47 protein-coding genes are annotated in these 48011 nt (G+C 71.1%); 25 read left to right on the forward strand and 22 right to left on the reverse strand.

Annotation, left to right across the window (positions count from 1 at the left end):
• Positions 1-1347, forward strand: a 1347-nt coding sequence (locus ACH35V_RS41410; protein ID WP_395980376.1) for a phosphotransferase, incomplete at its 5' end; no start/stop codon positions are given.
• Between the two features lie 46 nt (positions 1348-1393).
• On the opposite strand, the gene ACH35V_RS41415 is transcribed toward ACH35V_RS41410, so the two are convergent.
• Positions 1394-2161: a GntR family transcriptional regulator gene (locus ACH35V_RS41415; protein WP_395980377.1), complete on the reverse strand. Its 768-nt coding sequence runs from the start codon at positions 2159-2161 to the stop codon at positions 1394-1396.
• A 202-nt stretch (positions 2162-2363) separates the two neighbouring features.
• On the opposite strand from ACH35V_RS41415, the gene ACH35V_RS41420 reads away from it, so the two are divergent.
• From ACH35V_RS41420 to ACH35V_RS41430, 3 genes are all read left to right on the forward strand, one after another.
• Entirely contained in the window at positions 2364-2582 is a 219-nt protein-coding gene (locus tag ACH35V_RS41420; RefSeq protein WP_131971160.1) for a hypothetical protein, read from the forward strand.
• Positions 2583-2913: 331 nt separating this feature from the next.
• Positions 2914-5157 carry a 1,4-alpha-glucan branching protein GlgB gene (gene glgB / locus ACH35V_RS41425; protein WP_395980378.1) on the forward strand — a complete coding sequence of 748 codons (2244 nt, stop codon included), beginning with the start codon at positions 2914-2916 and terminating at the stop codon, positions 5155-5157.
• 9 nt (positions 5158-5166) lie between these two features.
• Positions 5167-5553: an ACT domain-containing protein gene (locus tag ACH35V_RS41430; protein WP_395980379.1), complete on the forward strand. Its 387-nt coding sequence runs from the start codon at positions 5167-5169 to the stop codon at positions 5551-5553.
• Here ACH35V_RS41430 and ACH35V_RS41435 read toward each other — a convergent pair.
• Positions 5550-6407, reverse strand: a complete 858-nt coding sequence (locus ACH35V_RS41435; protein ID WP_395980380.1) for an NUDIX domain-containing protein — start codon at positions 6405-6407, stop codon at positions 5550-5552. The genes ACH35V_RS41430 and ACH35V_RS41435 overlap by 4 nt on opposite strands.
• Positions 6408-6541: 134 nt before the next feature.
• Here ACH35V_RS41435 and ACH35V_RS41440 point away from each other — a divergent pair, with 134 nt between their 5' ends.
• The 6 genes from ACH35V_RS41440 (at position 6542) to ACH35V_RS41465 (ending at position 11790) form a co-directional block, all read left to right on the forward strand.
• Positions 6542-7030, forward strand: coding sequence for a PaaI family thioesterase (locus ACH35V_RS41440; RefSeq protein WP_395980381.1), 489 nt, complete (start codon positions 6542-6544; stop codon positions 7028-7030).
• An 86-nt stretch (positions 7031-7116) separates the two neighbouring features.
• Entirely contained in the window at positions 7117-8820 is a 1704-nt protein-coding gene (gene sppA / locus ACH35V_RS41445) for a signal peptide peptidase SppA (protein ID WP_395980382.1), read from the forward strand.
• Positions 8817-9299, forward strand: coding sequence for a flavin reductase family protein (locus ACH35V_RS41450; protein ID WP_395980419.1), 483 nt, complete (start codon positions 8817-8819; stop codon positions 9297-9299). The genes sppA and ACH35V_RS41450 overlap by 4 nt, the downstream gene beginning before the upstream one ends.
• 695 nt (positions 9300-9994) lie before the next feature.
• Positions 9995-10243, forward strand: a complete 249-nt coding sequence (locus ACH35V_RS41455; protein WP_395980383.1) for a DUF397 domain-containing protein — start codon at positions 9995-9997, stop codon at positions 10241-10243.
• A 348-nt stretch (positions 10244-10591) separates the two neighbouring features.
• Positions 10592-11260 (forward strand): RNA polymerase sigma factor, encoded by a 669-nt coding sequence (locus ACH35V_RS41460; protein ID WP_395980384.1) that lies wholly within the window; start codon positions 10592-10594, stop codon positions 11258-11260.
• Between the two features lie 62 nt (positions 11261-11322).
• Complete coding sequence (locus tag ACH35V_RS41465; RefSeq protein ID WP_395980385.1) at positions 11323-11790, forward strand: hypothetical protein; 468 nt, start codon at positions 11323-11325, stop codon at positions 11788-11790.
• A gap of 77 nt (positions 11791-11867) precedes the next feature.
• On the opposite strand, the gene hutI is transcribed toward ACH35V_RS41465, so the two are convergent.
• The 5 genes from hutI to hutH all read right to left on the reverse strand — a co-directional run bounded on the left by hutI (position 11868) and on the right by hutH (position 18982).
• Positions 11868-13046, reverse strand: a complete 1179-nt coding sequence (gene hutI, locus ACH35V_RS41470) for an imidazolonepropionase (protein ID WP_395980386.1) — start codon at positions 13044-13046, stop codon at positions 11868-11870.
• Between the two features lie 29 nt (positions 13047-13075).
• On the reverse strand, positions 13076-14440 hold the full coding sequence (locus ACH35V_RS41475) for a formimidoylglutamate deiminase (RefSeq protein ID WP_395980387.1): 1365 nt from the start codon (positions 14438-14440) through the stop codon (positions 13076-13078).
• 10 nt (positions 14441-14450) lie between these two features.
• On the reverse strand, positions 14451-15674 hold the full coding sequence (locus tag ACH35V_RS41480; RefSeq protein ID WP_395980388.1) for an allantoate amidohydrolase: 1224 nt from the start codon (positions 15672-15674) through the stop codon (positions 14451-14453).
• 40 nt (positions 15675-15714) lie between these two features.
• Positions 15715-17370 (reverse strand): urocanate hydratase, encoded by a 1656-nt coding sequence (gene hutU / locus ACH35V_RS41485; protein ID WP_395980389.1) that lies wholly within the window; start codon positions 17368-17370, stop codon positions 15715-15717.
• Positions 17371-17437: 67 nt separating this feature from the next.
• Positions 17438-18982: a histidine ammonia-lyase gene (gene hutH, locus ACH35V_RS41490; RefSeq protein ID WP_395980420.1), complete on the reverse strand. Its 1545-nt coding sequence runs from the start codon at positions 18980-18982 to the stop codon at positions 17438-17440.
• 92 nt (positions 18983-19074) lie between these two features.
• Here hutH and ACH35V_RS41495 point away from each other — a divergent pair, with 92 nt between their 5' ends.
• The 9 genes from ACH35V_RS41495 (at position 19075) to ACH35V_RS41535 (ending at position 24469) form a co-directional block, all read left to right on the forward strand.
• A complete protein-coding gene (locus ACH35V_RS41495) occupies positions 19075-19860 on the forward strand; it encodes an IclR family transcriptional regulator (RefSeq protein WP_395980390.1) in 786 nt (261 codons plus the stop codon).
• A gap of 100 nt (positions 19861-19960) precedes the next feature.
• A complete protein-coding gene (locus tag ACH35V_RS41500; RefSeq protein WP_395980391.1) occupies positions 19961-20410 on the forward strand; it encodes a YbaB/EbfC family DNA-binding protein in 450 nt (149 codons plus the stop codon).
• Positions 20407-20802, forward strand: coding sequence for a hypothetical protein (locus ACH35V_RS41505; RefSeq protein ID WP_395980392.1), 396 nt, complete (start codon positions 20407-20409; stop codon positions 20800-20802). Before ACH35V_RS41500 ends, ACH35V_RS41505 begins: the two co-directional genes overlap by 4 nt.
• A gap of 19 nt (positions 20803-20821) precedes the next feature.
• Positions 20822-21151, forward strand: coding sequence for a hypothetical protein (locus ACH35V_RS41510; protein WP_395980393.1), 330 nt, complete (start codon positions 20822-20824; stop codon positions 21149-21151).
• Positions 21151-21645 carry a hypothetical protein gene (locus tag ACH35V_RS41515; protein WP_395980394.1) on the forward strand — a complete coding sequence of 165 codons (495 nt, stop codon included), beginning with the start codon at positions 21151-21153 and terminating at the stop codon, positions 21643-21645. Before ACH35V_RS41510 ends, ACH35V_RS41515 begins: the two co-directional genes overlap by 1 nt.
• Complete coding sequence (locus ACH35V_RS41520; protein ID WP_395980395.1) at positions 21638-22150, forward strand: EndoU domain-containing protein; 513 nt, start codon at positions 21638-21640, stop codon at positions 22148-22150. Before ACH35V_RS41515 ends, ACH35V_RS41520 begins: the two co-directional genes overlap by 8 nt.
• A gap of 14 nt (positions 22151-22164) precedes the next feature.
• The gene (locus tag ACH35V_RS41525) at positions 22165-22608 is read left to right on the forward strand and encodes a hypothetical protein (RefSeq protein ID WP_395980396.1); all 444 of its coding nucleotides are present in this window, start codon (positions 22165-22167) and stop codon (positions 22606-22608) included.
• 128 nt (positions 22609-22736) lie between these two features.
• The gene (locus ACH35V_RS41530) at positions 22737-23663 is read left to right on the forward strand and encodes an ATP-binding cassette domain-containing protein (protein ID WP_395980397.1); all 927 of its coding nucleotides are present in this window, start codon (positions 22737-22739) and stop codon (positions 23661-23663) included.
• Positions 23660-24469 (forward strand): hypothetical protein, encoded by an 810-nt coding sequence (locus tag ACH35V_RS41535; protein WP_395980398.1) that lies wholly within the window; start codon positions 23660-23662, stop codon positions 24467-24469. Before ACH35V_RS41530 ends, ACH35V_RS41535 begins: the two co-directional genes overlap by 4 nt.
• A gap of 4 nt (positions 24470-24473) precedes the next feature.
• Here the strand turns inward: ACH35V_RS41535 and ACH35V_RS41540 are convergent, their stop codons facing one another.
• The 7 genes from ACH35V_RS41540 to ACH35V_RS41570 form a co-directional block, all read right to left on the reverse strand.
• Positions 24474-25028 (reverse strand): GNAT family N-acetyltransferase, encoded by a 555-nt coding sequence (locus ACH35V_RS41540; RefSeq protein ID WP_395980399.1) that lies wholly within the window; start codon positions 25026-25028, stop codon positions 24474-24476.
• 344 nt (positions 25029-25372) lie between these two features.
• A complete protein-coding gene (locus ACH35V_RS41545; RefSeq protein WP_395980400.1) occupies positions 25373-26293 on the reverse strand; it encodes a hypothetical protein in 921 nt (306 codons plus the stop codon).
• Positions 26294-26389: 96 nt separating this feature from the next.
• Positions 26390-27181, reverse strand: coding sequence for an alpha/beta fold hydrolase (locus ACH35V_RS41550; RefSeq protein WP_395980401.1), 792 nt, complete (start codon positions 27179-27181; stop codon positions 26390-26392).
• A gap of 424 nt (positions 27182-27605) precedes the next feature.
• Entirely contained in the window at positions 27606-28529 is a 924-nt protein-coding gene (locus ACH35V_RS41555; RefSeq protein WP_395980402.1) for an ABC transporter substrate-binding protein, read from the reverse strand.
• A gap of 16 nt (positions 28530-28545) precedes the next feature.
• Entirely contained in the window at positions 28546-29232 is a 687-nt protein-coding gene (locus ACH35V_RS41560; protein ID WP_395980403.1) for an ABC transporter permease, read from the reverse strand.
• Entirely contained in the window at positions 29229-29882 is a 654-nt protein-coding gene (locus ACH35V_RS41565; RefSeq protein WP_131964145.1) for an ABC transporter permease, read from the reverse strand. The genes ACH35V_RS41560 and ACH35V_RS41565 overlap by 4 nt, the downstream gene beginning before the upstream one ends.
• Positions 29882-31027 carry an ABC transporter ATP-binding protein gene (locus ACH35V_RS41570; RefSeq protein WP_395980404.1) on the reverse strand — a complete coding sequence of 382 codons (1146 nt, stop codon included), beginning with the start codon at positions 31025-31027 and terminating at the stop codon, positions 29882-29884. The genes ACH35V_RS41565 and ACH35V_RS41570 overlap by 1 nt, the downstream gene beginning before the upstream one ends.
• A gap of 177 nt (positions 31028-31204) precedes the next feature.
• On the opposite strand from ACH35V_RS41570, the gene ACH35V_RS41575 reads away from it, so the two are divergent.
• Entirely contained in the window at positions 31205-32668 is a 1464-nt protein-coding gene (locus tag ACH35V_RS41575; protein ID WP_395980405.1) for an aromatic amino acid ammonia-lyase, read from the forward strand.
• A gap of 26 nt (positions 32669-32694) precedes the next feature.
• Here the strand turns inward: ACH35V_RS41575 and ACH35V_RS41580 are convergent, their stop codons facing one another.
• Complete coding sequence (locus tag ACH35V_RS41580; RefSeq protein WP_395980406.1) at positions 32695-33714, reverse strand: LacI family DNA-binding transcriptional regulator; 1020 nt, start codon at positions 33712-33714, stop codon at positions 32695-32697.
• Positions 33715-33895: 181 nt separating this feature from the next.
• On the opposite strand from ACH35V_RS41580, the gene ACH35V_RS41585 reads away from it, so the two are divergent.
• Positions 33896-34420, forward strand: coding sequence for a cysteine dioxygenase (locus tag ACH35V_RS41585; RefSeq protein WP_395980407.1), 525 nt, complete (start codon positions 33896-33898; stop codon positions 34418-34420).
• A gap of 192 nt (positions 34421-34612) precedes the next feature.
• Here ACH35V_RS41585 and ACH35V_RS41590 read toward each other — a convergent pair whose 3' ends face one another.
• Together ACH35V_RS41590 and ACH35V_RS41595 are read right to left on the reverse strand one after the other, a co-directional pair.
• On the reverse strand, positions 34613-35803 hold the full coding sequence (locus tag ACH35V_RS41590; protein ID WP_395980408.1) for a hypothetical protein: 1191 nt from the start codon (positions 35801-35803) through the stop codon (positions 34613-34615).
• Positions 35718-36875, reverse strand: a complete 1158-nt coding sequence (locus ACH35V_RS41595) for an acyltransferase family protein (RefSeq protein ID WP_395980409.1) — start codon at positions 36873-36875, stop codon at positions 35718-35720. The genes ACH35V_RS41590 and ACH35V_RS41595 overlap by 86 nt, the downstream gene beginning before the upstream one ends.
• Positions 36876-37143: 268 nt before the next feature.
• Between ACH35V_RS41595 and ACH35V_RS41600 the strand changes: the two genes are divergently transcribed.
• Positions 37144-37914 (forward strand): SGNH/GDSL hydrolase family protein, encoded by a 771-nt coding sequence (locus ACH35V_RS41600; RefSeq protein ID WP_395980410.1) that lies wholly within the window; start codon positions 37144-37146, stop codon positions 37912-37914.
• On the opposite strand, the gene egtD is transcribed toward ACH35V_RS41600, so the two are convergent.
• From egtD to egtA, 4 genes are read right to left on the reverse strand one after another with little or no spacing between them, the layout of a single operon-like run.
• On the reverse strand, positions 37911-38864 hold the full coding sequence (egtD, locus tag ACH35V_RS41605) for an L-histidine N(alpha)-methyltransferase (RefSeq protein WP_395980411.1): 954 nt from the start codon (positions 38862-38864) through the stop codon (positions 37911-37913). The genes ACH35V_RS41600 and egtD overlap by 4 nt on opposite strands.
• Before the next feature lie 11 nt (positions 38865-38875).
• Entirely contained in the window at positions 38876-39610 is a 735-nt protein-coding gene (gene egtC / locus ACH35V_RS41610; RefSeq protein WP_395980412.1) for an ergothioneine biosynthesis protein EgtC, read from the reverse strand.
• A complete protein-coding gene (gene egtB / locus ACH35V_RS41615; protein WP_395980413.1) occupies positions 39611-40957 on the reverse strand; it encodes an ergothioneine biosynthesis protein EgtB in 1347 nt (448 codons plus the stop codon). It lies immediately after the preceding gene.
• Complete coding sequence (gene egtA, locus ACH35V_RS41620) at positions 40945-42189, reverse strand: ergothioneine biosynthesis glutamate--cysteine ligase EgtA (protein WP_395980414.1); 1245 nt, start codon at positions 42187-42189, stop codon at positions 40945-40947. The genes egtB and egtA overlap by 13 nt, the downstream gene beginning before the upstream one ends.
• A 253-nt stretch (positions 42190-42442) precedes the next feature.
• On the opposite strand from egtA, the gene ACH35V_RS41625 reads away from it, so the two are divergent.
• Positions 42443-43744 (forward strand): RNA polymerase sigma factor, encoded by a 1302-nt coding sequence (locus tag ACH35V_RS41625; protein ID WP_395980415.1) that lies wholly within the window; start codon positions 42443-42445, stop codon positions 43742-43744.
• 22 nt (positions 43745-43766) lie between these two features.
• Here the strand turns inward: ACH35V_RS41625 and ACH35V_RS41630 are convergent, their stop codons facing one another.
• Positions 43767-45386, reverse strand: a complete 1620-nt coding sequence (locus ACH35V_RS41630) for an MFS transporter (protein WP_395980416.1) — start codon at positions 45384-45386, stop codon at positions 43767-43769.
• 191 nt (positions 45387-45577) lie between these two features.
• On the opposite strand from ACH35V_RS41630, the gene ACH35V_RS41635 reads away from it, so the two are divergent.
• Positions 45578-46243 carry a TetR family transcriptional regulator gene (locus tag ACH35V_RS41635; RefSeq protein WP_395980417.1) on the forward strand — a complete coding sequence of 222 codons (666 nt, stop codon included), beginning with the start codon at positions 45578-45580 and terminating at the stop codon, positions 46241-46243.
• Between the two features lie 76 nt (positions 46244-46319).
• A partial coding sequence (locus ACH35V_RS41640; RefSeq protein WP_395980418.1) for a glutamate decarboxylase occupies positions 46320-48011 on the forward strand: 1692 nt, incomplete at its 3' end.

Here is a 48011-nt window from a genome sequence, read left to right on the forward strand (position 1 = left end):
ATCGGCACCGCCACCGAACTCCGCACCGGCGACCCCGCACTGCACCACCTCATCCTCGACGTCCACCAGAACGGCGCCGTCGACCATTACCAACTGCTCCTCGGCGTCCGGCGCGACCTGCCCGACCCGCTGCGGCCGGTCGAGATCGGACGGCTGTCCGGCGAGCAGGGGATCGAAGGGCATGTGTACGACGCCGTCCACGACCCGGAGCTGACCGGCCCGCTGCTCGCGCACATGGCGAACGCGGCGGCGGTCGGGCCGCTGCGGTTCCGCCGCGCGCCCGGCGCCGGGATCCGCGCGGACCTGGACGGCGTGCCCGCCGCGGCCGAGCAGAGCAACACCTCGCTGATCTTCGGCGACGTCCACATCCTCAAGCTCTTCCGCCGCCTGTCCCCCGGCGTGAACCCGGACCTCGAGGTCAACCTGGCGCTCTCCCGTGAAGGCTCCGGGCACGTCCCGGCCGTCCACGGCTGGATCGAGCTGGAGCCCGGGACCGGCGGCGCCGGGGACGAGCCGACCACCCTCGCGCTCCTCTCGGAGTACCTGCGCAGCGCCACCGACGGCTGGCAGTTCGCGCTGACGAGCGTCCGCGACTGGCTGGCGCAGCCCACGCCGCCCGGCCCGCCGGCCGGGGCGCCGGCCGGGCCCCTCGCGGCGAGCGACGCGGGCGCCGCCGGCGGCGACTTCGCGGCCGAGGCGGAGCGGCTCGGCGCGGCGACCGCCGAGGTCCACCGCGATCTCGCCGCCGCGTTCGGCGTGACGCAGGCGCCGCCGTCCCAGGTGCGGGACACCGTCTACGCGATGAACGAGCAGCTCGACCAGGTCAGCGCCGCCGTCCCGGAGATCCGCCCGTACGCCCACGCGCTCCGCGCGGCGTTCGACGAGCTCGCGGCCGGCGCGGAGACGCTGCCTGTGCAGCGCGTCCACGGCGATTACCACCTCGGTCAGGTCCTGCGCACTGACACCGGCTGGGTGCTCCTGGACTTCGAGGGCGAGCCCGCCCGCACCCCCGCCGAGCGCCGCGCCCCCGCGCATCCGCTGCGGGACGTCGCCGGGATGCTGCGCTCCTTCGAGTACGCGGCGCGGTTCCTGATCACGCGGGACGGCGACCTCCCGCCGGACACGGCCGACGCGCTGGAGCTGCGCGCCCGTGCATGGGCGGAACGCAACCGGAAGGCGTTCTGCGACGGTTACGCGGCGGCGGGCGGGCACGATCCGGCCGCGCACGCTGCGCTCGTGCGGGCGTTCGAGTTCGACAAGGCGGTCTACGAGATCCGGTACGAGGCGCGGAACCGTCCGGCGTGGCTGCCCGTCCCGCTCAAGTCCCTCGCGCACCTCACCGGCTGACCCGGACGCGAGCGGTCAGAGGCCGACGGTCGACGGACGCGCCGGGTCAGAGGTCGATGGAGTAGTCGAGGACGACGCGGTCGGCGGGGAGCACGATGTCGCGGCAGACCTCCAGCACGTCGTCGCGCGACAGCAGCCGCCGCGTGATCGCGAGGACGGGCACCCCGCGGGTCATGCGGAGCGTCTCGGCCTCGTCGGGGGTCGGCATCCGGGAGCGGACGGACTCCTCGACGCGGGTCGGCGGACGCCCGAGGTACGCGAGCTGCGCCAGCGTCCCGCCGGGCCACGGCTCGCGGGCCGGGTCGGAGACGGGCGTGTCGCCGACGAGGTCCCACGGCAGGTAGTTGACGGAGATCTGCTGCGGCTCGCCGCGCGAGTAGAAGACGAACCGGCGGCGCAGCAGCTCGGTCCCGGACGGCAGCTCGAACAGCGCGCCGAGCTCGTCGTCCGCCCGGACGCGGGTGAACATCCGGTCGAGCCGGTACTCCTCCCAGGTGATCTTCTGGTCGCGGGTGAACGTGGTCTCCGGGACCGCCATCGGCCGGGTCACGGCGCGGTAGCGGTCCATCGCCACCCGACGCGCGGGCGGGACGACCCGGACGAGCGTGCCGCCGCCGCGGCGCGTCTCGACCAGCCCCTCCCCGCGCAGCAGGGCGACGGCCTGCCGCACGACGATTTCCGAAACGCCGTGCGCGTCGCACAGGTCGGCGATGGTCGGCAGCCGCGTCCCTGGCGGAAGGCTGCCGTCCCGGATCCCCTCTCGCAGCGTGTCGGCGATGCGCAGGTAGGCGGGACGGTCCGGCACCGGCGTCACCTCCCCTTCCTTCCGGGCGCGCCTTCCGGCCGTTCGAGTAGGCGTTCGACGCGGCGTTCGATCCTGCTCCGCCCTCCCTTTGATCCATACCTTCCATGCGCTATCCGCGGGGGCACGGTCCGCTTACGGACAGCTTGACACCTCTCAGCCCGAGTAAGACTTTTGTATACAGAAGAGCGGCCTCGGGGAAAGGACGACCTTGATGGGCGACTTCGATGATCTGAAGGCGGCCATCGAGGAGGAGTTCCCGGGCTGGCAGGTCTGGCGCAGCGACGCGGGACGCTGGTATGCGACCCGCAGCGGCGATCTCACCGATGCCCAGCTCCAGGCGGGATACGCGATGACGGTGGCCGCCGACGACCCGGCGGGCCTCCGCCGCCTGCTGGTCGACCAGACGCGCGAGGAGCGCGGAGAGAGGTGACGCGACGTCGTGGGGAACGGCGCGGCCCGGTCCGCGAGCGGGGGCGGACCGGGCCGGGACGTTCCGGTACGGCAGGTACCTATGTCGCTGAGGTGACACAGGAGTGGATTCCACGGTGGCGGGGTCGATGTCACCGCTGGGGCCAGGTAGACGTGGCCGCACGGGCGGCGCTAATCGGCGCGACCCCCTCGACAAAGAGTCGCGCCGTCCGTGCGGTCGCAACACGCGTCCGACCTCCGCGTCGGTCCCTCCCGACCCGGAAACTCTCAAGCTCCCGGAAACAGGTTCCCCAGGGACGTGAGATCGGCGATTCTCGGGGCACCTCTCATGCATGGCACGGGTCACGCGCGCGGAGATCGACCGGCTCGTCGGCGGCGACCACCACGATCCGCACGGCGTGCTCGGCGCGCATCCGGGCCGGGACGGCGTGACGGTCCGGGCGCTGCGGCCGCTGGCCGAGCGCGTCGAGGTCGTCCTGCCGACCGGCGACCGGCATCCGCTCCGCCACTTCCACCAGGGACTGTTCACCGGGACGCTGCCCGCGGGCGCGTCGCTGTCCGGGGACGACGACGGCGCGGCGCCGCTCGCCGTCCCCGACTACCGGCTCGCCGTCACCTACGCGGACGGCGGCGAGACGATCCAGGACGACCCCTACCGCCACCTCCCGACGCTCGGCGAACTCGACCTGCACCTGATCGCCGAGGGGCGGCACGAGGAGCTGTGGCGGGCGCTCGGCGCGCAGGTCCGCGGCTACGCGTCGGCGTTCGGCACGGTCACGGGGACGGCGTTCGCGGTGTGGGCGCCGACGGCGCGCGGCGTGCGCGTGGTCGGCGACTTCAACCACTGGGACGGGCGCGGCCACCCGATGCGGTCGCTCGGCTCGACCGGGATCTGGGAGCTGTTCGTCCCCGGCGTCGGCGACGGCACGTGCTACAAGTTCGAGATCCTCGGCGCGGACGGCGTCCTGCGCACCAAGGCCGACCCCATGGCTCGGTGCACGGAGCGTCCTCCTGCGACGGCGTCGCGGGTCTACACGTCGTCCTATGAGTGGGACGACGGCGAGTGGATGGACGGCCGCAAAGACCGCGACTGGCTCCACGAACCCATGAGCGTGTACGAGGTGCATCTCGGTTCGTGGCGTCCAGGGCTGGGCTACAAGGAACTCGCTGACGAACTGACCTCGTACGTGCGCGACATGGGTTTCACGCACGTGCAGCTCTTGCCGGTCGCGGAGCACCCGTACGGGCCGTCGTGGGGCTACCAGGTGACGTCCTACTACGCGCCGTCCGCACGGTTCGGCTCCCCGGACGATTTCCGCCACCTCGTCGACCGCCTGCACCAGGCCGGTATCGGCGTCCTCGTCGACTGGGTTCCCGCGCATTTCCCCAAGGACGAATGGGCGCTGGCCCGTTTCGACGGCACCGCCCTGTACGAGCACGACGATCCGTCGCGCGGTGAGCATCCCGACTGGGGGACGCTCGTGTTCAACTACGGACGCGCAGAAGTCCGTAACTTCCTGGTGGCGAACGCGTCGTACTGGCTAGAGGAATTCCACATCGACGGGCTGCGCGTGGACGCCGTCGCCTCGATGCTGTACCTCGACTACTCGCGCAACGAAGGCGAGTGGACGCCCAACATCTACGGCGGCCGCGAGAACCTGGAGGCCATCTCGTTCCTCCAGGAGATGAACGCGACGGTCTACAAGCGCAACCCCGGCATCATGACGGTCGCCGAGGAATCGACGGCGTGGCCTGGCGTGTCGCGTCCCACGCATCTCGGCGGGCTCGGGTTCGGGTTCAAGTGGAACATGGGCTGGATGCACGACACGCTCGAATACCTGCGCCACGAGCCCGTGTTCCGGCACTACCACCACAACGAGATCACGTTCTCGCTGGTGTACGCGTTCTCGGAGAACTACGTCCTGCCGCTGTCGCATGACGAGGTCGTCCACGGCAAGGGGTCGCTGCTCAGCAAGATGCCGGGGGACGCGTGGCAGCAGTTCGCTGGGCTGCGCGCCCTGCTCGCCTACATGTGGTCGCACCCCGGCAAGCAGCTGCTGTTCATGGGGCAGGAGTTCGGGCAGGGCGCCGAATGGGCCGAGGAGCGTCCGCTCGACTGGTGGCTGCTGGAGAACGCCGCCGAAGGCGCCCACCACCTGGGCATGCAGAAACTCGTCCGCGACCTGAACCGCGCCTACAAGGACGAGCCCGCACTGTGGACGCGCGACAGCGACCACGAGGGCTTCCGCTGGATCGACGGCAACGACGCCGGTGGCAACACCCTCTCCTACCTGCGCTTCGGGACGTCCAAAGCCAGTTCCCAGGAGGGTGCCGACCCGCCCGCCCTGGCGTGCGTCGTCAATTTCGCAGGCAACCCGCACGAGAACTACCGTCTCGGACTGCCCCGCGAGGGCAGGTGGCGCGAAATCGTCAACACCGACTCGTTCGACTACGGAGGCAGTGGCGTCGGCAACCTCGGACACGTCGAGGCGACCGCCGAACCCTGGCACGGCCTGCCCGCGTCCGCGGTGCTGCGCGTTCCGCCTCTGGGGGCGGTGTGGCTCGTCCCTGAATAAAGTGGCGGAATGACCACCGCGCAGCGTCTGCACATCGTCCCGTCACAGTTCATGGTGGAGCACCTCCCGAACGCGACGTTCCCCGAGGACGACGAGTGGATCGCCCTAGTGCGCGCCCCCGAGGGACTCACCGTGGTCAGGGACGCGTCCCCGTTCGCGGAGGCGGAACGCTGGATCGGCTTCTACGGTGACGCGAGCCACGGGCTGGACACACCGGGAATGCTCGCAGCGATCGTCGGCCCACTAGCCGCTGCCGGAATCTCGGTTTTCGTCGCGTCCACCTTCCACGCCGATCTCGTCCTCGTCCCTGAGCACCGCCTGAAGGACGCGATCATCGCGCTCCGCGACGCAGGCCATCGCGTAGAGAACTCAGCCGGAAACCAGCCGGGGAGCTAGAGGCGTTCGAGGAGCCAGCGGGGGCCGGTGACGGCGGCTCCGGCGGCGCGGCACCGGGCCTTCAGCTCCCGGTCGGCCGTCACCACGAGCTGGACGGTGTCGGGCCCCGCCTCCTGCACGAGCTCAACGATCCGGTCGTCGCCGCTGCCCGGAGCCGCCACGACCCGCACCCCGTTGGCCGGTGCGTCGGCGACACCCCTCGCCGCGCCCTCGACCACCAGGACGACCTCCGGGAAGCAGCGGTCGAACGGGACGAGCCCGTCCGGCACGCCCTGCACACCGGCGTCGAGGGCCTTCAGGTCGTCGCGGAGCCTGGCGTTCGCGCCCGCCCGGTCCTTCCACCAGCCGTCGGCGCGGGCGCCCACGACGTTCGCCGCGTCCACGATGAGAACGAGACCCTTCATCGCGTCCTGCAACCGCGGCCATGACCGCGCGAACGGCGCGAACAGTTTCCGGTCGGTGACTTCCTCTGCGCGCACCCATTCGGCACGGCGCGTCTCCCTCGACGCGGGCTCGACGGGAACGTGCTCGGTCAGCGAACCCATCACGGACGTGAACGACCAACCGCCGTGGTCCTCGACGCTCGTGCCGTGCACGGTCACGGTCCCGACGTCGAGCGTGCACTCCTCGGACGTCTCCCGCAAGGCGCCGGTCACCGCGTCCTCATGGCTGTGCAGGGCGCCGCCGAACATGCCCCACGTCCCGCCGCCGATCCCCCACCACGCGCGCTGCTGCAACAGGATCCACAACTGGCCGCCGGCGTCGCGATGGTAGGCGAGCAGCCCGGCCGCGCCGAAGCGTCCCCAGTGCGTGTGCCCGAGGTCGCAGCCGGCCCAGCCGTCGCCGTCTCCCATGCGACGACGATATCCGCTGGCACGTCCGCGGCGGCCCGCGCCGCAACCGGGCGGCTCAGTGACGAACGGCACAGGCCCGCGCCCGGGATCACCGAATAGCATTCCAGTGGTCGACCCGATCAGAGGGAGCGAAGTTGAGCGTCGAGGCGGGCCCCGAGGCCCACCGGCGGGCCGCCGAGCTGTGGAACACGCTGTCGGGCGCGGAGCTGATCCAGGCCATGGCGGACGGCCGATTCCCCGAAATCTCCGACATCAACCAGTACATCGGCCAGGTCATCGCCTCCGCCGAGCCGGGCCGGGTCGTCATCTCCTGGACGCCGTCCGAGAAGCTCTGCAACCCCGGCGGAACCGTGCACGGCGGCTACATCGCCATGATCCTCGACAACGCGGTCTGCCTCGCGGCCACCAGCACCTGCGAGCACTTCATGCCGATGCTGACGCTGAACCTGAACATCGACTACCTCCGCGCCGTCCGGACGGGCGAGACGCTCACGGTCACCGGGACGTGCGTGCACGCCGGCGGCACCCGCATGGTGTCCAACGCGGTGATCGCCGACGCGCGCGGGCGCACGCTCGCGCAGGCGTCCTCAAGCGTGATCCCGAACAAGGCCTTCGCCCGCTGACGGACCGCCCGGCCGGACGGGAGCGGAACGGCGGAACGGGACGGCGGGCGCGGGAAGGCCCGCATCCGAGCGCATAGGCTGGGCGCATGGTTGATCCCGGCAACGTCGTCAACGTGATCAAACAGGCCCGCGACCGGCGGACGGCCCCGCTGATCCTCGAACTCGACCTCACCGAGGGCATCGTCGAGGTCGCGCCGTCCGACCCGATCTCCGCGATCCTGTCCATGCGCCGGACGAGCCTGCGGGACGTCCTGGACGGCCTGCGCCGCGCCCGCTCCGACACGCGCGTGCGCGCCCTCGTCGTGAAGATCTCCGGCGGCACCGGGCTGGCGCTCGTCCAGGAGCTGCGCGAGGCCGTCCAGGCGCTGCGGGACGCGGGCAAGCTCACCGTCGCGTGGGCCGAGACGTTCGGCGAGGGCGGGCGCGGCACCGTCCCGTTCTACCTGGCCACCGCCTTCGACAAGGTGTACCTGCAGCCCACGGGCGAGGTCGGGCTGACCGGCGTCGCGATCGAGGAGCCGTTCCTCGCGGGCGCGCTGGAGAAGGCGGGCGTGCAGCCGAGGTTCGCCAAGCGGCACGAGTACAAGACGATGGCGAACACGTTCATGGAGAAGGCGTACACGCCGGAGCACGAGGAGTCGTCGCGGCGGCTGGTCGACTCGCTCGGGGAGCAGATCACCGCCGGGATCGCCGCAGGCCGCGGCCTCCCGGAGGACAGGGTCCGCGAGCTCACCGACCGCGGCCCGCTCCTCGCCGACGAGGCCCTTGAAGAGAACCTCGTCGACCGGCTCGGCTACCGCGACGAGGTGTACGCCGACCTGCGCGCCGAGTTCGGCGAGGAGGCGCAGCTGCGCTACGTCGCCCGCTACAACCGCGCGCACGGCCTCGCGGGGCGGCTCCCGCAGCCCGGCCGGCAGGACGCCGTCGCGCTGATCAACGGGCACGGCCCGATCCGGCTCGGCCGCAGCGGGCGCGGCGGCCCGCTCCCGAACTCCGGCCCCGCGATGGGCTCGGACACGATCGGCGCCGCGTTCCGCGCCGCCGTCAAGGACGACCGGGTCAAGGCGATCGTGTTCCGCGTCAACAGCCCGGGCGGCTCCGCGGTCGCGTCCGACGCGATCTGGCGGGAGGTGGTGCTGGCCCGCCGCGCCGGCAAGCCGGTGATCGTGTCGATGGGCAACGTCGCGGCGTCCGGCGGCTACTACGTGGCGGCGGCCGCGGACACGATCGTCGCGCAGCCGGGCACCCTCACCGGCTCGATCGGCGTCGTCGCCGGGAAGGCGCTGGTGAACGGGCTCCTCGACCGGATCGGGATCGGGTTCGGCAGCGTCGCGGACGGCGACCACGCCCGCATGTTCAGCGCCACCAAGGACTTCAGCGACTCCGAGTGGGAGCGCGTCAACGCGTCCCTCGACAAGATCTACGACGACTTCACCTCGCGGGTCGCGGAGGGCCGCGGGCTGTCCCGCGAGCGCGTCCACGAGCTGGCCAGGGGCCGGGTCTGGACGGGCGCCGACGCCAAGGAGCGCGGCCTCGTGGACGAGCTCGGCGGCATCGACCTGGCCCTCGACGCGGCCCGCAAGAAGTCGGGGCTGGCCGCCGACGCCCCGATCCGCGTGTACCCGCACACGTCGCCGCTGGAGCGGCTCCGCCCGCCGGAGTCCAGCGAGGACCGCACCGCCGCTTCCGCCCGCTTCGACGCCTGGGGCTCGCTCGGCGGCCTCGCCGCCCGGCTCGGGCTGCCCGCCGCGGGCCCGCTGACGCTCCCGGGCACCTGGGAGATCCGCTGACCGCCACGGCCGACTTCGTCGAGGCCGTCGCGGGGTTCGCCTCGGGCGTGGTCGTGCTGACCGTCCGCGACGGCCGCGACGACCTCGGCACGACGGTCACCTCGTTCATGTCGGTGTCGCTCGAACCGCCGATGGTCGCCGCGGGCGTGGCGACGACGTCGTACCTGACGGAGGTCCTGAAGCGGCAGGACCGCTGGGCCGCGACCGTCCTGTCGTCCAAGCAGCGCGCCCTGGCCGGACGCTTCGCCGCGGAGGGCCGCCCGAGCGCCCGCATCCTCCTGGCGAGCGCCCCCCACCACCGCGGCGCCCACTCGGACGCCCTCATCCCTGAAGCGGGCCTGTCCGCCCTCGAATGCGAGACCCGCCAGACCGTCGCCGCAGGCGACCACACCCTGTTCGTCGCCGAGGTCCTCGCCGCCGACTACATCACCCGCGACGAAAAACCCTTGATCAGAGTCAACCGCCGCTACTTGACCTGAGGCCGATCTCGCCCATACCCGGCCCGGCACGCGCGAGTGGACCTCCGTCTCCACGGCGCGCCAGGGAACCAATGAGAATTGCACGGCACCGGCGGTTGACGATTCATTCGCCCTGAGCAAAAGTTGCAGATTCATCTATTAGGAAGCTTTCCAGAAAAGCTCGGCAACTATCGACTCGGCTCGCATTCGAGAAACCGGCGAAGTCAGCGCACCTGACGGCCGACGAAAGCATGGCGTCTTCGCAGGTGAGACGAATTTTCGCACCTTACAGCGAAATTTACGCGCTAGCCTAATCGTTCACAAAAGCACCAAAACTGCCGGAGAAGTATCGGTTGACCCAATGCGGAAGCGGGTTATGATCTCGATCAGTCGTTGCGACATCCCGCGACTCTCTAATGGACGTGGATTCCAAAACAGCGCGTAAGCCACCCCCGTCACTAAAACGAGAACAGGCGGCCAGGGCCGGCCCCCCAACACCCATGGACGAACCGGCCCTATAGCACGGATCCGACCTCGGCGGCGAAACGCGCCGACCGCGGCATCGCCGCACCTCACGTTGTCGTGACGGTGACGCCGTGCACACGGCCCCAACGGCGGCAGCGGAGCCCCGCCTCGAGACCATGCCCGGTCCCGAGTACGTCGCCGTACGTCTCACGCGAACCATTCATCGTGATCAGGAAAGGTCGTGTTCGCATATGCCGAGATCAGACCCGGAGCGCGAGGGCCTGCAACCAGAACCCACCCCGATCTGGCGCAAGGCCCGCCGCTCGATGGCCAGCAACGAATGCGTGGAGCTCGCCCGGCTGGGAGAAGATCGGCTGGGAATCCGCGACAGCCAGGCGGGACCGGACGCCCCCGTGCTGAGCCTGAACCTCGCGAAGGCACGGACTCTCATGCGGTGCGTCCGGCGCGTCCATGGCGAATCAGGTGCCGACCAGCTGTGAGCATGCGCGGTCCGGTCCCGGGCGCCGGGACCGGACCGCTTGCCCGGCCGGGGCGGCGGGGCGAGCAGAGCGAGACGAAGACCTCATCCATACCCGCAAGGGCGGCGATGGCGCCGCCACCGAGGCACGGCCCGCTCGGGACGTACGCCACGCGCGTCACCTATATGAGGCGCACGGAGCGTTGCGAGCGGGCCCGGCAATCCCATCACACCAAGGAGACACCGGTGACGCCGGCCATGATCACCGCCATCACGGCAACCGAATCAGCAGCAGATGGCCTTCACCAGAAGACGGTCCGGCCAGGGCACAGGCGCCCGCACACGGCCACCGTCCGGGAGGAGAGCTGAGATGACGGACCAGCCTCGCCCACCGCACGAGGACGCGACCGCCGATCAGCTGGCGGCCCTGTTCACCGACCTCTACCGCGAGAACCGGGCGAAAGTGCTCTGGCATATCCGGAAGACTCTCGGGGCCTCCGGCATCTCCGCCGAGGACGTCGCGCAGGAGACCTGGATCAAGGTCTTCAACAAGCTGCAAGAGATCCGGACCAACCCTCGGAGCTACATCCTGACCGTCGCGTCTCACGAGGCCGCCAATGCCCACCGCCGGACCAGCAGGCTTAGAAGCCTTGAAGAGGAGTACGCCGCGCTCGTCGACGAGCACACGCAACATGCTGCGCTCCAGGCCCTGGACACCGCCCTCGAACAGGACGCACCGGAGGACGCGACCGCCGCGCCAGCCGGCCGCCAGGATCCGTCCGACCAGCGCAAGGCTCTCCTCGCCCGGGTGTGGGCGGCGATGGAGAAGCTCTCGCCCAGGCAGCGCGCGGTCATCCTGATGTGGGTCGAGGGGAACCCCCCGCCCACCGACGCCATGATCGGGCATCGGCTGGACATAGGCCCCAAGACGGCGAACACCCATCGCCACCGGGGCGTGAAGAACCTGCGCCGGATTCTGGAGGTTGAGTACCCTCCAGAATCTTCTTCCGGAGGCGCAGAGGAAGGAGCGCAACGATGAGACAAAGGAGGGACCGCCCTGCCACTGAACCGAAACGCCACACCGCCTCCACGGTGACCCGCGTGGAGCTGCGGCACCAGCTGCGGGAGGCGATGAGGCGGGAAGTCGCTGCCGAGGCGGCCGACCCGGAGACGGTCGAACGGGAGATCGCCGAGATCAGCCGCCTCGCCGGCCAGCGCGCGGACGACGACCCGCGCGTGTCCGACGGCCCGTGCGCCGTCAGCGGCCCGCACTGCACGCACATCGGCACCACCTCTGACGCGGTCACCGTTCGGCCCGCGGAGGGGGCCGAACGGCGAGGCATGCGAGGCGCGGTGACGATCGGGCGTTTAGGGCGCGCGGTCGTCGCCGGGTTCATCACCTTGGCGGCGGGCGTCACCTGGGCGGCCGTCGCCCTCGCGAAGGGCGCGACCCAACTGTGGGTCGTCATGACCGGACTCGGGCTGGTGATCGGCCAGATCACCGCCTCCATGCTCAGCGCCGCGCCGCGCAGAAAGGAGTCCTCGTTGAACAAGAACGGAATCGACTAGGCCGGAGGGCCCTCGCGGCGACCGCCGCGAGGGCCGTCGCCCGGTTGTTCAGCCCGTCGATCCACCGACCCAGTCACTCAGCCGACCCGACGGCCGGCCTTCCACACGGCGGCCGTCTGCGGGACGCCGGGGCGGTAGGCGAGGTGGATGTGGGACGGGGCGTCCAGCACGTGCACGTCCGCGCGGGCGCCGACGCCCAGGTGGCCGACGTCCGTGCGGCGGAGCGCGCGGGCGCCGCCGGCCGTCGCGGACCAGACGGCCTCGGCGGGCGTCATGCGCATGTCCCGGACGGCGACGGCGACGCAGAACGCCATGCTTGAGCTGTAGCAGGAGCCGGGGTTGCAGTCGCAGGCCAGGGCCACGGTCGCGCCCGCGTCCAGGAGGCGGCGGGCGTCGGGGTAGGGCTGGCGGGTGGAGAACTCGACGCCCGGCAGGAGGGTCGCGACCGTCCGGGACGACGCCAGCGCGTCCACGTCGGCGTCGCTGAGGAACGTGCAGTGGTCGGCGGACGCGGCGTCCACCTCGACGGCGACCTGCACGCCTGGGCCTTCGGTGAGCTGGTTCGCGTGGACGCGGGGGCGGAGGCCCGCCGCGACGCCCGCCTTCAGGATCTCGCGGGCCTGGTCGGCGTCGAAGGCGCCCTGCTCGCAGAAGACGTCCACCCAGCGGGCGTGCGGGGCGCAGACCGCCAGCATGTCCGTGGCGGCGAGGCGCGCGTAGCCCGCGGTGTCGCCCTTGTACTCGGTGGGGACGACGTGCGCCCCGAGGTAGGTGACCTCGTCGGCGAACTCCGCGGCGATGCGGACGGCCCGCTCTTCCTGCTCGACCGTCAGGCCGTACCCGGACTTGCATTCGACGGTCGTCGTGCCCTGGCGGGCCATCTCGCCGATGAGGCGGCGGACGTTGGCGCGCAGGTCGTCGTCGGACGCCACCCGGGTGCGTTCCACGGTCGTCCGGATGCCGCCGCCGTCGTACTTCTGGCCGCTCATCCGCGCGGCGAACTCCTCGGCGCGCTCACCGGCGAAGACGAGGTGCGCGTGGGAGTCGACGAACCCGGGGAGGACGGCGCGCCCGGCGGCGTCGAAGGACGCGTCGGCGGCGGGGGCGCCGGTCGCCGGGCCCGTCCACACGATCTTGCCGTCCTCGATCACGAGCGCGGCGTCGCGGAGGATGCCCAGCCCGGAGCCGGTGGCGGGGTCGTTGGTGACCAGCTCGCCGATGTTCGTGATGACTGTGCTGCCTGTGCCGGTGCTCATTCTCGGCAGGATCTCACGCATCGTCCGCGTCACTCCGGCTCGGGTGCGGTGACGGCCGCGATGGCGTCGTTCAGCGCGCCGGGGACGTCGTCGATCAGCAGGTGGCGCCCGTCGTGGACGATCTGCCGCCCGGACACGACCACATGCCTGACGTCGGCGGCCGTCGCGGCGAACACGGCCGCCTCGGCGGCATACCCGGCGCTTCCGGCCGTGGCCCCGGCGGTGCGGACGGAGTCGAGCGCGACGGTGACGAGGTCCGCGTACGCGCCGGGCTCCAGCCGTCCCGCCTCCGGCCAGCCGAGCCCGTAGTGGCCGTTGGACGTGGCCGCGGCGAGCAGTTCACCGGCCGTCCAGTGGCCCCGGACGCGGGTGCGGAGGCGTTCGTCCAGCTCGACCGCGCGGGCCTCCTCGAACAGGTCGACGACGGCGTGCTGGTCGGAGCCCAGGCAGACCGGCGAGCCCGCATTCGCCAGGTCGCGGGCCGGGCCGATGCCGTCGGCGAGGTCCCGTTCGGTGGTCGGGCACATGCAGACGCCGGTCATCGTCGTCCCGAGGAGGCCGATGTCTTCTCCGGTGAGATGCGTCGCGTGGACGGCCGTGGTCAGCGCGCCCAAGGCCCCAGATTCGGCGAGCAGGCGGGTCGGGGTCATGCCGTAGGCGTCCAGGCACGCCTCGTTCTCGGCGGGCTGCTCGGACAGGTGGACGTGCAGCGGCGCACGGTGCTCCTTCGCCCACGACGCGACCGCGCTGAGCTGCTCGCGCGGCACGGCCCGGACGGAATGGATCGCGGCGCCGACCCGGGCGTGGAGCCGTCCCGCCTTGTCGGTCTCCTCGTGCAGGCTGCCGACGCGGCGCGCCCAGTTGCCCGCGGTGCCGTCGCCGAAGCGGAGCTGCGGGCCCTTGAGCGGCTCGCCGATGCCGCCGGCGAGGTAGCAGGCGTCGAGGAGGGTGATCCGGATGCCCGCGTCCGCCGCGGCGGCGATCAGCGCCTCGCCCATCGCGTTCGGCTCGTCGTACGGTGCGCCGCCCGGACGGTGGTGCAGGTAGTGGAACTCGCCGACGCAGCTGATCCCGGCCAGGGCCATCTCCGCGAACACGGCGGTGGCGAGCGCGCGGTACGAATCGGGGTCGAGGCGGTCGGCGACCTTGTACATCTGGTCGCGCCACGTCCAGAACGTCCCGGAATGGGCCTGGACGCGGGAGCGGAGCGCGCGGTGGAAGGCGTGCGAGTGCGCGTTGGCCAGGCCCGGCAACGTCAGGCCGGGCAGCCGCTGGGCGTTCTTCGGCGCGGGGATGCCGGGCGCGACGCGCGTGATCCGCTCGCCGTCGGCCTCGATGAGCACGTCGGCCGCCACACCGTCTCCGAGCCAGGCCAGCTGTGCGTGCCATTGCATATCGAAATCCCTACCCGCACGCCAGGTCGTCCAGTACCGCGGTGAGGGCCTCGACCCCGGCCAGGCAGTCCGCCGGTTCGGCGCACTCGGCGGGCGCGTGCGAAACCCCGGTCGGGTTGCGGACGAACAGCATCGCCGTCGGCAGCCGCGCCGAGAGGACGCCCGCGTCGTGCCCCGCGCCGGTCGGCAGGACGGGAACGCCGCCCAGCGTCGCGCCGATCCGGTCGCGGAGGGCGTGGTTGAAGTCGACGATCTCGGAATAGGACTCCTCGGCGAGATCGACGCTCACCCGATGCGGGCGCGCGGCGACCCGGGCGGCCTCGTCGATCTCCGCGACCGTCCGCCGGACGGCCTCGTCCTGCGGTCCCCGGGCGTCCAGCCAGCCGGTCACGGACGAGGCGATCGCGTTCACCCCGCCCGGCACAACCCGGACCTTCCCCACGGTCGCGACGGTGCCGTTGCGTTCGGCGGCCTCCCGCGCGGCGATGACCATGGCGGCGAAGGGCAGCATGGGGTCGCGCCGGTCGGGCAGCCCGGTCGTCCCGGCGTGGTTTCCCTCGCCGCCGAAGTCGAACCGCCACCGCCCGTGCGGGACGATCGCGCTCGCGACCCCGACCGGCTCCTGCAGCGCCCGGCCCTGCTCGACGTGCAGTTCGACCAGGCATCCGATGCGTCCGAGCAGGTCGTCGTCGGGGCCGATCGCCTCGGGGTCGAACCCGGCGTTGTGCATGACCTCGGCGAACGTGTGCCCGTCCGCGTCCGCGAGACCGCGAGCCCGAGCCGGGTCGATCGCCCCGGCCAGCAGCCGCGACCCCAGGCACGCCACCCCGAACCGCGCGCCCTCCTCCTCGGCGAACGCCGCGATCCCGATCGGCCGCCTCAGCGCGGCGCCCCGCTCGCGGAGCAGATCGACGGCGGCGAACGCGGACACGATGCCGAGCGGCCCGTCGAACGCGCCGCCGCCCGGCACCGAGTCCAGATGACTCCCGGTCAGAACCGCATCGCCGGGCGAGCCTTTCGGCGTGGCGCCGCGTGAGGCGTCGGCAGGGAACCACCAGGCGATCATGTTGCCGTTCGCGTCGTGCTCGACGTCCAGGTCGCGGCGGCGTGCCTCGTCCAGGAACCAGGCGCGGCATTCCAGCTCGGGCGGCGTCCACGCGAACCGGTGGTAGCCGCCGGTCGCGTCGTCCCGCCCGACCGGCAGCAGCGCCGCCCACATCTCCTCGAAGCTCATGCGCGCTCCCGGCGTTCCCGTTCGCTGGCTTTCCGTTCGCTCACGCTTGCATCGGGATGCGGACGCCCCGCTCGTCGGCGACCTCGGCCGCACGCTCGTAACCCGCGTCGACATGCCGCATGACGCCCGTCCCCGGGTCGTTGGTCAGGACGCGACGCAGCTTCTCACCGGCGAGGGCCGTCCCGTCCGCGACGCAGACCTGGCCCGCGTGGATGGAGCGGCCGATCCCGACGCCGCCGCCGTGGTGGATCGACACCCACGTCGCGCCGGACGACGCGTTCAGCATCGCGTTCAGCAGCGGCCAGTCGGCGATCGCGTCCGACCCGTCCTTCATGCCCTCCGTCTCCCGGTACGGGCTCGCGACCGACCCGCAGTCGAGATGGTCGCGGCCGAGCACGATCGGCGCGCTGATCTCGCCGCGCGCCACGAGTTCGTTGAACGCCTCGCCCGCCTTGTCGCGCTCGCCGTAGCCGAGCCAGCAGATCCGGGACGGCAGGCCCTGGAAGTGCACCCTCTCCTGCGCCATCCTGATCCACCTGGTCAGCGGCTCGTTGTCCGGGAACAGGTCGAGGATCGCCTGGTCGGTGCGGGCGATGTCCGCCGGGTCTCCGGAGAGCGCCGCCCACCGGAACGGCCCCTTGCCCTCGCAGAACAGCGGGCGGATATAGGCGGGCACGAAACCCGGGAACTCGAACGCGCGCGTGTAGCCGGCGAGCTGCGCCTCACCGCGGATGGAGTTCCCGTAGTCGAAGACCTCGGCGCCCGCGTCCTGGAACCCGACCATCGCCTCGACGTGCGCGGCCATCGACGTCCGGGCCCTGTCGATGAACGCGGCCGGGTCCTTGTCGCGCTCGGCGGCCATGTCCTCGAACGCGACGCCGCGCGGGAGGTAGGTCAGCGGGTCGTGCGCGCTGGTCTGGTCGGTGACGATGTCGATCGGCGCGCCCCGGCGCAGCAGTTCCGGGACGATGTCGGCCGCGTTCCCCAGCACCGCGATCGACAGCGCGCGCCGTTCCGCCTTCGCCTCCTCGGCGAGCCGCAGCGCCTCGTCCAGGCTCGCCGCCTGGACGTCGCAGTACCGGTGCTGGACGCGCCGCTCGATCCGGGACGGGTCGCATTCGACGCAGATCGCGACGCCGCCGTTCATCGTCACGGCCAGCGGCTGCGCGCCGCCCATCCCGCCGAGCCCGGCCGTCAGCGTGATCGTCCCGGCGAGCGAGCCGCCGAACCGCTTCTCCGCGACGGTCGCGAACGTCTCGTAGGTGCCCTGGAGGATGCCCTGCGTCCCGATGTAGATCCACGACCCGGCGGTCATCTGCCCGAACATCGTCAGGCCGAGCGACTCCAGCCTGCGGAACTCCTCCCACGTCCCCCACTGCGGCACCAGGTTCGAGTTCGCGATCAGCACGCGCGGGGCCCACTCGTGCGTCCGGAAGATCCCGACCGGCTTGCCGGACTGGACGAGCAGCGTCTCGTCCCCCTCCAGATCGGACAGCGACCTGATGATGCCGTCGAACGCGTCCCAGTTCCGGGCCGCCTTCCCGGATCCGCCGTAGACGACCAGCTCGTCCGGGTGCTCGGCGACCTCGGGGTCGAGGTTGTTCTGGATCATGCGCAGGGCGGCCTCCTGCGGCCAGCCCTTGGCGGCGGTCAGCGACGTGCCGCGCGGCGCGCGGACGGGACGTGGACCTGACATCTTCGGCTCCTTCGTGAGAGCGGGTTCAGAAGAGCTTCGGCTCGGGCGCTTTGCTGACGTGCGGCGCTCAGGTGAGCGGGCCGGTGACGGCTTCGGCGGCGGCGACCAGGGATCCGTCGCGGACCATCTCCGTCGCGGCGGCGATCTCGGGCGCGAGGTAGCGGTCCGGGCCGGGCGGCGGGACGGCCTCCCGCAGCTTCGCGACGACCGCGGCGGTCGCCGGCCCGGGACGCAGCGGCGTGCGCAGGTCGAGGGCCCGCGCGGCGGTGAGTATCTCGATGCCGATGACCTGCGCGAGCCCTTCCACGGACCTGCGCAGCTTGCGGGCCGAATTCCAGCCCATCGACACATGGTCTTCCTGCATCGCCGAACTCGGAATGGAGTCGGCGCTCGCGGGGGCAGCACGCCGCTTCAGATCCGACACGATCGCGGCCTGCGTGTATTGCGCGATCATGTGCCCGGAGTCGACGCCGGGGTCGTCGGCGAGAAAGGCGGGCAGCCCGTAGGACCTTCCTTTATCGAGCATCCGGTCGGTGCGGCGCTCCGACATCGACGCGACGTCCGCCGCGGGAACGGCCAGGAAGTCGAGCACATAGGCGATGGGAGCCCCATGGAAATTGCCGTTCGACTCGACCCGCCCGTCGGGCAGCACGACCGGATTGTCAATGGCGGACGCGAGTTCCCTGCCGGCCACGAGTTCCGCGTGTTCCAGCGTGTCGCGAGCGGCCCCGTTGACCTGCGGGGCGCATCGCAGCGAATACGCGTCCTGCACCCGCGTGCAGTCGGGCCCGCGATGCGACTCCATGATCTCCGAGTCCCCCAGCAGCGCCCGCAGGTTCGCCGCCGACGCCGCCTGACCCGGATGCGGCCGCAGTTCCTGCAGGTCGGCGGCGAAGACCCGGTCGGTGCCCAGCAGCGCCTCGACGGTCATCGCGGCCGCGACGTCCGCGGCCCTGAGCAGGCTCCGCAGGTCCTCGATGGCCAGGACGAGCATGCCGAGCATCCCGTCCGTCCCGTTGAGGAGGGCGAGCCCCTCCTTCGCGCCCAGCGTGACCGGCGCGATCCCGGCCTCCTCCAATGCCTGCGCGGCCGGTTTGAGGACCCCGCCGCCGTCCCTGACGGACCCTTCGCCGATCAACGCCAGCGCCACATGCGCGAGCGGCGCGAGATCACCGGAACACCCGAGGCTCCCGTGCTCGAAGACCTGGGGCGTGACGCCGGCGTTCAGGAGCGCGGCGAGCGTCCGCGCCGTGACGGGCTGAACGCCGGTGCGTCCCGTGGCGAGCGTCCGCAGCCTGAGCAGCATCAGCGCCCGGACGACCTCCCGCTCGACCTCCGGCCCCGTCCCCGCCGCGTGCGACCGGACGATGTTCAGCTGCAACTGCGCCCGCATCTCGGGAGCGATGTGCCGGGTGGCCAGCGCCCCGAACCCGGTGGAAACACCGTAAACAGGCGTGGGACGCGCGGACAGCTCGTCGATGTGCGCCCGCGACTCCCCGATCACCTTCAGCGCCTCGTCCGTCAGCGTGACCTTGGCTCCGCCCCGCGCCACGGCCACCACCTGCGCGAAGCTGAGCGTCTCCGGCCCGACCCGAACGCCGTTGTCCCCCATGTCAAAGCTCATACCCACCATTCCAGCGCCCTCGTCCGCCCTGCACGAGGGCCTGCCCGGCGAAGCTGTCTCAGATACAAGACAATGACCGCATGTCCCAGGTACCGGCCGCTCGCCGCGCGCTCGCGGTCCTCCGGCTGCTGGCCGCCGCGGCCGGCCCCCAGCCCGCGTCCTCGATCGCCCGCTCCCTCGACCTGCCCCGGTCGAGCACCTACCACCTCCTGACCGCGATGGCCGAGGACGGCTTCGTCACCTACATCCCCGAGGAGCGCCGCTGGGGCCTGGGCGTCGCGGCCTTCGAGGTCGGCTCCGCCTACCTCCGCCACGAACCCCTCGAGCGCCTGGCCCGCCCCCTCCTCCGCCGCCTGGTCGACCGCGTCGGCGAGATCGTCCAACTGGGCATCCTGCACGGCGCGGAGACCCTCTACCTGCTCAAGGAGCAGCCCGCCCGGCACGCCGCCCTCGTCACCGACGTGGGCGTCCGGATGCCCGCCCACCTCACCGCGAGCGGCCGCTCGATGCTCGCCCACCTGCCTCCCGCGCAGGTCCGCGCCCTGTTCACCGTGCCCGTCGCCACCCGCACGGCCCCCTTCATCAGCCGCACCGGCCGCGGCCCCACGACCCTCGCCGACCTCCGCCGCACCCTCGCCGAGGACGCCCGCCGAGGCTGGTCGGTCGAGGACGGCCACATCACCGAAGGCTTCGCCAGCATCGCGGCCTGCGCCTTCGACCACACGGCCCACCCCACGGCGGCAATCACCATCACTTTCCGCCGGGAAGACCATCCCGAGGAAACGTGGTCGCCCCTGGCCGACCAGGCCCGCGCCACCGCCGCAACCCTCACGACCCGCCTGAACGGCCGCCTTCCACTTCCCTGACCCGGAACCGCCGGCGTCCAGAATTCGTCCATTACCCGAATGCACCGATAATCGGGTAGTACCGTAAAGGTGGATTCCTCTGGACTGTCAGGGAGTACCGATGACCGAACCCTCTTCTGAAAATGCGGAAGACCGGCTGGTCAAGGCACGTGAGCGCCTGAAATTGATGCGCGCGGCAACACATTCCGGCTCGTCCGAAAATGGACCGGCCCCATCATCGGACGGGCCCTCCCGCCGCGGCACCGGCATGGCCGACGAGGAACGAGTCAAGGCCACCGCAGCCAATGGCCGCCTGACCGGCCTGGAACTCGACCCTCGCGCAATGCGGCAGCCACCGGACGAGCTCGCCGCCCACATCGCCGCAGCCGCGAACGCCGCATTGGACGACCTACGCACCCAGGCCAAACCCACCGACACCGAACCCACTGTCGACCCGGCTGCACTCGTCCAGACCCTGCAGAACGTGCAGGAGCAGGGCATGCGCCAATTGGCCCTGATCAACCAATCCATCGGCGAAGCACTGGCGAAGGCACGGGCGAGCATCCGATGAGCTACGAACGCGCCACCGACGACCTCGACAAAGTCCTGGGCAACGTCCGGCAGGCCGCCTCCACCACTCAGGCCACGCCCACCGCACCGCAGACACCAACCGAAGGCCACGACCCCGACCGAACCGTCCGGGCAGCCGTCACTCCAGACGGCCGAATCGAGACCGTCGAGATAACGCCCCGAGCCGCACGACTCAACTCACACGACCTAGCCGAACGTGCCATAGCCGCCATAAACGCAGCCCTCGACGCCCACACGGCGCAGTCGCCCGCCCCCACCGCAGACGCCGACCTCGACGACCGCCTCCGCGAAGCCCAGGACCGCAGCCTGAGCCAGCTGAGCGAATACACCCAGTCACTACGTGACCTGATGAACTCCTTCGAACGGCGCTGAACAAGGAGAGCGGTAAGCCATGGGCATGCCCGGATACGAAGTCGACCCCGAAGGAATCCGCCGCTCCGGAATCGGCATCGGTTCCTCGGCACAGCAGCTGAAAGCCGATTGGGAAGCCTTCCAGGCCGAACTGGCCGGCTTCGGCGAACCCTGGGGAACCGACGACATCGGCTCCCTGATCGGCGGCATGTATCAGGCGATCTACGAGGTCGCCGTGGACTGCTACAACGACAACCTCGAGACCATGACCGAGGACGCGGACACCGTCCAGGCGGTGGCCGCCAACCATTTCCGTGCCGAACAGCACAATGTCACGGAGGTCAACCGAGTCCGGGACGTGCTGGGCTGATGGGCCTGCAACTCCCCGGCGAACTCCGCTCCCTCCTGTCGATGCTCGGCTACACCTGGCCCGAGGCCGACGAGGTAAAACTCCTGGAAATGGGCGGCGCCTGGCTCCGCTTCGCCGGCTCCCACACAGGCCCTCTCGGCGACGCGGACGCCCAGGCACAACGCGTATGGCAGGCCAACAAGGGCGACGACATCGAGGCGTTCCGCAATGCCTGGACGGCCGAAGAGTCCCCCAAGACCAACCTCGAAGACTTCACGACCGCCGCGAACATCATCGGCGCCGGTCTGATGGTCTGCGGCGGCATCGTCCTCGCCCTGAAGATCAACGTCATCGTCCAGCTCACGATCCTCGCCATCCAGATCGCCCAGGCCATCGCCACCGCCCCCGTGACCTTCGGCGCCTCCCTAGCCGAAATCCCCATCTTCAAGATGATCACCGGCGCCCTCATCGACATTCTCATCGACCAGGCCCTCCAGGTGATCCTCAATGGGTAAGGGCAAGGCCGGAGGTGGGCTGATTTCGGCGGCCTTCAACTTCATACGAAAGGCGAACAGACGCAACCGCCCTGGCAGGATGAGCCCACATTTCAGGGAGCACATCTTCGGGGGCCACGTGAAACCCGGCAAGCCGAGGGCATCGGGGTACCACTACCGTCCAGGCGGCAACGACTTCCCAGGCCGACGACTCAAACCGGGCACCACGAAGGTCGACCCGAAGACCGGCGCCTACCGTGCGAAACCAGAGTTCTTCGACCCGACCCTCAACCCACCGCACGGCGCATGGAAGCCCAAATCGGGCCCGAACGGTGGAGAGAGCAGCTTCTACCCGGACCATTGGACCCCAGCCCAGGTCGACGCCGCTCCCGCAGAGGCCTTCCGTAACTCCACCCAAGCGCCCGGCGACCCTGATAAATGGCACGGCAAGTACAAGGACCTGACCATCGAGGGGTACTACGATAAGAAGGGCGGGTACACTCATGGCTGGCCACTCGTCCCATAGCACAGAGGAAAAGCATGCCCGAGATCACCTTCGCTATACGCCCAGAGTACGGCGCCCCCTACTGTCTGGCCGACGACCCGAGGATGCAGACTCTCGGCAACTGGATGACTACCGACATTTCCATCTACAAAAGTGTTTGCCTCGACGCACTGGCCACCGTCGCGGACGCCGAAGCGGGTAGGCCGACAGAGCCATGGGACAGCGACAACTACGAAGTCCATTTCTCCAGTTCCGCCATGAGCTTTCAGAACAAATGGGTTGAAACCACACATGGTGAATACACGATCACCGAAGCCCGAGAGGCCATCGAAGACTACTGGCGCTTTCTTGTCTCCATTCCAGACAACCCTGATCTGATCCGCGAGTTTCGTCCTGACCTGCCCGAATGGCAGGCCGACCTCCTGCAGTGGGAGGATTCATGGAAGCGTCCCCACCCCTATCGAGGAAAGCTCTTCTAGACCTGCTGGAGTCTCCGGCTTCCTGACGAAAGTCGGGGGTGGGGGGTGGCGTTCGGGGAGTGTGGTGGGTGTTCGTGGCCGCCTAGGTTCGGGGTCGTCGTGTTGGACGGTCGGGCGGGAGAACCTGAGTGATCACTCTGCGGGGGCTGACGAAGCGGTACGGGGACAAGACCGCGGTGGACGGGCTGTCGCTGGAAGTGGCGGCGGGGAAGGTCACCGGGTTTCTCGGCCCGAATGGAGCCGGGAAATCCACCACGATGCGCATGATCGTGGGGCTGGATCACCCGAGTGAGGGCGAGGCCCTGGTGGGCGGCCGCCGGTATGCGGGGATACCGCGTCCGGTACGGGAGGTCGGGGCGCTGCTGGACGCGGGATCGGTGCATCCCGGCCGGTCGGCAAGGGCTCATCTGGTAGCCATGGCGCGTAGCAACGGAATCTCGCGGGCGCGCGTGGACCAGGTTCTGGGCGTGGTCGGATTGGAATCCGTTGCCGGCCGGCGGGTCGGCTCGTATTCGCTGGGGATGCGCCAGCGGCTGGGGATAGCGGGAGCGTTGCTGGGCGATCCGGCCGTGCTGATGTTCGACGAGCCGGTGAATGGCCTCGACCCGGACGGGGTGCTTTGGGTGCGGCGCCTGATGCGCGGGCTGGCCGCCGAAGGCCGGACGGTGTTCGTGTCGTCGCATCTGATGAGCGAAATGCAGCTCACGGCGGACCAACTGGTGGTCCTCGGCCGCGGACGGCTGCTCACCGACGCGCCGATGGCGGAGGTTATCGCGCGTGGCTCCGGCAATGCGGTAAGGGTGCGCAGCCCGCGCACAGCCGAACTGGGGGAACGGCTCGCCGCCGTCGGCGCCGAAGTACGCCGGGCGGACGAAAACGAACTACGAGTCACGGGACTGCCGATAGACCGGGTCGGCCTCATGGCGTATGAGGCGGGCGTCCCCGTCCTCGAACTGAGCGCTGTCGAAGCGTCGCTGGAAGAGGCGTACATGGACCTGACCGGGGCGAGCGTGGAATACGGCACCGGAATGCCAGGAGCGGAGGCACTGCGATGACCACGAAAACGAGCCCGGTGAGCATGGAGATCGGAAGGGCGTCCGGCGGGGGCATGCAGGGCGCGCTGGCGGCCGAATGGACGAAGTTGTGGACGATCCGTTCCACCTACTGGGGCCTGGCCGGCGCACTGATGCTCATCATAGGGCTGTGCTTGATAATGGCGCAGGTGACGGTTTCGAACAACACTGATGAGCGCGTCCAGGAACGTCCCGGAGTGGTCTCGGTCAGCGACATCGCCACGGGTTCACTGGACATGGTGCAATTCGTTGTCCTGGCCCTGGCCATTCTGATGATCACGGGCGAATACGCGACGGGAAGTATCCACGCGACACTCCAGTGGATCCCACCGCGCGGCCGGATGCTGTCGGCGAAAGCGGCCATCGCGGCGGCGGTCATCTTCCCGTCCGGGGTCCTGCTGGGCCTGGCGGGCACGGTCGTCGCCTACCCCGTCCTCGGAAAGTGGGGGCGTCTCGACCTCGGCGACGTCGTCCACGACGCGCTGATGACGGGCCTTTACCTGGCGGTGCTGAGCGTCCTGATCCTGGGCGTCGGGGCGATGCTCCGCAGCACCGCGGCGACCCTGACCACCGCGTTCCTCTTCATCATGGTGCTGCCGGTAATGCTGGCCAACAGCCGCTCGGAACTGCTCCTGAACATCGCGGACGGCCTGCCGAGCACCGCGGGCCGATATCTGCTGAACGGAGACGGCCCCTACCCGGCGGCGGTCGCGCTGGCAATTCTCGCGGCGTGGACGGCGGCGGCCATGTGGGGTGGAATCACCGTCCTACGGCACCGCGACGCCTGATTCCTCAGGCCGGGCACGAACTGCGGTCGCTGTGCTGGAGACGCTGACTCAGAATGACCCCCTCCCATCGGCCCAGGGGCCCGTCCCTCCTGATTCGCCCCGACCGGACGAAGCCCGCTCGTTCGTAGTAGCGGACGAGACCCTGGTCGCCGCCCGCCCAGCACCTGAGCCTGAGCAGACTGATTCCTTTGTCGGCGGCCTCGGTGCGAGCATGGTCCAACAGCGCTTTGCCGACGCCAAGCCCGGCGCACCGCCGGTCGATGACGAGCGCCTCAAGGAAAAGGTCCGGCTCCTGGATGGAAGGAATGAATTCAGGGGCGGGCCCCAGCCGCATGGCCCCGACGAGGTCGCCTTCGTTCTCGGCGACGCGCATCTCCCCCAACTCGGTGAAGCGCCGGACCCGCTCGGTGAGCCGCGGGCTCCCCGACCACGGTTCCGTGCCCCACTGTCCCGACCGACCGGAGGCGGCGAGCCATTCGACCGCCCCGTCGTAAAGCGCCAGAACAGCTGGAACGTCTTCAGTGCCGCCTATCCGGATACGCACCCGTGCCTCCGCCATCGCGTTGATCGAGAGCCCTCATCCTGACATTAGCCGGACACCAGAAGAGCCGACTATGAATGCGGTCACAGCCGCGGCCGGCCCAGCCACGTCCCAGAGCCGGGGCTCGCGCGAGCGCGCGTGCCCGCATCGGCGTCTCGGACGAGGCGGGCGTGGAAGCGGCGAACCGTCATCGACCGGTCTATCTTGAGCACCGTCACTGGAGGAGGGAGGGCAGCCGACAACCCCCTACATTCGCACGTCGGAGAGAATGGTAAATCTGCAGGATCGTCGAAGATCTGCGCGCTGAATTCGGCTGATCGCACACCGGCGGAAGCCGCCGCGTGCCATGCCGAAGTGCGGGGCTAGTTGTCGTAGGGGCGGACGGGGAGATCGGCGGGGCCACTGGCGCCCGGGGCTTCGGGAGTGAAGCCGAGGTTGTACCACTTCAGGCGGTGGCTGATTTCGGTGAGCAGTTGGTGTGCGGGGCTGTTGTGTCCTTCGAAGGCCGCGGTCAATTGTGATTCACGGTAGGCGGCCAGGTCGCGCAGGGTGCGGACGTCCTCGCCCAGAACTCGGTGGACCTCGGCGATGGTGTCGGCGCTCAGGCCGGCCTTCTCCAGGCTGAGCGTGAGGCCTTCGGCGCGCAGTTCGGCCTTGGTGCGGAACGAGATGACCATGTGTGCGCCGTGCCGGGGGTCGCGGGGGCCTCCTGGTCCGGCGAAGGTGCGGATCTTGTCGATGATGTCGCGAAGCCAGACGAGACCGATGCCGGGCGGCGGCTCGGTGAGCAGCTCGGACGCGTCGGTGTCGTCGAGTTCGAGGGTGCGGCGGCCCTGGTGCGCGGTCACCGGTGCGGCGGGGTCGGACGGCGCTTCGGGGCTCATCAGGATGCCTCCGCCGGCGACCGCGATGTGGATGTCGGCGACGGCGGCGTTCAGGCGCGCGCTCCCCACTTCGTGGTCGAAGGCGGCGGTGGCGAGTGCGACGGTGACGTCGATGATGGTGTCGCGCTGCCAGCGGAGTTCGAGGGTGAGGACGCTGTGCGGGGCGGTCGAGGTGGTCGGGTCGACGGCGCCGGTGAGGTCTGCGGCCGCGGCGCGGAGCCGGGTGCGGGACGCGTCGGTGAATTCGGTTTCGCCGTCTACTTCGAGGATGTGCTGCAGGGCCCGCGCGACCTCACGCACCTTGGCGGGTGACCAGTCCAATCTGAGGCTGACGCCCGGCGCGTTCATCGCCCGATAGACCGGGTCGTGCTCCGGATTTGTGCCACTTTGCTCGGGCATGGAGTGGATCATAACGAGTGACGCTCGAAAGGCGCGTGCGGCGTCCAGGAGTGGGCGAGATGGACCGCCCACCGGATCGGGTAAAGGGCCCGGATTCTATTGCCGGGTCAGGTAGTTCGTGAGGGCAGCGGCCAATACGTCGGGGGCGACGATGTGGCCCTGGTCGGGGAGGATCAGGTGCCGGCCGTTCGGCATCGCTTCGGCGATCTGGCGGGCCGTCTCGATCATCCAGGACTGGCTGGCGCCGCCGCACAGCACGAGCGTGGGGACGGTCACGTCACGCGCCTGCTCGATCGGGGTGCGTCCGCCCCGGCTGTCCTCGCTGACCACCGCGAAGGGGTCGATGGGCAGGGTACGGGCGTTCGCCAGGGTTCCGGGGCTCTGGCTCATGAAGTCGATGAGCTGCTGCGGCATCCCCGTCGGCTTCAGGAAGGTCGTGATCGCGTCGGCGGGACGATCCTGTGCGAGGTGTTCCGTGATGGTGCGGAGCAGCGCCTGCGACCTTTCGGGTTCCTCTGGGTCGTCCTCCAGGAGGAAAGGCGGCTCGTGGAGGACGAGGCCGGTGATGGGCAGGCCGGACTCCGCCGCGTGCAGCGCGAGAGCCGCCCCGGACGAGTGGCCGTACACCGCCGCCTCCCCTCCGGCCTCCGCGATGAGCGCGCCCAGGTCTTCGATCTCCTGCTGGACGGTGTCCGGAGCCTTGTCGCCGCTGTCGCCGCGGCCCCGGCGGTCGTAACTGATCACGGTGAAGTGCCGTCCCAGCTCCGCGGCGAGCGGGTCGGTCGCCATGCGGTCGCACAGGGCCCCGGCCACCAGGACGACCGGTGGGCCGTCGCCGGTCCGCTCGAACGCGATGGAGGTTCCGTCGGCTGAGATCACTTTGCTCATGGTCGTCCTCTCATGATCAGTTGGTCAGCGTATCGCTGAGGCACTCCTCCATGACGACGCTCGCGCCTTTACGCAGGTGACGGCGCATCGCACCGGTGAATGGCGCATGATGACGCGGCCCACGCCAGTATTCGACGGCGCGTCACACGGAATCACGGTCGCGTTCCTTTCGCTGGCGGCGCCCAGTTCTCCGCGTACCGCGTACGAGGCGGCCGAGGCGGTGAAGACGCCGGGCGACCTGCTCGACGCCGTGCGGCGGGCGGGAAGGCGCACGTGGCCGCGCTGCTGGCCGAGACCGGCTGCCCGAACCGGATCCGCCTGGCCGTGTTCGCCGTGCGCGCGGGCCTGGCGTCCGGCTGACGTGCGGCGGGCCCGCTCCGCGACCGTGGAGCGGGCCCGAACAGGTCGGACGGGTCGGACGGGGTCAGGCGAGGCCGGACTTCTTGAGCCACTCCTCGGCGACCTTCTCCTGGTCCTCCTTGTCGATGGCGATGCGCTTCATCATGTCGAGGAGGTCCTGGGTGGTGAGCTTGGCGGAGACGGCGTTGAGGGCCGTCCGCGCCGTGTCGTTCACGGCCTTCTTGTGCACCAGCGGCGTCACGTTCTGGGCGCTGAAGACGTTCTTCGGGTCTTCGAGGACGACCAGCTTGTTCTGCTCGATGGTGGGGTCGGTGGTGAACAGGTCGGCGGCCTGGATCTTGTTCTCGGTGAGGAGTTTCACCAGGGTGGCCTGGGCTCCGGCGTCGAACGGCTGGAACTTCTTGAATTCGAGGCCGTAGGCGCTCTTGAGCCCGACGAGCCCCTGCTGCCGCGTCTTGAACTCGGACGGCCCGGCGATGGTGAGTTCCCCGGCGACCGGCTTCAGGTCGGCGATGGACTTGAGGTTGTACTTCGCGGCGGTCTGCGGGTTGACGGTGACGGAGTCCTTGTCCTCGGCCTGGGCGGAGTTCAGGATCTCGACCTCGGCGGGCAGCTTGGCCTTGAGCGCCGCGTTGATCTGCTCGGTCGTAGCGGCGGTGCTGGCCTTGTCGACCGACGTGGTCAGCAGCGCGCCGTTGTACTCGGGCATGACGCTGATGCCGCCCTTGACGACCTGGTCGTAGTAGACCTCGCGGGCGCCGATGTTGAACTTGCGGGTGACCTTGACGCCCTTCGCTTCCAGGGCCTGCGCGTACAGCTCGCCGAGCAGGTTGCTCTCGGGGAAGTTGGCGCCGCCGACGGTGACGGTGCCGCCGTCGCCGCCGCCGCCGGCGAGCGGGTTGTCGTCGCCGGAGTCTCCGCCGCCGCAGGCGGACAGGGTCAGGGCGGCCACCAGGCCGACGACCGCGCCACGGATGAGTTTCTTCATTGCTCTGTTCCTTCGGTCAGGATGAACGGGCGGAGCCGAGCAGGCCCGGCGAGACGATGAGGCGGCGCAGGCCCGCGAAGATCAGCTGGACGATCAGCGCGAGCAGCACCACCAGGACGGTGCCCCCGATGACGAGCTGGTAGTCGTTGCGGGCCAGGCCGTCGATGATGTAGCGGCCGAGGCCGCCGAAGCCCGGGTAGGCGGCGATGGTGGCGGTGGCGACGACCTGGATCGCGGACGTCCGCAGCCCGAGCAGGATCAGCGGCAGCGCGATCGGCAGCTCGGCCCGCCACAGCACGCCCCAGCCGGTCATGCCCATGCCGCGGGCGGCGTCCTTGGCGTCGGCGTCGACGGCCCGGACGCCCTCGAAGGTGTTGACGAGGATCGGCGGGACGGCCAGCGCGACCAGCGCGACCAGGACCGGGGTGATGCTGTACTCGATGACGACGACGAACAGCACCAGGCCGAACGTGGGGATCGCGCGGGCGATGTTGGCAAGGCTGATCGCGAGGAACCCGCCGCGTCCGGTGTGGCCGACGACGAGGCCGAGCGCCAGCCCGATCACGGCGGCGCAGAGCAGCGACACCCCGCTGTAGTAGAGGTGCTCCAGCAGGCGGTGCGGGATCCCCTCGGCGCCCTGCCATTGGGAGGACGCGGTCAGCCACGTCCAGAACAGGTCGATCTGGTTCCACAGGTCGTTCACGACGCCGCCTTCCCACGCGCCCGCGCCCACGGGGTGAGCAGCCGCTGGACGGTGACCAGGAGCGCGTCGGTGACGAGCGCCAGCAGCACGATCAGGACGGTCGCGGCGACGATCTGCGTCTGGAACTGGAGCTGGTAGCCGCGGATGATGTCGTAGCCGAGCCCGCCCTGGCCGATCAGCTGCCCGACGGCGACGAGGCTGATGGACGACACCGCGGCGACCCGCGTCCCGGCGATGACGATCGGGACGGCGATCGGCAGTTCGACCTGCATGAGGCGGCGCAGCGTCCCGAATCCCATGGCGGTGGCGGCCTGCCGCACCGGCTCGGACACCGACGCGAGCCCGTCCACCACGTTGGGGATGAGCACCGACAGGCTGTAGAGCGTCAGCGGGATCATGACGGTGGCCGCGGTGAGCCCCGTGTACTGGATGAAGATCATGAAGAGGGCGAGCGACGGGACCGCGTACAGGACGTTCGCGATCGTCAGCGTCGGCGGGTAGAGCCAGCCCCAGCGGCGGCACAGCACGCCGAGCGGCAGCGAGATGAGCAGCCCGAACAGCACCGGCAGCAGCGCCAGCCTGAGATGGATCAGCGCGTGCTCGGTGAGCGTGTCCCGGTGGTCGGCGATCCAGGACCAGTCGATGTCCATCAGCCCGCGCCCCCGCCGTCGGCACGGACGTCGTCGTCCTCCGCGGCGGACGCCGTGTCGTGGCGGGCGTCGCCGTGGGTGGGGACGGCCAGCAGGTCCGTTCCGGCTGCGGTGCCGATCACCGCGCCCGCCTCGTCGACGCCGACCGCCAGGCCCGCCGGGGACAGGACGGCCGCGTCCAGCGCCACGCGGACGGAGTCGGCGCCGACGCGGAACGTGGCGCCGACCGGTGAGAGCGGCGCCTCCGACAGCGCGCCCGCGACCTGGGTGGGACGCGTCCAGCCCAGCGGGCGGCGGCCCTCGTCCACGACGAGCACCCAGTCGAGGCCGGCGGCCTCGGCGGCGTCCGCGGTCGCGGGACGGACGGCGTCGTCGCTCAGCCGCAGGTCGCTCGTCCCGGCGAAGGAGAGGGTGCGGATGCCGCGGTTCTGGCCGATGAAACCGGCGACGAAGTCGTCGGCCGGGTGGGCGAGGAGGTTCTCGGGGCTGTCGACCTGGACGAGCTTCCCCCCGGTCTGGAACACGGCGATCTTGTCGCCGAGCTTGATCGCCTCGTCGATGTCGTGGGTGACGAACACGATCGTCTTGTGCAGCTCGTCCTGGAGGCGGAGGAACTCGTCCTGCAGCTCGGCGCGGACGACGGGGTCGACGGCGCTGAACGGCTCGTCCATCAGCATGATCGGCGGGTCGGCGGCGAGGGCGCGGGCGACGCCGACGCGCTGCTGCTGGCCGCCGGACAGCTGGAACGGGTACCGCTTGGCCATCGAGTGCTCGAGCCCGACCCGCTCCATCAGCTCCAGGGCCCGCTCGCGCGCCTTCTTCTTGTTCCAGCGCAGCAGGTACGGGACGGTGGCGATGTTGTCCTCGATGGTGCGGTGCGGGAACAGCCCGGCGTGCTGGATCACGTAGCCGATGCCGCGCCGCAGCTCGGCGGGCCGCTGCTCGCGGACGTCCTGCCCGTCGATGAGGACGCGTCCCGACGTGGGCTCGACCATCCGGTTGATGGTGCGCAGCGCCGTGGTCTTGCCGCCGCCTGACGTGCCGACGAACACGGTGATCCGCCCCGCGGGGCAGTCGAGGCTCACGTCGTCGAGCGCGACGGTGCCGCCCGGATAGCGCTTGGTGACGCCCTCAAAGGTGATCAACGATTCACTCCTCGCAGGGCGCCCTCGACGCCGACCATCGACTCCGGCTTCTGCCTGCCGTAACTCGCTTCTACCCAACCGTAACCAATGGGTACGGTCACCATGATGTCCCGGCGTGTCCGGAACTTCGGATCCTGAGCATAACGACCTGAAATGCAGGGAAAGTAGCGTTGCCCCGTGGAGGACAGCCGAATCGTTATCGACGGGACTGCGCTGACCTGCGCGCAGGTGGTCCGCGCGGCCCGCGCGGATGTGACGGTCGCCATAGCGCCGGACGGCGTCGACCGGGCCCGGGCGGCCTGGCGGACGGCCGCCGAGGTCGCCGCGTCGCAGCCGGTGTACGGGCGGACGACCGGGGTCGGCGCGAACCGCGCCGTCGACGTGGAGTGGGAGGACGCCGACGCGCACGGGCTGCGGCTGCTGCGCAGCCACGCGGCGGGCGCGGGGCCGCTGGTCGCGCCGGAGATCGTCCGGGCGATGCTGACGGTCCGGCTGAACCAGATCGCGGCGGGCGGCTCAGGCGTCGAACCCGGCGTGCTGCAGGCGCTGGCGGACGTCCTCAACCTGGGCCTCCTTCCTCCGGTGCCGGTGTACGGCGCGATCGGGACGGGCGACCTGACCGCGCTGGCCTCGACGGCGCTGTGCCTGCTGGGCGAGCGACCCTGGCTGCCGGGGCCGGACGGCGCGGCCGAGCGCGGCCCCGGCTACCGGCTGCGGTCGGCCGACGCGCTGGCGTTCATCAGCTCGAACGCGGCGACGCTCGGCGAGGCGGCGGTCGCGGTGGCCGACCTGCGGGAGACGCTCGCCGCGTCCACGGTCGTCGCGGCGCTGTCGCATTTCGCCGTCCGGGGGTCGGCGGAGCCGTACGCGCAGGCCGTGCAGGACGCGTGCCCCCACCCCGGCCAGCAGGACGTGGCGGCGGCGATGCGGACGCTGCTCGCGTACGACCAGCCCGCGCCGATGCGGATTCAGGACCCTTACGGCTACCGGGCGTTTCCACAGGTGCACGGCCCAGCGCTGGAGGCGGCCGCCTACGCCGAGCAGGTCGTCGCCCGCGAGATCAACGCCGCCGCGGAGAACCCCCTCGTGGACGTCCCCGGCCGGACGGTCTGGCACAACGGCAACTTCCACACCGCCTACGTCGGCCTCGCGCTCGACGCCGCCCGCGCCGCCCTGTTCCAGACGATGGCGCTGGCCGCCGCCCGCCTCGGGACGCTCTCGGAGCCGTCGTTCACCGGCCTCTACCCCTTCCAGGGCGCGACGGAGGCGTCGTCCGGGATCATGATCTTGGAGTATGTGGCGCACTCGTGCCTCGCCGACGTCCGCCGCCTCGCGACCCCGGCGGCGCTCGGCAGCGCGGTGCTGTCGCGCGGCGTCGAGGAGCACGCGGGCTTCTCCACCCAGTCGGCCCGCGCGACGACCGACGCCGTCGCCGCCTACCGGCTCGGGCTCGGCTGCGAGCTGGTCGCCGCGGTGCGGGCGCTGCGGATGCAGGGCCGCGCGCCGTCCGGCGGCCCGCTCAGGTCGGCGCTCGACCTGGCGGCCGGCGTCCTCGACCCGCGCGTGGAGGACCGGCCGCTGGACGCCGACATCGCCGCCGCCGCGGACCTCCTCCCCCGCCTGGCCCGCCTCCACCCGTGACCCCGGCCCCCCGCCCATCGGGACCGCTAATCGGGCTGCTCGGCGGGGCGGACGCCGGTCGAGGCGCGGGCGCGCAGGGACGGTTCGCGGACGACGCGGCGTTTGCGGGGCTTGCCGTCGATGACGTCGACGACGAGGCGGACGGCGGAGTGCACGATGCCGTCGATGTCCCAGTCGACGGTGGTGAGCGGCGGGGTGAGCAGCGCGGACATCGGATGGTTGTCGTACCCGCAGACCGCGACGTCGCCGGGGACGGCCAGGCCCAGCTCGCGGGTGGCGGCGTAGACGCCGTAGGCGATCGAGTCGGCGAAGCAGAACACGGCGGACGGGCGGTCGGCGCCGCCGAGGACCCGCATGGCGACCTCGGTGGAGGCGGCGAGCGACTGCGGCACGACGACCACGTCCACCCGCAGGCCGAGCCGTTCGGCCTCGGCGTTCACGTGCACGTCGGCGGGGCGGTCGGGGGTGCTCGCGCCGGTCGGGGTGAACACGGTGACCCGCTGGTGCCCGAGGTCGCGGAGGTGCTCCAGCGCGAGCGTGACGCCGCGCCGGTTGTCGAACACGACCTCGCCCTGCGCCTGGCCGCCGCGCAGCGCGTCGCCGATGGACACGACCGGGATGGTGCCGGCCAGCTCCGTCCACAGCGCGGCGGACGGGTCGAGCGGCTGGACGATCAGGCCGTCCACCCGCTGGTCGCGCAGCCGCCTGGCGAGCGCCAGCTCCCGCTCGGGGTCGCCGCCCGCGTCCACGATCAGGGCGTAGCGGTCACGGGCCAGCAGCGCCCGGCCGATGCCGACCGCGAGGGACTGCTGCCAGTAGTCCTCCAGCGAGCCGCACAGCAGCCCGACCTGGTCGGTGCGGCCGCGGGCCAGCGCCCGCGCGATCGGGTGGGCCTCGTAGCCGAGCTCGTCCGCCGCCGCGCGGACGCGCTCCTGCGTCTCCTCGGACGTCTGGATCCCGCGCAGCGCGTATGACACGGCCGCAGGCGACAGCCCCGTCGCCTGCGCCACTTCCCGGATGGTCGCGCGCTTGCGCTTCTCCGACATCCACCCAACCCTAATCGCCGCCACCGACAGAACCGCGGACCCACTTGACGGGACGACGTCTGAAGCGGTTCACTGAAGCGGTTCACTGATACGGTTCAGTGCTCCTGCCCAGCCCGTTCTTCATGGCGTCTGACACGTTCGGAGGAACGGGCGACGACGAGTGACCGAGAGGAGCGAACCCGTGTCGTCCGAGGTCCTGTCCCGCCCCGCCGGCTTCGAGCGCCTGCCCGGCCGCCCGCTCGACAAGCGCGAGCTGCGCGCGCTGGTCGACGGCCTCGCGGAGCGTCCCGGGCTGTGGCGGCAGCACGTCGCGTTCTCCGGCGGGCGCCGCCACTACGCCTCGCTCTACCGGGACGAGCACGTGGACGTCTGGCTCCTGTGCTGGACGCCCGAGAACGACACCGGCTGGCACGACCACGACGTGTCGTCGGGCGCCGTCCGCGTCGTCGCCGGAGCGATCGAGGAGAACAACCCGCGGATCGGCGGCGATCCCATGCGCACGCCGGTCGGCGAGGGGCAGTCGTTCTGCTTCGGTCCCGACCACATCCACCGGCTGACGGGCGTGGACGACGCGAGCGTCTCCATCCACGCCTACTCGCCGCCGCTGACCCGTCTCGGCCAGTACACCATCGACGAGTCAGGGGTCATGCGCCGCCTGACGGTCGACTACACGGAGGAGCTGCGGCCGCCGGAGGAACCGTCCTGACGAGCCGTCCGGGGGGATGGAACCTCCGGTGGGCCCGACCGGGGGAGACGAGCCCACCGGAGGCGGTGCGCCCGGCCGAAGCCCGCTCACATCGGCCGGACGCCCACATTCCCTTCAGCGCCCGCACCCGCCGACATGTCACACCGCCCGCGAAATTCTCACGCGACGACCCCTCCCGCCCGTCGCCATCGACTAGCTCGTCGTGCGTGAACGTGGGCGCGAGATCCAGTGGTCGGTCAGTGCGCACACCGCGATGACGACGGCGAAGGACACGCCCGCCGCTCGTAGGAGACCGGCCTCGTAGTACGTGTCAGTCACCAGGTTCAGGGCGAGATATCCGGACACGCCCGCAGCGGAGAGCGCCGCGAATGCTTGCACGCCCCAGAGTGCGATGCGTTTCGCCTCCGTCCCCGCCAGTTCTTCCCGTAGCGCGCATGCGGCGGCGGTCAGGCAGACGATGAGAGCTGCCAGGACGGCGACGATCGGCGTCCCGAAGTTCACGCCGTAGCGGATTGCCAAGGCGGGGACGAAGAACAGGACCAGCGCCCAGCGCAGCCCACCCGCGATGGACGACAGCGCAATATCGGCGTCCTCACCATGACTCAGGCGTGGTGAGACCAAGCGCGCCGCCACGAGGACGCATAGTGCGACCGCTGCGCCTGGCAGACGTCCGTCCAAGTGGCCGAGGTTGTAGAGGAGGGCGGTGTCGTACACGGTGAGGACGAGATGCCCCAAGGCCCAGACGGAGACGGCGAAGAAAAGCATCTGTGCGAACGACACCGTCTTTGGCCCGTCCTGACCCTGTTCCTGCGCGGCCAGCCAGCGGAGCAGCAGCGGGGTCGCCAAGGCTGAGCAGATCCGGATGACGATGTCGTCCACCGTGTAGGGGTTGTGCAAGTCCCATTCCACTACGCAGAAGACGAACGTGTAGGACGCCGACGCCGCCCACACCAGCCAGGAGCGGGCTACACGTCGGTACAGGTCGCGGTCCAGCCAACGCAGCACCGTGACGTACGCCAGCAGCACCAGCGGCAGTTCAAGGAACGCCTGCACCCGCAGGACGGACGGCTCCAGCAATCCCGGCCAGGGAAAGCGTTCCGCGATGCCGCGCATGGCCGAGCCGTCGGCGAGCGCGAACCAACCCTCCGGCAGGTATTTCGCGATGAACGACGGGCCGCCGCCATGCACACGCATCACGTACACGGTGAATAGGAGCTGGTTCACATAGACGAGTGCGACGACTAGGAGGAGAAACGCTTCCGGACGCGCCCACGCGCGCTTCCCGCCTAACGCAGCTTCAGCTGTGCACCGCATCAGCCGGGGTGCGATCGCGAGGCTCAGTGCCGTTGAGGCCATCGCCGCCGCGTCCACCCCGATCGCCATGACCGATCAACCTAGTCATAGGAGAGGGCGGGGATGAACGGATCGGTTCCAGTGCGGCGTGCAGGCGGGTCCGCATCCATGCGGCACCCGGACGTTCGACGAGACGGTGCACCGCATAGGCGGCCAGCAAGGACGCGACGATGACGACCGCGAGCGCCGCCCACCTGTTGAGCCCTGGATAAATCGCGTCCAGCAGAGGAAGCGCCAGCTGCGAATGGACGAGATACAGCGGATAAGTGAGCGCCCCAAGGACGGTCAGCCCCCGCCACCGCAGCCATCGCAGCCGACCCGTCGCGACGAGGGCCATCACGATGAAGATTCCGGTGATGACGGCGCTGACCACGACCTCGTCCGCATCCTTGAACGCGTTCTCCGCGCGCCAGGCGCCCCAGCGCAGCGCGAGCAGGTACGAGGCGGCCACGTATCCCCAGAGCAGGAGCGTCGGCCCGAATCTGTGGATGAGGAAGAACGCCATTCCGGCGATGAAGTACGGGCTCCACGTCGGGATCAGCATCACCTGGAGGAGCTTGTTGCCGGCCTCGTCCGCGAACAGGCCGCCCATCATCCAGGCCGCCATGAAGACCAGGCAGGAGCGGTAGGTGATGCCGATTGCCGCGAGGATCGCGGCGAGGACGTAGAAATGGAGTTCGACCCAGAGCGTCCAGTAGACGGCGTCCACATTCCGCAGCCCCAGCCCGCCCTGGAGCATCGTCAGGTTCGGCAGGACGAGCCCGGGGACGCCGTTCCCCTGCCGGAAGACCCCGTAGATGACGGCGCCGAGCAGCACGCTCACCCAGTACGCGGGCATCAGCCGGACGAGCCGCGATATCCCGAACTCCCCCGGCCCGCGTCCCCACGCGCTCATCAGGATCACGAATCCGCTGATGACGAAGAACAGGTCCACGCCGAGGTAGCCGAAACGGGCGATCGGCGCGAGTTCCGGGAACACGTCGCGCGCCGGTTCCGGCCACGCCCCGTCGCCCCAGAAACCGGTGAAGTGGAACAGCACCACCGCCAGTGCGGCCAGGAAGCGCAGGAGGTCGAGTTCGCGGAGCCGTTCCCGTCGAGTCACCGCGGAACCCTTTCGGCGTCAGGTTTCCCGCCCCGAGCCGGAAGATGAACGGCAGATGTAGGCGAGGCCGCGATTCCCCCACGCCGGCCCGCGACGCGAGCCCGGCGCGCCGTGCCGCCACGCCGTGCCAGACCCGTCACTAATCGTGCGCCGGGTCAGTAGGATGCGTTGCAACCTCCGAGAACTTTGACGCTCCCCCGGACGACTGAATGTTCTTTGACAATCTGATGGGCTTGGAAGAATCGTCCTGGACGATGGGTGGTCCTCGATGACATCTCGCCGCGCCCGACGCGGCGCGGCGACTCTCGTGCTGTGCCTGAGCCTGGCCGCGGCCGTGTCCGCGTCGGGCTGTTCCGTGTTCCGTGGCTCGGTGCACCGGCAGGCGGTGGCGGACGGCCCGGGGCAGGGTGAGAAGCAGAAGCCGCCGAAGAGCCCGTCCGTGGTGATGTTCCTCGGCGACAGCTACACGGTCGGCGACCGGAGCATCGAGCCGGAGGAGACGTTCGCGTCCGCGGCGGCGCGGCTGCTGGGCTGGCAGGTCGTCGTCGGCGGCCGCGCGGGCGCCGGGTTCGTCAAGACGAGCGGGGGCGCCGCCTACCTCGGCCTGTTCGAGAGCCAGCTCGGCTGGCGGCCCGCGCCCGACATGCTGATCGTGTCCGGCGGCCACAACGACTGGCGCGTCCCGGCGCCGCAGGTCGCGGCGGCGGCGCATCTGCTGATCGAGCGGGCGCGGCAGCGCTGGCCCGGCACGCACGTCGTCCTGATGGGCCCGCTGTGGGGCTCGGAGACGCCGGTGCCCGGCGCGGTCGCCGTCCGGGACGCGCTGCGGAACCTCGCCGCGCAGCTCGGCGTCCCGTTCGTCGACCCCATCGGCGAGCGGTGGATCACCGGGGACCGGACGGCGGGCACCGGCAACGCGGCCCAGTACATCAAGCGGGACCGCACCCATCCGAGCCCGGCGGGCCACCGGTACGTGGCGACCCGCCTGGTCTCGGACCTGACGCGGCTCGGCCTCGACCGCCCCGTCCGCAAGTCCTAGCTCGCGGGACGGGCCAGGGTCAGGGAGAAGTCTCCGGCCTCGTCCGTCCAGAACTCGGCGAGTTCCATTCCGGCCGCGGCCAGCTCGGATTCGAGGCGTTCGCGCCGGAACTTGGCGGAGATCTCGGTGCGCATGTCCTCCCCGGCCGCGAACGACACCTCCAGGTCGAGGCCGCGGACGCGGACGTCCTGGTCGCGGACGGACCGCAGCCGCATCTCGATCCACTCCTCCGCCCCGTCCCAGACGGCGACGTGCTCGAACGCGTCCGGGTCGAAGTCGGCGTCCAGCTCCCGGTTGATGACGTGCAGGACGTTCCGGTTGAACTCGGCGGTGACCCCGGCGGCGTCGTCGTAGGCGCGGACGAGCCGTCCCGCGTCCTTGACGAGATCCGCGCCGAGCAGCAGGAAGTCGCCGTCGGTCAAAGTGGCGCGGACGCCGCCGAGGAACCCGATCCGCTCGGCGGGCGGCATGTTCCCGATCGTCCCGCCGAGGAAGGCGACCAGGCGCCGCTCGCCGCCGGGCAGCAGGTGCAGGTGCTGCTCGTAGTCGGCGACGACGGTCCGGACGGCCAGGCCCGGATGGTCGGCCGCGATGCCCGCCGCGGCGTCCTCCAGGAAGTCGCCGCTGACGTCCACCGGCACGTACGAGCGGAGCGTGCCGGAGAGGGCGTCGAGGAGCAGCCGGGTCTTCTCCCCCGACCCCGCGCCGAGTTCCAGGAGCGTGCGGGCGCCGGTGGCGGCGGCGATGTCGGGCGCCCGCGCGACGAGGATCTCCCGCTCGCGGCGCGTCGGGTAGTATTCCTCCAGCTTCGTGATCTCCTCGAAGAGCGCGCTGCCGCGCTCGTCGTAGAACCACTTGGGCGGCAGGGTCTTGGGCGTGCCGGCGAGCCCGTCCCGGACGTCCTGGCGGAGCGTCTTGGCGAGGTCGTCGGCGGTCAGGAACCGGTCCACGTGGTTCTCCTTCAGAGGGGAGCGATGGTGAGGCCGGACGCGAGGCCGGCGGTGACGAGGGAGCGGTCGGGGACGGGCGTCCAGCGCGGGTCGCCGTCGAGCGGCTCGGACGAGACCCGGATCTCGCCGTCGCCCTCATGGACGAACAGCGAGTCGCCCCAGGTCGTGGCGGCCAGGGACGTCCCGTCGGAGGCGAGCAGGTTGTAGCGGCCGGGCGAGAGGGCGGTGACGGCCGCGACGACGGCGGCCAGTCCGTCGCCGAGCGGCGTCCCCTCCCGCCAGTACCGGACGGCGAGCGCGAACAGCGGCGCGGAGTCGACGGGGGCGCGGGCGTCCGGGACGCCGGACACGTCTCCGGTCAGGTCGCGGAGCTTGGACTCGACCGCGCCGTAGTCCTCGACCTTGCCGTTGTGGCTGAACAGCCACGTCCCGGCGCGGAACGGCTGCGCGCACGACTCGTCCACGGGGAACCCGACCGTGGCGGACCGGATCGCCGCGACCGCGCACGACGCGCGGACGGCCCCGGCGATCTCGCGGAACGACTGGTCCGTCCAGAGGGGCTGGGCGCGGCGGAACCGGACGGCCGCGCCGTCCTGGTACCAGCCGACGCCGAACCCGTCCGCGTTGAGCAGGTTTCCCTGCGTCATACGCGGCGCGTACGCCTGGGTCTCCAGGGAGTACTCGCCGTCGTAGACGAGGGAGTGCAGCGTCCGGTCAGGCCCTAGGTAGCCAAGGTGGCGGCACATTCAGGACCCTTCCCGTGGGGTCCGGGCACAGCGAAAGCCGGAGAAGATCTGCCTGCGGATGGGGTAGTCCCAGTTGCGGAACGATCCGCGTATGGCGAGCGGGTGCGTGGCCCACGATCCGCCGCGCAGCACCTTGTACTCGGGGCCGAAGAAGACTTCCGAGTACTCCTTGTAGGGGAACGACTGGAAGCCGGGGTAGCCGTGGAAGTCCGACGACGTCCACTCCCAGACGTCGCCGAGCATCCGCCTGACCCCGTACGCCGAGGCACCCGACGCGTAGGAGCCGGTCTCCGACGGATGGAGCATTTGCTGCCCGAGGTTGGCGTGGGCATCGGTGTAGTGCTCGCCCCACGGGAACGTGCGGGAGCGCTCTGCGGCGGGGTCCCAGCGCGCGGCTTTCTCCCACTCTGCCTCTGTCGGGAGCCGTTTTCCGGCCCAGCGTGCGTAGGCGTCCGCTTCGTACCAGCACACGTGCTGGACGGGCTCGCCCGGCGGCACGGGTTCCGTCCGTCCGAACCGGCGCCGCAGCCACTGCCCGCCCTCACGGGACCAGAACGCGGGGGCGTGCTTGCCGCCGCTGGTGCGCCACTCCCAACCGGCGGGGTCCCACCAGCGCGGGTCGTCGTATCCGCCGGCTTCAATGAACGCGAGATAGGCGGCGTTGGTCACCGGCTCCACGTCGATGTAGTAGGCGGGAACGTCCACCATGTGCGCCGGACGCTCATTGTCGTACGCCCACGGATGATCGGACGTCCCCATCTGGAATGGGCCGGCCTCGATCAGCACCTCGTCTACTCCAGAGCCCCCGCCGCCGTTCTGGAGAGGCTCGGCCAAGGGATCGAGTAGCGCGGGGGCGCCTTTGCGTAGCTGGTGGGTGGCCAGCATGGTCTCGTCGTGCATGTGCTCGTGCTGGACGACCATCCCGTACACGAACCCGCCCGAAGTCAGCGGATTCGCCGTGTCGAACCGCACCGACGTCAGCGAGTCGAGCACCTTGGCGCGGACCGTCCCGATGTAGGAACGCGCCTCGTCCGGCGGCAGGAGCGGCAGCGACGGCCGTTCGGCGCGCGGATGCTCGAACGCGTCGTACAGGTCGTCGATCTCGGGCCGCATGGCCTCGATGCCCGCCGCAGCGCGCAGCAGCCACAGTTCCTCGTAGTTGCCGATGTGCGCCAGGTCCCACACGAGCGGCGACATCAGCGGCGACACCTGGCCGGTGAGGTCGTCCCCGGCGAGGACGTCGGTGGTGAGGCCGAAGCTGCGGTCCCGCACCGCCCCGAGTTCGGCGGCGATCAGTTCTTTGAGTTCGTCTTCCGCGATCGAGCCGGGGGCGCTCATCGGGACCATGCAGAATCCTCCTCCTTGGACGACGGGGGCGACTGGGACGACGGCGACAGCGACAGCGACAGCGACGACGGCGGGTCGTCGGCGGGGGTCCGTCCGCGCTCGACGTACCGGCGGGCGTACTCCTCCACCAGCGGGACGAGCCCGGACGCGCCGAGCCGCGGCAGCGCGTCCAGCGCCGCGGCGAAGCAGGCCCGCGCGGCGGCGGCCAGGGGCGCGTCGGACAGGCCGCAGCGGGCGGCCTCCGCCCACCGGTCCGCCACCGGTTCCGCCGCGGCCTCCGCGGCGCGCGACGCGGACGGGTCGTCCAGCAGCGCGGTCGCGACCGCGACGGGGACGGGCCAGAACGGCGGGGGCAGCGCGTCGATCATGCGCAGCTCCAGCCAGCCGCGCGGCCGGACGGGCGGGAACAGCGTGCTCAGGTGGTAGGTGAGGTCCTCCTCGCCGGGCTCTCCCTCGGCCAGCCACTCCAGGAACGACATCCCGGGGTCGGTGACCCACTCGCCCTCCGCGGTGTGGAGGAGCATGACGCGGGCGTCGAGCGCGTACCGCGCCCACGCCTCGGCCGGGTCGCCGTCCTGGCCGTCCCGCAGGACGGGCAGCGTGCGGCACGGGTCGAGCTCCGTCCAAATGCCCTGCCGCGACGAGCGCATCCCGGTGTGGCGCCCGGCGCGCAGCGGCGAGTTCGCGAACGCGGCGACCAGCACCGGCCCGAGCGCGTGCACGAGCCGCCAGCGCCGGGACGCGTCCGGGTCGTCGGCGCCGATGTCCAGGTTGACCTGGACGGACGCCGTCGAGCACATCATCGCCAGGCCCGCGTCGGTGAAGCCGCCGGAGCGGAAGTAGTCCCGCATGCAGGCGTAGCGCGGATGGTCGGCCTGGAAGACCGGCCGCCGGACGGGGTCGACGCCGTGCCCGGCGAGGGCCAGGCCGTCCGGCGCGAGCGCGTCCCGCACGTGCGCGATGTCGCCGTCGAGGGCGGCGTGCAGGTCGCCGAGCTTGCCGAACGGCGCCGAGCTGAGCTCGACCTGCCCGCCCGGCTCGTAGGTCACCCTGCTCCCGCCGGACGGCGGCCCGGCGCCGGCGACGAGGGCGCGCACCCTGTCGCCGGCCACGTGGGCGGTGGGATCGGCGGCGTCGACGACGAGCCACTCGGTCTCCGCGCCGACGAGCCCGGGCGGTCCGGTCTTGAAGCAGACGCCGCGAATGTGCTGGTAGACATCGTCCACGGTCATCCGGGTCACGATCACTCCCCGCGTAATTCGATAACGGGTTCGAACCTTCCCTGCTTAACCGGATCAGGAATCCGACGAATTTCGTGAACTTTCTTAAATCTCCATGAACGTCACTGTCCGCATGCTTCTCCGTTACCTTCCGTGCTAATCGACGTTTCGCCCAATCCCTGACTTCTCAGGCATTGACCGGAAGCGCTAGAGTCCCGTCAGCCAGGTAGTGCGGACCGGGCGCGAACAGGGACAGGAGGCCGACATGCGCGGAGACATGGGCTCGCTCTACGACGCGCACGCCGACCGCCTGTACGCGTACTGCTGGTCGCTCGTCGGCGACCGGCTCGCGGCCGCCGCCGTCGGCGACACGTTCACCGCGGCCGTGCACCATCCGCCGCGCGGCGACCGGGTGCTGTGGCTGTACTCGCTGTCGCGGACGGCCTGCGCCGAGCGCGGCGCGTTCGCCGGCACGGGCCCGGCGGGCGGTCTCGGCCCGTCCGGCGGTACGGGCGCGGCGGGCGGTCCGGGCGGCGCGCCGCTGTTCTCCGGTTCCGACCCGCTGCTGCGCGCCGCGGGCGGCCTGCGCTCCGACCACCGCGAGGTGCTGCTGCTGTGGGCGGGCGAGTGGCTCGAACCGCACGACATCGCCCTCGTCGCCGGCATCGCGCCCGACACGGTCGCGCAACTGCTCAACGCCGCCAGGACGCGGCTGGAGCGCTCCGTCCTCGACGCCCTCATGCGCGGGACGACCGAGCCGCGGCTCGACCTCATCTCCGCCTTCGAGAAGGGCCGGCTGCCGCAGCTCCTCGCCCGCCGCGCGCCGTCCGGCGCGCCCGGCTGGCTGCGCGACCGGGTCCTCGCCGTCTGCGAGGAGGAGGCCGTCCGGCCGCTGCCCAGCATCGCCGCCCCGAGCCCGCTCGTGGTGATCGGCGCGGAGCGGGCCCGTCCCGGGGACGGGCGTTCGCGCACTGGCGTGGACGGCCCGCGGCGCGGGCGGTCCGGCGGCGTCTCCAGGGGCTTCGGCGCGGCGGCGGGCGTCGCCGCGTCCGCCGCGGCGGTCGTCGGCCTGCTCGCCTCCTGGCCGTCGGCCAAGGAGAGCGGGTCCACCTCGCTCGTCCCGACGGCGAGCAACGCCCAGACGAACCCGGCGTCCGTGAGCGGCGGCCCCGGCCCGCAGGACCCGGTGCCCGGCCTCATCAGGTCCGAGCGCGTGCCGAGCGCGGCGCCCGGCTCCCCGGGTTCCCCGCATCCGAACGCCGACCCGCGCCGGGACCGCGGCGTCCCGGGCGCGACGGCCTCCGCGTCGCCCACGCCGTCCCCGTCCGGGGAGCCCTCCCCCGGGGACAGGGAGCCCACCGGGACGCCGGCGGACCCGACCACTCCCCCGGACCCGACGACCCCGCCGACCGACCCGCCCACGGATCCCCCCACGGACCCGCCGACGGATCCCCCGACCGACCCGCCGACGGACCCGCCCACGGATCCGCCGGCGGAGGACCCGGGCACGCCGAGCCCCAGCCCCACGAGCAACCCGGCCCCGTCGCCGAACACGGGCCAGGGCTGACGCGCCCCGTCGCGGCCGATCGTCACACCGCGGCGGCGCCGTCGACCGGGGTGTTGCCGCGCCGGACGAGCAGCGCCGCGAGGATCGCGACGAGCGCGACCGCGCCGGCGACCGTCAGGGCGTTCTGGAAGCCGTCCATGAACGCGAGGTGGCTGCCCGTGGTGATGGCCTCGGCGGCGGAACCCGACGTTCCCGGCGGGACGGGCGCGACGCCCTGCGAGACGATCCCGCCCTGGCCCGCGAGCTGCTCCGCGGCGGGGCCCGGCACGCCCGCGTCCGTCAGGCGTCCGAACAGCACGTCGCCGACCTTGGTGGACAGCAGCACGCCCAGCACGGACGTGCCGAGCACGCCGCCGAGCTGCGCGGCGGTCTGCTGGAGCCCGCCCGCGACGCCGGCGAGGTGCGCGGGCGCGTTGCCGACGATGGCCTCGGTCCCGGCGACGATGACCATCCCGAACGCGAGCCCGACGAGGACGAACCACGGCCACAGCTCGACGTAGGGGGCATCCACCCCGATGCGGGACAGCCCGAACATCGCGGCGGCGGTGAACGCCATGCCGAGCACGAGCGGCAGCCGCGGCCCGAACCGGCTCGTCAGCGCGCCCGCCAGCGGGGACGCGAGGATGAACACGCCGGTCATCGGCAGCATCCGGACGCCGGCGTCCACCGGGCTCATGCCGTGCACCTGCTGCAGGTAGAGCGTGATGAAGAAGACCGTCCCGAACATCGCGAAGAAGCCGAGGAGGATGAGCCCGGTCGCCGCCGAGAGCGCCGCCGAGCGGAACAGCCCGAGCGGCAGCAGCGGGCGCTCGACCCGCAGCTCGTTCCAGACGAACGCGGCGAACAGCACGGCCGACGCGGCGAACGACACCAGCGGGACCGTGGCGCCGAAGCCGTCCTCGCCGGCCTTGATCAGGCCCCAGACCAGCCCGAACAGCGCGCCCGTCAGGAGCGCCACGCCGGGCAGGTCGAACGAGCCGGCGGCCTCCTCGTCCTTGGACTCGCGGATCACCCACAGGCCGACGAGGAGCGCGACCAGGCCGAGCGGGGCGTTCACGAAGAACACCGACTCCCAGTTGACGTTCTCGACCAGCACGCCGGCGACGATCGGGCCGCCCGCGATGGAGATGCCGACCGTGGAGCCCCAGACGCCGATGGCGGTGTTGAGCTTGTCGGCCGGGAACGTGTTGCGCAGGATCGCGAGACTGGCCGGTTGCAGGAGCGCCCCCGCGAAGCCCTGCACGACGCGCCAGAAGATGACCATCCCGAGGCCGCCGGACAGGCCGATCAGCACCGAGGAGACGGCGAAGCCGATCACGCCCGCCAGGAAGGTCCGCTTGCGTCCGAACCGGTCGGCGATCTTCCCGGCCGGGATCAGCGAGACGGCGAGCGCCAGCAGGTAGGCGTTGGTGACCCACTGCAGGCCGGACAGGCTCGCGCCGAGGTCCTTGGCGATCGCGGGGTTGGCGATGGCCACGACGGTCGCGTCCAGCCCGACCATCATCACGCCGAGCGCGACGGCGACGAGCGTGAGCCAGGGATGGCCGTGGCCGGATCGTGCGGGACGGCCGCGCGCGCGGTCGCGCGGCGGTGCGTGGACGGTTCCGGGTTCGAGCGTCTCGGCGCCCGTGGACTGAGTCATCAGTGACCTTCCAGGTGGCATTACGGCGAGCAGGTTGCCTTGCGGCGAGCTTCGATGTGACCCGCAATAAACTGTCACGGGATGACACTTGTCGTCAAACGCCGCTCGTCGCAGCGCGACATGATTCATCTCACGACATTGGTCGCCCGGTGACGCTTGGCTCGGGATGACAAGGCGGCTACACTGCGCACATGACCGCGACCGCCCCCGAGACCGGCACCGCCGGTCCCGGAACCCAGCCCCCGGGCCGGCGCGAACGCAAGAAGCAGCGCACCCGGGAGGCGCTCGTCGACGCCGCGTTCTCCCTCTTCGCCGAGAAGGGCTTCGACGCCACGACCGTCGAGGAGATCGCCGACGCCGTGGACGTCTCGTCCCGCACCTTCTTCCGCTACTTCGCCTCGAAAGAGGACGTCGCGCTCACCTTCCAGGAAGAGCAGACCCACGCCGTCATGGCGGCGCTCGCGGCGCGTCCCGCCGACGAGCCGATCATGACGGCGCTGCGCCACACCGTGGTGGAGATCGCCCGCGCCTGCGAGCGCGGCGAACTCGGCTTCGACCCCGAGCGGTTCGAATGCATGTTCACCATGATGAGCGAGAGCACGGCCCTCATGGCGGGCAGCCTGGAGCACGCGCAGAAGAAGCAGGCGCTGCTGACCGACGTCATCGCCCGGCGGCTCGGCCTCGACCCGGCCACCGACCTGCGCCCGCACGTCATCGCCGGCGCCGCGACCTGCGGCTTCCAGGCCGCCGCCGACGCCCTGCGCCGCTACCCCGGCACGTTCGGCACGATGTCCGAGGCGGTCGACCGGGCCTTCGACGTCCTCGAGGGCGGCCTCAACGAGCCGCCGCGCGCCTGACGCCCGCGCGCCTGACGTCCGCGCGACCGACGCCCGCGCGACCGACGCCCGCGGGCCCTGTCCCGTGTGGGACGCGATGCGGCGGGTACCTCGTGCGCAGCCGGGGACGTCCCGGCGGCGCGCCCAGGCGGAGGAGGTCGGCGGCATGGCGCTCAAGCACCCCCGCCACGACGGGCCCGGCGGGCACGGCGGCCGGGACCTGGAGGTCAACCCGGTCTTCAGCCGCGAGCCGCTGCGGATCCCCCGGTACGCGCTGCCCGCCGGGGAGATGGAGCCGGGCACCGCGTACCAGATCGTCCACGACGAGCTGATGCTGGACGGGAACGCGCGGCTGAACCTCGCCACGTTCGTGTCCACGTGGGCCGAGCCGGAGGCGCTGCGGCTGATGGCCGAGTGCGCCGAGAAGAACATGATCGACAAGGACGAGTACCCGCGGACCGCCGAGCTGGAGCTGCGGTGCGTCCACATGCTCGCCCGGCTCTGGCACGCCGAGGACCCGCGCCGCGCCGTCGGCTGCTCCACGACCGGGTCGAGCGAGGCGGCGATGCTCGGCGGACTCGCGCTCAAGCGGCGCTGGCAGAAGCGCCGCCGCGACGCGGGCGAGCCGGCCGACCGACCCAACCTGGTCATGGGCGTGAACGTGCAGATCTGCTGGGAGAAGTTCGCCGACTACTTCGAGGTCGAGCCCCGCTACGTGCCGATGGAGGGCGACCGCTTCCACCTCGGCGCGCGGGAGGCGGCCGAGCTGTGCGACGAGAACACGATCGGGGTCGTCGCCGTCCTCGGGTCCACGTTCGACGGCAGCTACGAGCCCGTCGCGGAGATCTCCGCCGCGCTCGACGACCTGGAGCGGCGGACGGGCGTGGACGTCCCGATCCACGTGGACGGCGCGTCCGGCGCGATGATCGCCCCGTTCCTCGACCCGGACCTGCGGTGGGACTTCCTGCTGCCGAGGGTCGCGTCCATCAACACCTCCGGGCACAAGTACGGGCTCGTCATGCCCGGCGTCGGCTGGGTGCTGTGGCGGGACGAGGACGCCCTGCCCGACGACCTGGTCTTCCACGTCAACTATCTCGGCGGGGACATGCCGACGTTCGCGCTGAACTTCTCCCGTCCGGGCGCGCAGGTCGTCGCGCAGTACTACACGTTCCTCCGGCTCGGCTTCGAGGGGTTCCGGCGCGTCCAGCGGACATGCCGCGACGTCGCCACCCGCCTGGCCGCCGAGATCTCCGCACTCGGCCCGTTCGAGACGCTCACCGACGGCGGCGACCTGCCTGTGTTCGCGTTCCGGGTCAAGGACGACGACGCCGACCGGTTCACCGTGTTCGACGTGTCAGCGGCGCTGCGCGAGAGCGGCTGGCTGCTGCCCGCCTACACCTTCCCCGAGAACCGCACCGACCTCGCCGTGCTGCGCGTCGTGGTGCGCAACGGTTTCAGCCACGACCTCGCCGACCTGCTCCTGGACGACCTGCGCCGCGTCCTCCCCCGGCTGCGCGCCCAGGACGCGCCGCGCCGGCAAGCCGCGGACCCCGACGGCGCGAGCTTCGCGCACGGCACCGAACCGAAGAAGACCTCCAAATCGAAGAAGGCCACCGCACCGAAGAGGGCCGGTGCACCGAAGAAGGCCGGTGCACCGAAGAGGGCCGGTGCACCGAAGAAGGCCGGTGCACCGAAGAAGGCCGGTGCACCGAAGAAGGCCGGTGCACCGAAGAAGGCCGGTGCACCGAAGAAGGCCGGTGCACCGAAGAAGGCCGGTGCACCGAAGAAG

It is taken from the genome of Actinomadura sp. 1N219 (genome assembly GCF_044326405.1).
Lineage (GTDB): Bacteria > Actinomycetota > Actinomycetes > Streptosporangiales > Streptosporangiaceae > Spirillospora.

Coding starts and splice junctions, on each gene's coding strand:
- ACH35V_RS41545 (WP_395980400.1), bottom strand. CDS start 26,293: ATGCCCGAGCAAAGTGGCACAAATCCGGAGCACGACCCGGTCTATCGG.
- ACH35V_RS41505 (WP_395980392.1), top strand. CDS start 20,407: ATGAGCTACGAACGCGCCACCGACGACCTCGACAAAGTCCTGGGCAAC.
- ACH35V_RS41495 (WP_395980390.1), top strand. CDS start 19,075: ATGTCCCAGGTACCGGCCGCTCGCCGCGCGCTCGCGGTCCTCCGGCTG.
- egtB (WP_395980413.1), bottom strand. CDS start 40,957: ATGGTCCCGATGAGCGCCCCCGGCTCGATCGCGGAAGACGAACTCAAA.
- ACH35V_RS41540 (WP_395980399.1), bottom strand. CDS start 25,028: ATGGCGGAGGCACGGGTGCGTATCCGGATAGGCGGCACTGAAGACGTT.
- ACH35V_RS41600 (WP_395980410.1), top strand. CDS start 37,144: ATGACATCTCGCCGCGCCCGACGCGGCGCGGCGACTCTCGTGCTGTGC.
- ACH35V_RS41515 (WP_395980394.1), top strand. CDS start 21,151: ATGGGCCTGCAACTCCCCGGCGAACTCCGCTCCCTCCTGTCGATGCTC.
- sppA (WP_395980382.1), top strand. CDS start 7,117: ATGGTTGATCCCGGCAACGTCGTCAACGTGATCAAACAGGCCCGCGAC.
- egtA (WP_395980414.1), bottom strand. CDS start 42,189: ATGACCGTGGACGATGTCTACCAGCACATTCGCGGCGTCTGCTTCAAG.
- ACH35V_RS41550 (WP_395980401.1), bottom strand. CDS start 27,181: ATGAGCAAAGTGATCTCAGCCGACGGAACCTCCATCGCGTTCGAGCGG.
- ACH35V_RS41635 (WP_395980417.1), top strand. CDS start 45,578: ATGACCGCGACCGCCCCCGAGACCGGCACCGCCGGTCCCGGAACCCAG.
- ACH35V_RS41580 (WP_395980406.1), bottom strand. CDS start 33,714: ATGTCGGAGAAGCGCAAGCGCGCGACCATCCGGGAAGTGGCGCAGGCG.
- ACH35V_RS41455 (WP_395980383.1), top strand. CDS start 9,995: ATGCCGAGATCAGACCCGGAGCGCGAGGGCCTGCAACCAGAACCCACC.
- ACH35V_RS41510 (WP_395980393.1), top strand. CDS start 20,822: ATGGGCATGCCCGGATACGAAGTCGACCCCGAAGGAATCCGCCGCTCC.
- hutH (WP_395980420.1), bottom strand. CDS start 18,982: ATGGGGGACAACGGCGTTCGGGTCGGGCCGGAGACGCTCAGCTTCGCG.
- ACH35V_RS41430 (WP_395980379.1), top strand. CDS start 5,167: ATGACCACCGCGCAGCGTCTGCACATCGTCCCGTCACAGTTCATGGTG.
- ACH35V_RS41480 (WP_395980388.1), bottom strand. CDS start 15,674: ATGAGCTTCGAGGAGATGTGGGCGGCGCTGCTGCCGGTCGGGCGGGAC.
- ACH35V_RS41525 (WP_395980396.1), top strand. CDS start 22,165: ATGCCCGAGATCACCTTCGCTATACGCCCAGAGTACGGCGCCCCCTAC.
- ACH35V_RS41535 (WP_395980398.1), top strand. CDS start 23,660: ATGACCACGAAAACGAGCCCGGTGAGCATGGAGATCGGAAGGGCGTCC.
- ACH35V_RS41475 (WP_395980387.1), bottom strand. CDS start 14,440: ATGCAATGGCACGCACAGCTGGCCTGGCTCGGAGACGGTGTGGCGGCC.
- ACH35V_RS41625 (WP_395980415.1), top strand. CDS start 42,443: ATGCGCGGAGACATGGGCTCGCTCTACGACGCGCACGCCGACCGCCTG.
- hutI (WP_395980386.1), bottom strand. CDS start 13,046: ATGAGCACCGGCACAGGCAGCACAGTCATCACGAACATCGGCGAGCTG.
- glgB (WP_395980378.1), top strand. CDS start 2,914: ATGGCACGGGTCACGCGCGCGGAGATCGACCGGCTCGTCGGCGGCGAC.
- ACH35V_RS41555 (WP_395980402.1), bottom strand. CDS start 28,529: ATGAAGAAACTCATCCGTGGCGCGGTCGTCGGCCTGGTGGCCGCCCTG.
- egtC (WP_395980412.1), bottom strand. CDS start 39,610: ATGTGCCGCCACCTTGGCTACCTAGGGCCTGACCGGACGCTGCACTCC.
- ACH35V_RS41565 (WP_131964145.1), bottom strand. CDS start 29,882: ATGGACATCGACTGGTCCTGGATCGCCGACCACCGGGACACGCTCACC.
- ACH35V_RS41590 (WP_395980408.1), bottom strand. CDS start 35,803: ATGGCGATCGGGGTGGACGCGGCGGCGATGGCCTCAACGGCACTGAGC.
- ACH35V_RS41630 (WP_395980416.1), bottom strand. CDS start 45,386: ATGACTCAGTCCACGGGCGCCGAGACGCTCGAACCCGGAACCGTCCAC.
- ACH35V_RS41500 (WP_395980391.1), top strand. CDS start 19,961: ATGACCGAACCCTCTTCTGAAAATGCGGAAGACCGGCTGGTCAAGGCA.
- hutU (WP_395980389.1), bottom strand. CDS start 17,370: ATGTCAGGTCCACGTCCCGTCCGCGCGCCGCGCGGCACGTCGCTGACC.
- ACH35V_RS41435 (WP_395980380.1), bottom strand. CDS start 6,407: ATGGGAGACGGCGACGGCTGGGCCGGCTGCGACCTCGGGCACACGCAC.
- ACH35V_RS41420 (WP_131971160.1), top strand. CDS start 2,364: ATGGGCGACTTCGATGATCTGAAGGCGGCCATCGAGGAGGAGTTCCCG.
- ACH35V_RS41520 (WP_395980395.1), top strand. CDS start 21,638: ATGGGTAAGGGCAAGGCCGGAGGTGGGCTGATTTCGGCGGCCTTCAAC.
- ACH35V_RS41460 (WP_395980384.1), top strand. CDS start 10,592: ATGACGGACCAGCCTCGCCCACCGCACGAGGACGCGACCGCCGATCAG.